The 57,671-nt window shown below is 62.1% G+C and carries 47 protein-coding genes (1 of these 47 running past the window's edge); 24 read left to right on the top strand and 23 right to left on the bottom strand.

The features are described from left to right. The 9 genes from A11A3_RS12030 to A11A3_RS11990 all read left to right on the top strand — a co-directional run. On the top strand, window positions 1-24 hold the 3' end of the coding sequence (locus A11A3_RS12030; protein WP_008929577.1) for a GNAT family N-acetyltransferase. Its footprint begins 855 nt before the window's first position; 24 of the gene's 879 nt are visible here — the last part of the coding sequence; its start codon lies beyond the left edge, outside the window; its stop codon occupies window positions 22-24. Further along, complete coding sequence (locus tag A11A3_RS12025; protein WP_008929576.1) at window positions 21-800, top strand: lysophospholipid acyltransferase family protein; 780 nt, start codon at window positions 21-23, stop codon at window positions 798-800. Before A11A3_RS12030 ends, A11A3_RS12025 begins: the two co-directional genes overlap by 4 nt. A gap of 57 nt (window positions 801-857) precedes the next feature. Then, window positions 858-1,424 (top strand): elongation factor P-like protein EfpL, encoded by a 567-nt coding sequence (gene efpL, locus A11A3_RS12020; RefSeq protein WP_008929575.1) that lies wholly within the window; start codon window positions 858-860, stop codon window positions 1,422-1,424. Next, the gene (locus tag A11A3_RS12015) at window positions 1,424-2,470 is read left to right on the top strand and encodes an aminopeptidase (protein WP_008929574.1); all 1,047 of its coding nucleotides are present in this window, start codon (window positions 1,424-1,426) and stop codon (window positions 2,468-2,470) included. Before efpL ends, A11A3_RS12015 begins: the two co-directional genes overlap by 1 nt. A 4-nt stretch (window positions 2,471-2,474) precedes the next feature. Continuing rightward, the gene (locus tag A11A3_RS12010; protein ID WP_008929573.1) at window positions 2,475-3,290 is read left to right on the top strand and encodes a rhomboid family intramembrane serine protease; all 816 of its coding nucleotides are present in this window, start codon (window positions 2,475-2,477) and stop codon (window positions 3,288-3,290) included. A 102-nt stretch (window positions 3,291-3,392) separates the two neighbouring features. Next, complete coding sequence (locus tag A11A3_RS12005; protein ID WP_008929572.1) at window positions 3,393-4,244, top strand: TRAP transporter TatT component family protein; 852 nt, start codon at window positions 3,393-3,395, stop codon at window positions 4,242-4,244. Between the two features lie 9 nt (window positions 4,245-4,253). Then, window positions 4,254-5,243, top strand: coding sequence for a TRAP transporter substrate-binding protein (locus tag A11A3_RS12000; protein ID WP_008929571.1), 990 nt, complete (start codon window positions 4,254-4,256; stop codon window positions 5,241-5,243). Then, window positions 5,243-5,737, top strand: a complete 495-nt coding sequence (locus A11A3_RS11995; RefSeq protein ID WP_008929570.1) for a TRAP transporter small permease — start codon at window positions 5,243-5,245, stop codon at window positions 5,735-5,737. Before A11A3_RS12000 ends, A11A3_RS11995 begins: the two co-directional genes overlap by 1 nt. After that, entirely contained in the window at window positions 5,734-7,023 is a 1,290-nt protein-coding gene (locus A11A3_RS11990; RefSeq protein WP_008929569.1) for a TRAP transporter large permease, read from the top strand. Before A11A3_RS11995 ends, A11A3_RS11990 begins: the two co-directional genes overlap by 4 nt. A gap of 128 nt (window positions 7,024-7,151) precedes the next feature. Here the strand turns inward: A11A3_RS11990 and A11A3_RS11985 are convergent, their stop codons facing one another. The 6 genes from A11A3_RS11985 to A11A3_RS11960 all read right to left on the bottom strand — a co-directional run bounded on the left by A11A3_RS11985 (window position 7,152) and on the right by A11A3_RS11960 (window position 11,912). Further along, on the bottom strand, window positions 7,152-7,658 hold the full coding sequence (locus A11A3_RS11985) for an NYN domain-containing protein (protein ID WP_237738862.1): 507 nt from the start codon (window positions 7,656-7,658) through the stop codon (window positions 7,152-7,154). Between the two features lie 203 nt (window positions 7,659-7,861). Further along, entirely contained in the window at window positions 7,862-8,197 is a 336-nt protein-coding gene (locus tag A11A3_RS11980; RefSeq protein WP_051011808.1) for an NYN domain-containing protein, read from the bottom strand. Window positions 8,198-8,461: 264 nt separating this feature from the next. Then, window positions 8,462-9,289, bottom strand: coding sequence for an SDR family NAD(P)-dependent oxidoreductase (locus A11A3_RS11975; protein ID WP_008929568.1), 828 nt, complete (start codon window positions 9,287-9,289; stop codon window positions 8,462-8,464). A gap of 13 nt (window positions 9,290-9,302) precedes the next feature. Beyond that, window positions 9,303-10,175, bottom strand: coding sequence for a fatty acid desaturase (locus tag A11A3_RS11970; RefSeq protein ID WP_008929567.1), 873 nt, complete (start codon window positions 10,173-10,175; stop codon window positions 9,303-9,305). Window positions 10,176-10,302: 127 nt separating this feature from the next. Next, entirely contained in the window at window positions 10,303-11,298 is a 996-nt protein-coding gene (locus A11A3_RS11965) for an AraC family transcriptional regulator (protein WP_008929566.1), read from the bottom strand. Beyond that, on the bottom strand, window positions 11,295-11,912 hold the full coding sequence (locus A11A3_RS11960) for a TetR/AcrR family transcriptional regulator (RefSeq protein WP_040297126.1): 618 nt from the start codon (window positions 11,910-11,912) through the stop codon (window positions 11,295-11,297). Before A11A3_RS11960 ends, A11A3_RS11965 begins: the two co-directional genes overlap by 4 nt. 82 nt (window positions 11,913-11,994) lie before the next feature. Here A11A3_RS11960 and A11A3_RS11955 point away from each other — a divergent pair, with 82 nt between their 5' ends. Then, entirely contained in the window at window positions 11,995-13,233 is a 1,239-nt protein-coding gene (locus A11A3_RS11955; RefSeq protein WP_008929564.1) for an oxygenase MpaB family protein, read from the top strand. A 12-nt stretch (window positions 13,234-13,245) separates the two neighbouring features. Further along, window positions 13,246-14,112 (top strand): SDR family oxidoreductase, encoded by an 867-nt coding sequence (locus A11A3_RS11950; protein WP_008929563.1) that lies wholly within the window; start codon window positions 13,246-13,248, stop codon window positions 14,110-14,112. A gap of 283 nt (window positions 14,113-14,395) precedes the next feature. On the opposite strand, the gene A11A3_RS11945 is transcribed toward A11A3_RS11950, so the two are convergent. Both A11A3_RS11945 and A11A3_RS11940 read right to left on the bottom strand, forming a co-directional pair. Beyond that, window positions 14,396-14,851, bottom strand: a complete 456-nt coding sequence (locus A11A3_RS11945) for a GNAT family N-acetyltransferase (protein ID WP_008929562.1) — start codon at window positions 14,849-14,851, stop codon at window positions 14,396-14,398. Between the two features lie 159 nt (window positions 14,852-15,010). Next, on the bottom strand, window positions 15,011-15,298 hold the full coding sequence (locus tag A11A3_RS11940; protein ID WP_008929561.1) for a hypothetical protein: 288 nt from the start codon (window positions 15,296-15,298) through the stop codon (window positions 15,011-15,013). Window positions 15,299-15,549: 251 nt separating this feature from the next. On the opposite strand from A11A3_RS11940, the gene A11A3_RS11935 reads away from it, so the two are divergent. Further along, a complete protein-coding gene (locus tag A11A3_RS11935; RefSeq protein WP_083851754.1) occupies window positions 15,550-17,538 on the top strand; it encodes an alpha/beta hydrolase in 1,989 nt (662 codons plus the stop codon). Window positions 17,539-17,700: 162 nt separating this feature from the next. Here the strand turns inward: A11A3_RS11935 and A11A3_RS11930 are convergent, their stop codons facing one another. Beyond that, window positions 17,701-18,726, bottom strand: coding sequence for a YeiH family protein (locus tag A11A3_RS11930; RefSeq protein WP_008929559.1), 1,026 nt, complete (start codon window positions 18,724-18,726; stop codon window positions 17,701-17,703). A 90-nt stretch (window positions 18,727-18,816) separates the two neighbouring features. On the opposite strand from A11A3_RS11930, the gene A11A3_RS11925 reads away from it, so the two are divergent. After that, complete coding sequence (locus A11A3_RS11925) at window positions 18,817-19,689, top strand: LysR substrate-binding domain-containing protein (RefSeq protein ID WP_008929558.1); 873 nt, start codon at window positions 18,817-18,819, stop codon at window positions 19,687-19,689. A 3-nt stretch (window positions 19,690-19,692) separates the two neighbouring features. On the opposite strand, the gene acnA is transcribed toward A11A3_RS11925, so the two are convergent. The 4 genes from acnA to A11A3_RS11905 form a co-directional block, all read right to left on the bottom strand. Beyond that, on the bottom strand, window positions 19,693-22,440 hold the full coding sequence (gene acnA / locus A11A3_RS11920; RefSeq protein ID WP_008929557.1) for an aconitate hydratase AcnA: 2,748 nt from the start codon (window positions 22,438-22,440) through the stop codon (window positions 19,693-19,695). Window positions 22,441-22,724: 284 nt separating this feature from the next. Beyond that, window positions 22,725-25,769: a parallel beta-helix domain-containing protein gene (locus A11A3_RS11915; RefSeq protein WP_157375651.1), complete on the bottom strand. Its 3,045-nt coding sequence runs from the start codon at window positions 25,767-25,769 to the stop codon at window positions 22,725-22,727. A gap of 43 nt (window positions 25,770-25,812) precedes the next feature. Continuing rightward, complete coding sequence (locus tag A11A3_RS17280; RefSeq protein WP_008929555.1) at window positions 25,813-28,284, bottom strand: hypothetical protein; 2,472 nt, start codon at window positions 28,282-28,284, stop codon at window positions 25,813-25,815. A 198-nt stretch (window positions 28,285-28,482) separates the two neighbouring features. Continuing rightward, on the bottom strand, window positions 28,483-30,075 hold the full coding sequence (locus tag A11A3_RS11905; RefSeq protein WP_008929554.1) for an ABC1 kinase family protein: 1,593 nt from the start codon (window positions 30,073-30,075) through the stop codon (window positions 28,483-28,485). Window positions 30,076-30,251: 176 nt separating this feature from the next. On the opposite strand from A11A3_RS11905, the gene A11A3_RS11900 reads away from it, so the two are divergent. After that, complete coding sequence (locus A11A3_RS11900) at window positions 30,252-30,410, top strand: hypothetical protein (protein ID WP_157375649.1); 159 nt, start codon at window positions 30,252-30,254, stop codon at window positions 30,408-30,410. Next, a complete protein-coding gene (locus A11A3_RS11895) occupies window positions 30,403-31,329 on the top strand; it encodes a glutathione S-transferase family protein (RefSeq protein WP_008929552.1) in 927 nt (308 codons plus the stop codon). Before A11A3_RS11900 ends, A11A3_RS11895 begins: the two co-directional genes overlap by 8 nt. A 23-nt stretch (window positions 31,330-31,352) precedes the next feature. On the opposite strand, the gene A11A3_RS11890 is transcribed toward A11A3_RS11895, so the two are convergent. The 5 genes from A11A3_RS11890 to A11A3_RS11870 all read right to left on the bottom strand — a co-directional run bounded on the left by A11A3_RS11890 (window position 31,353) and on the right by A11A3_RS11870 (window position 38,143). Then, window positions 31,353-33,305, bottom strand: coding sequence for a monovalent cation:proton antiporter family protein (locus tag A11A3_RS11890; protein WP_008929551.1), 1,953 nt, complete (start codon window positions 33,303-33,305; stop codon window positions 31,353-31,355). 67 nt (window positions 33,306-33,372) lie between these two features. Next, a complete protein-coding gene (locus A11A3_RS11885; RefSeq protein ID WP_008929550.1) occupies window positions 33,373-33,867 on the bottom strand; it encodes a DinB family protein in 495 nt (164 codons plus the stop codon). Between the two features lie 29 nt (window positions 33,868-33,896). Beyond that, window positions 33,897-34,718 (bottom strand): endo alpha-1,4 polygalactosaminidase, encoded by an 822-nt coding sequence (locus A11A3_RS11880; RefSeq protein WP_008929549.1) that lies wholly within the window; start codon window positions 34,716-34,718, stop codon window positions 33,897-33,899. 214 nt (window positions 34,719-34,932) lie between these two features. Further along, entirely contained in the window at window positions 34,933-36,363 is a 1,431-nt protein-coding gene (locus A11A3_RS11875; RefSeq protein WP_008929548.1) for an aldehyde dehydrogenase family protein, read from the bottom strand. 139 nt (window positions 36,364-36,502) lie between these two features. After that, the gene (locus A11A3_RS11870; protein WP_008929547.1) at window positions 36,503-38,143 is read right to left on the bottom strand and encodes an acetolactate synthase large subunit; all 1,641 of its coding nucleotides are present in this window, start codon (window positions 38,141-38,143) and stop codon (window positions 36,503-36,505) included. Window positions 38,144-38,518: 375 nt separating this feature from the next. On the opposite strand from A11A3_RS11870, the gene A11A3_RS11865 reads away from it, so the two are divergent. After that, window positions 38,519-40,231 (top strand): amidohydrolase, encoded by a 1,713-nt coding sequence (locus A11A3_RS11865; protein ID WP_008929546.1) that lies wholly within the window; start codon window positions 38,519-38,521, stop codon window positions 40,229-40,231. A 123-nt stretch (window positions 40,232-40,354) separates the two neighbouring features. Here the strand turns inward: A11A3_RS11865 and A11A3_RS11860 are convergent, their stop codons facing one another. The 3 genes from A11A3_RS11860 to A11A3_RS11850 all read right to left on the bottom strand — a co-directional run bounded on the left by A11A3_RS11860 (window position 40,355) and on the right by A11A3_RS11850 (window position 45,100). Further along, window positions 40,355-40,570, bottom strand: a complete 216-nt coding sequence (locus tag A11A3_RS11860) for a hypothetical protein (protein WP_008929545.1) — start codon at window positions 40,568-40,570, stop codon at window positions 40,355-40,357. Window positions 40,571-40,746: 176 nt separating this feature from the next. Further along, entirely contained in the window at window positions 40,747-42,039 is a 1,293-nt protein-coding gene (locus A11A3_RS11855) for a ribonucleotide-diphosphate reductase subunit beta (RefSeq protein WP_040297125.1), read from the bottom strand. A 175-nt stretch (window positions 42,040-42,214) separates the two neighbouring features. After that, window positions 42,215-45,100 (bottom strand): ribonucleoside-diphosphate reductase subunit alpha, encoded by a 2,886-nt coding sequence (locus A11A3_RS11850; protein WP_008929543.1) that lies wholly within the window; start codon window positions 45,098-45,100, stop codon window positions 42,215-42,217. 672 nt (window positions 45,101-45,772) lie between these two features. On the opposite strand from A11A3_RS11850, the gene A11A3_RS11845 reads away from it, so the two are divergent. From A11A3_RS11845 to A11A3_RS11825, 5 genes are all read left to right on the top strand, one after another. After that, entirely contained in the window at window positions 45,773-46,495 is a 723-nt protein-coding gene (locus tag A11A3_RS11845; protein ID WP_008929542.1) for a response regulator, read from the top strand. Between the two features lie 28 nt (window positions 46,496-46,523). After that, window positions 46,524-48,146: an ATP-binding protein gene (locus A11A3_RS11840; RefSeq protein WP_008929541.1), complete on the top strand. Its 1,623-nt coding sequence runs from the start codon at window positions 46,524-46,526 to the stop codon at window positions 48,144-48,146. Window positions 48,147-48,370: 224 nt separating this feature from the next. Further along, entirely contained in the window at window positions 48,371-49,849 is a 1,479-nt protein-coding gene (gene glpK / locus A11A3_RS11835; protein ID WP_008929540.1) for a glycerol kinase GlpK, read from the top strand. A 159-nt stretch (window positions 49,850-50,008) separates the two neighbouring features. Next, a complete protein-coding gene (locus A11A3_RS11830; RefSeq protein WP_008929539.1) occupies window positions 50,009-51,112 on the top strand; it encodes a GGDEF domain-containing protein in 1,104 nt (367 codons plus the stop codon). After that, window positions 51,109-52,212 carry a GGDEF domain-containing protein gene (locus tag A11A3_RS11825; RefSeq protein WP_008929538.1) on the top strand — a complete coding sequence of 368 codons (1,104 nt, stop codon included), beginning with the start codon at window positions 51,109-51,111 and terminating at the stop codon, window positions 52,210-52,212. Before A11A3_RS11830 ends, A11A3_RS11825 begins: the two co-directional genes overlap by 4 nt. 160 nt (window positions 52,213-52,372) lie before the next feature. Here A11A3_RS11825 and argF read toward each other — a convergent pair whose 3' ends face one another. Next, on the bottom strand, window positions 52,373-53,281 hold the full coding sequence (gene argF / locus A11A3_RS11820) for an ornithine carbamoyltransferase (RefSeq protein ID WP_008929537.1): 909 nt from the start codon (window positions 53,279-53,281) through the stop codon (window positions 52,373-52,375). Beyond that, the gene (locus tag A11A3_RS11815; protein WP_008929536.1) at window positions 53,278-54,459 is read right to left on the bottom strand and encodes an aspartate aminotransferase family protein; all 1,182 of its coding nucleotides are present in this window, start codon (window positions 54,457-54,459) and stop codon (window positions 53,278-53,280) included. Before A11A3_RS11815 ends, argF begins: the two co-directional genes overlap by 4 nt. A 237-nt stretch (window positions 54,460-54,696) precedes the next feature. Here A11A3_RS11815 and A11A3_RS11810 point away from each other — a divergent pair, with 237 nt between their 5' ends. From A11A3_RS11810 to A11A3_RS11800, 3 genes are all read left to right on the top strand, one after another. Continuing rightward, the gene (locus tag A11A3_RS11810) at window positions 54,697-56,247 is read left to right on the top strand and encodes a hydantoinase B/oxoprolinase family protein (protein WP_008929535.1); all 1,551 of its coding nucleotides are present in this window, start codon (window positions 54,697-54,699) and stop codon (window positions 56,245-56,247) included. A 54-nt stretch (window positions 56,248-56,301) separates the two neighbouring features. Next, entirely contained in the window at window positions 56,302-56,643 is a 342-nt protein-coding gene (grxD, locus tag A11A3_RS11805) for a Grx4 family monothiol glutaredoxin (protein ID WP_008929534.1), read from the top strand. Between the two features lie 247 nt (window positions 56,644-56,890). Then, a complete protein-coding gene (locus A11A3_RS11800) occupies window positions 56,891-57,493 on the top strand; it encodes a peroxiredoxin (RefSeq protein ID WP_008929533.1) in 603 nt (200 codons plus the stop codon). Window positions 57,494-57,671 lie beyond the last annotated feature (178 nt).

Here is a 57,671-nt window from a genome sequence, read left to right as displayed (position 1 = left end):
ATGCAGCCGGCCCAGGCGGTATGAGTAGCCCGGTCAGCCCCACCAGCAGTCTGCCCGCCGCCGGCCCCTGGGCCCAGCTGCGCCGTCTGTGGCGTGTACTGCGGGTGGTGGTGCATCTGGCCTGGGGGTTCTTGCTGGCGCTGCTGCTGGGGGCCTTCTGGTCACCCTACCGGCCAGTGGTACTGGCCGCCAAGCAGCGCTGGTGTCAGGGGTTTCTGCGCATCATCGGCGTGCAGCTGACGGTGCAGGGGCAGCCCTGTGCGGCACCGGCACTGCTGGTCAGCAACCATGTATCCTGGCTGGATATCCCGGTGATTGCATCCTGTCGGCACCTGTATTTTCTTTCCAAGGCGGAAGTGGGCGACTGGCCGCTGATCGGTATGCTGGCCCGGGCGGTGGGCACCCTGTTCATCAAGCGCGGCAGCGGCGAATCCGGTCGCAAGGCCGAGGAAATCGCCGCCCGCCTGCGCCAGGGGCACACCGTGCTGGTGTTCCCGGAAGGGACCACCACCGATGGCAGTGGCCCACGCCGCTTCTTTGCGCAGTTGTTTGCCGCTGCCCCCCTGGCGGCGGTGCCGGTGCAGCCGCTGGCCATCCGTTACCTGGATGACAGCGGCCAGCCGGATCGAGGCCTGGCGTTCATCGGTGACGACGAATTCCATACCCACCTCTGGCAGATGCTGCTGCGCGAGCGAATTGCCGTGCGTCTGATCTTCACCCCGCCGCTGCCGCTGGCGGTGCAGGACACACGCGCACTGGGTGAGCAGGCCCGCCGTCAGGTACTGGCCGCGCTGTCCTGACTGGTCACGGCCGGGGCGCGCTTGTAGCATTGGCGCATTCTTTCCAAGGAAGCTTCCATGACCCGCGCCAGTGAACTGAAACGCTCCGACGTTATCGAGGTAAACGGCACCCTCTATGCGGTGCGCCAGATTGAAGTCCAGTCCCCGTCGGCCCGGGGCGCTGCCACCCTTTACCGGGTGCGTGCCAGCGCCGTGGGGGGCGGGCAGAAGTTCGAGGACCGTTTCAAGGGCGATGACGAACTGACCACCGTGGACCTGCAACGCCGTGGCGTGCAGTTTTCCTATGTGGATGGTGACGACCATGTCTTCATGGACAATGAGGACTTTTCCCAGTACCTGCTCAAGGCGGACGATATCCGCGACGAACTGGACTTCATCACCGAGGATACCGAAGGGCTGCTGGCCCTGAAGGTGGAGGATACCGTCATCGGCCTGGAGTTGCCGGCCTCGGTGGTGCTGGAAGTGACCGAAACCACCCCGGCCATGAAAGCCGCTTCCGCCTCGGCCCGCACCAAACCCGCTACCCTCAACACCGGCCTGGTGGTGCAGGTGCCCGAATACATCGTCGAAGGCGAGAAAGTGCGGGTGAACACCGCCGAACGCAAGTTCATGTCCCGGGCCTGATGCGCTGGCTGGCGGTGATCCCGGTGCTGGCGGCCCTGTGTGGCTGCCAGCTGGGGTATTACCGCCAGGCCATCGGCGGCCACTGGTCGTTGATGGCCAAACGTGAGCCGGTGGAGGAGGTGCTGGCCGACCCGGCCACCCCGGACTCCCTGGCCGGCCAGTTACGTTTCAGCCAGCAGGTCCTGCGTTATGCCGGCGACCATCTGGATTTGCCGGCGGATCATGTCTACCAGCAGTATGTGCCGCTGCAACGGGAGGCCGTGGTCTGGAATGTACTGGCCGCGCCGCGCTATTCGCTGACGCCGAAAACCTGGTGTTACCTGATGGTAGGTTGCGTCAGTTATCGCGGTTATTTTCACCGCCAGGCGGCGGAGCAGCAGGCGGCCCGGCTGGCGGAGCAGGGCCTGGATACCTGGGTGGGTGGTGCCATTGCCTATTCCACCCTGGGCTGGTTCGACGACCCGCTGACCACGCCCATGCTGGATCGTAGTGAGCCGGCCCTGGCCGAGCTGCTGATCCACGAGCTGGTGCACCGCAAGCTCTACATCAAGAATGACACCCGCTTCAACGAATCCCTGGCCACCCTGGTGGCGCGCCTGGGCGCGCAGGCCTACGTCACCGAGACCGGCATGGCCCTGCCAGCCGATTACTGGGCACGCCGGGATGCGGTGCACCAGGCCTTCCTGATGCTGGTGCGTGGCGCCCGTGATCAGCTGGCCGCGCTCTATGCCTCCGGCCTGCCCGAGGCGCAGATGGCCGGGCGCAAGGCCGCCATTCAACAGCAATTGCGTGATGATTTTGCCGCCCGCCGCCGTCAGCTACCCGCCCTCAAGGCCTACCAGGCCTTTTTTGACGGGCCCCTGAACAATGCCCAGCTTAACGGGGTCAGTGACTATAATGGCTGGGTACCGGCCTTTCGGGCATTGTGGCAGCAATGCCAGGGGCAATGGCCGCTATTCTGGCAGCAGGTGGAAACGCTGGCCGCACAGCCCGCCGAGGCCCGCCGGGCCCGGCTGCAGGGTCTGATAACCGAACACGATGAGTAGAGCGATGGAATTAGTGCGAACCCCCCAGCCGGAGCTGGCCAGTCACCTGATGGCCCTGCTGCAGGAGCGCGGCATGGCGGTCAGCCTGCATCAGGAGGGTGACCAGCAGGTGATCGTGGTCGACCAGCAGGATCAGTACCAGGAGTGCTACCGGCTGGTACAGCGGCGCCTGAGCCAGTTGCACCGCCAGCAGGCGGTGGAGCCGCTCACCGGTCGGCCGCAGCCGAACCTGTTGTCCGGCGGCTGGTTTGCCAGCATGGGCTGGGTGACCCGGGCGGTGCTGTTCGCCTGCGTGGTGGTCTACCTGACGCCCTACCTGTTCGGGCCGCAGGTATACCAGGCGCTGATGTTCCCGCAGGCCGCCGCCGACCTGACCAGCCAGCCCTGGCGGCTGATCACGCCCATGCTGCTGCATTTCGGGCTGTTGCACATTCTCTTCAACCTGCTCTGGTGGTGTGACCTGGGCCGCATGATCGAGCGCTTTCAATCCAGTCTTCAGCTGGTGGGGGTGACCCTGGTCACGGCGGTGGTCTCCAATCTGGCCCAGTTTTACACCACCGGCCCCCATTTCGGTGGCCTGTCCGGGGTGGTCTACGGCCTGCTTGGCTACCTGTGGATCTATGGCAAGGTCAACCCGGGTGCCGGCTATGCCCTGCGCCGGGAAATTGTCATCTTCATGCTGGCCTGGCTGGTGATCTGCTTTGTGGGGCTGTCCGGCATCGTCGCCAACGCCGCCCACCTGGGCGGGCTGGCCAGTGGCTGTGCCCTGGGCGCACTGTTCGGCCTGTGGCGCCGTAACATGGCCGCGGATGCCCCGTAATGTGGGCGTTAGCGGGCTGCCCTGGCCATTTCCCGGTTTGAGTTAGGGTAGGGGGGCTGCTATAAAGAGCAGCCAAGAATAATGAAAGGACATCAGCGGCTTATGCAGTGGCGCTATACACCTTCCTTCCTGCTTTCCGCCTGTCTGGTGGTGGCCCTGGGCCTGCAGGGCTGTGCATTGACCCGGGTAGGCGACAAGCTGCCCTATGGCATCCTCAACAACAATGATCTGCAGCTGGTCCAGGAAGGCTTGCCTACCTATTTGTTGCTGGTGGATGGCCTGATCGAGAACTGGCCGGAAAGCGAGTCCCTGCTCAGTAGTGGCGCGGATTTGTATGGCGCCTATGCCGGGTTATTCGTGTCCGACCCGGAGCGGGCCCGCAAGCTCAGTGCCAAGTCTCTGGACTATGCGTTCCGGGCCGCCTGTGCCCATGATGATGACTACTGCGATCTGCGTGCCCTGTCGGTGCCCGAGTTCGAGGCGCTGGTGGCGGATGCCGACAAGGGCGATGTGCCCGTGTTGTTTACCCTGGGCAGTGCCTGGGCCGGTTACATTCAACAGAATACCGGTGACTGGAATGCCATCGCCGAGCTGGGTCGGGTCAAGGCCCTGATGAAGCAGGTGGTGGCCCTCGACGAGGGCTACAAGTTCGGCCAGGCCCACATGTACCTGGGGGTGCTCGACAGCATTCTGCCGGCGTCGCTGGGTGGCAAGCCCGAGCAGGCCCGTCAGCAATTCGAACAGGCCGTGGCCCTGTCCGATGGCAAGAACCTGCTTGCCAAGGTGCTTTACGCACAGAAATATGCACGGCTGGTGTTCGACAGGGATTTGCACGACCGCCTGCTCAACGAAGTGCTGGCCGCCGACCCGGATGTGGATGGCCTGACACTGCAAAATACCTACGCCCAGCAGCAAGCCAAGCAATTGCTGGCGGGCGCGGATGAATACTTCTAGGAGCTCCTAATGCTGCGTCTCGCAACCCTTATTCTGGCCCTTTTGCCGCTGGCAGCCAGTGCCGCGACCACCCTGAAGATTTCCACCATCTATCCGGATGGCACCACTATCGTGACCGGGCTCAAGAAGGCCGGTAAGGACATTGCCGCCAAAACCGACGGTCGCGTCAAACTGAAGGTTTACCCCGGTGGCGTGATGGGCGATGACCGGGCGGTGCAGCGCAAGATCCGCATCGGCCAGCTGCAGGGCCAGGTGGCCCAGGGTGGCGCCTTTGCCGATGCCTATGAAGACAGCCAGATCCTCAATGTGCCGCTGGCCTTCAACAACTATGACGAGGTGGATGCGGTTCGCGCCGAACTGGATCCGGTGATCAAGCAGGGCCTGGAAGAGGGCGGTTGGGTGACCTTCGGCCTGATCGATGGCGGTTTTGCCTACATCATGTCCGACAAACCGGTGAAGAGCATCACCGACCTGCGTGACCAGAAGCTGTGGTTGCCGGCCAACGACGCCGCCTCTGCCCAGGCGGCCAAGGCCTTTGAACTGTCGCCGATCATGCTCAACATCGGCGCGGTTCTGACGTCCCTGCAAACCGGCGCCATCAATGCCTTTGCCGCACCGCCGGTGGCGGCACTGACCCTGCAGTGGTATTCACGGGTGCACTACGTCACCGACATGCCGCTGCTCTATACCTTCGGCCTGCTGGGCGTGCAGAAGCGCTACTTCGACCGGATCAGCCCGGCGGATCAGAAGGTGGTGCGCGAGGTGCTCGAGAACACCTTCGATACCCTGGATGCCGAGAGCCGCAAGGAAAACCTGAGTGCCTTCCAGGCGGTACAGCAGCAGGGCCTGCAGATCGTCAAGCCGGATGCCGAGCAGCTCAAGGAATGGAAAGACTACGCCCGCCGCGCCACCAATGCGCTGGTCAGTGAGGGGCAGGTCAGCCAGGCTATGCTGGATCGTCTCAATGGTATTCTGGCCAAGTACCGCGAAGCGCACTGATGAGTGCCTTGCTGCGTTGGCTCCATCGAATCGAGGACGGCCTGATTGTGGCCGTCCTTTTGCTTATGGTGTTGTTGGCGGTGGCACAGATCATCCTGCGCAACTTCTTTGGCACCAGCCTGGTATGGATCGAACCCCTGCTGCAGAACGCGGTGCTGTGGATCGGCCTGCTGGGCGCCATGATTGCCTCCCGCCGGGACGAACATATCCGTATTGATGTGGCATCGTCCCTGCTGCCGGAACGCTACCATCCCTTCCTGACCACGGTGGTGGATTTGTTCACCGCCGGTATTTGTCTGCTGGTGGCCTGGTACAGCGTTGGTTTCCTGCGTGAGGAGTACCAGTATGCCGGCGATGCCTTTGCCAATGTGCCCAGCTGGCTGTTGCAGGCCATTATTCCGGTGGGCTTCTCGGTGATGGCGGTGCGTTATGTGCTGTTGTTTACCATGGGCTTGATGGGCAAGCGCCCGCGTTTGCAGGAGCCCCACGCATGATCACCATTGCCATTATCCTGCTGGTGCTGCTGGCGCTGATGGGCGCGCCCCTGTTTGCCATTATTCTTGGTGCTGCGGCGCTGGGCTTCTACACCCAGCAGACCGAGCTTGCCGTTCTGCATATCGATATCTATCAGCTGAGCAATTCGGTGGTGCTGATGGCATTGCCGCTGTTCACCTTTGCCGGCTTTCTGCTCAGTGAATCGAAAACCGCTGACCGCATGCTGCGCCTCAGCCAGGCCGCCTTTGGCTGGATGCCCGGCGGCATGGCGTTTGTGTCACTGATAGCCTGCGCGTTCTTCACGGCCCTGACCGGTGGCTCCGGGGTTACCATCGTGGCGCTGGGGGCCCTGCTGTTCCCGGCGCTGGTGAAAGGCCAGTACCCGGAAAAGTTCAGCCTGGGCCTGGTCACCTCCTCCGGTAGCCTGGGGCTGTTGCTGGTGCCTTCGGTGCCGTTGCTGATCTACGGCATCATTGCCCAGCAGATGTCCCAGCAGCTGGACATGCCGCCGGTGGAAATCGTCGATCTGTATCTGGGTGGCCTGGTGCCGGCCCTGCTGATGATCGTGCTGCTCTACGGTTACTGCGTCTGGGCTACCCGCGGCACGGATGTGCCCCGTCAGGCGTTTGATTTCCGCGAGCTGGTGGAGGCGTTGTGGGAAGCGCGCTGGGAGCTGCCGCTACCGGTGGTGGTGCTGGGCGGCATCTTCTCCGGGTTTCTGGTGGTCAGTGAAGCGGCGGCGGTGACGGCGCTTTACGTGCTGGTGGTGGAAGTGTTCCTGTACCGGGAAATTTCCCTGCGCAAGCTGCCGGGCATCATGCGCGAGTCCATGATCATGGTGGGCGGTATTCTGCTGATTCTGGCAGTGGCGCTGGCCTTTACCGATTTCCTGGTCTACGCCGGCGTGCCGGAAAAGCTGTTTGCCTTTATCCAGACCCATGTTCAAAGCAAGGTAGCCTTCCTGGTGTTGCTCAATATCCTGCTACTGTTACTCGGTGCCATGCTGGATATCTTTGCCGCCCTGGTGATCATGGTGCCGCTGATTCTGCCGGTGGCATTGCGCTACGGGATTGATCCGGTACACCTGGGCATCATCTTCGTGGCCAACATGCAGATCGGCTACATCACCCCACCGGTGGGCATGAACCTGTTCATCGCCAGCTACCGCTTCAAGCGCCGGGTCACCGAACTGTTTGCGTCCACCATTCCGTTCATGCTGGTACTGATCGTGGCACTGTTGCTGATCACCTATATCCCGCAGCTCAGTCTCTGGCTGGTGAGATGAGGCAGTGGTAAGGCAATGGATAGCTCGCAAGACAAAGGAGCTATGCCCTGCAAACAAAGAGGCCGCGCCCGGTGTCCGGGGGCGGCCTCTTTGTTTGGCGGGCGGTGAGATTCCAGGCCTTGTGCTGATTACTTGCGCAGCGCCTTCACCAGGATGCCCTTGCCCGCTTCCTTCTTGATCTGGAACCACTTGGGATAGGCGCGCATCATGTCACTGAGTTTCTGGTGGCCGTACAGGCGGGTATCGAAATCCGGTTTGCGCTTGTTCAGGTGTTGCCCCACGGTACCCAGGTTGGCCCAGTCTTCTTCCCCGCAGATATCTTCGATCACGCTGGCAATCAGGTTTAGCGGTGGTGGGTCATTGCTGACCGGTTTCGGGGTTGGCGGGGCCGTTGGGGTGTCGCCGGTCACGTTGTCCTGCGTCTTGCTCTCGGTATTATCGGCGCGCAGCACTTCGGTATAGATGAACTTGTCGCAGGCAGACACAAAGGGACCGGGGGTCTTTCGTTCACCGAATCCGTAAACGGTGAGGCCCTCTTCTCTCAGGCGGGCGGCCAGACGAGTAAAGTCACTGTCACTGGAAACCAGGGAGCCTCTGAAAACCCCTTGCACGCTCAGGCTTACAGGCTGGTTCACAATCTAGGCGCCTTTTTGAAGGTGTATGTCGATCCATCGAAAAAAGGCAACAACGAGTGTGGGCCAGCCTGAAAGCCCCGAAGGGCGTGCCCTGAAGCGCACATCTGTTGCGCCTTGCCCCTAGAAAAGGGAACCACCCTGTCCGTCGTGACAAGACACAACAGCTGCACGCTTCAGGGCACGCTGAGCATGTAAGGAGTTTTTCAGAGGCTCCCCAGGCAAAAACCGGAAAGTTGCTTGGTGTAGAGCAGATCCATGGCATCAATGATCATGCTGCTGTCGGTGGCATTCTTGCCTTTGGTGTAGGCGAATTGCTGCACCGGCTGCACGGAATGTTTCAACAGTACGTCTTTCCAGCCGCCCAGGTTGGGCTTGGTCCAGTCGCCGTAGATGCGCTTGACGCTGGCAGTCCCGTATTTGGCAATTTCCTCGAAAAGGCCATCGATGATTTTCGCCGGTGCATTATCGGCGTCAATCAACACCGCCAGAGAGGCCTGGCCCGGGGCCTGGCTACTGTCGTTATCATTCCGTTTTGACATGGTTATTCCCTTGCTGAGACTGCCACAAGCTTAGCCTATTGACCGGCCAGGCAAACAGATCTTCCTGGCACGGTTTCAACGGGCGCTGGCAGTATCGTTTCATGCCGGGCCACGGATCGTCAGTGGGGTTGTCTTAGAGGGTTGCCTCAGTGTCGCTCGGATTGCATGCAGGCAGGCTCCCACAGCAAACCTTACCGCATTCAAACGCACAAGGGTCGGCTGCAAAGCTGGATGCGCCCTTTGTGTTTTAAGTCCGCGCAGTGATTAACGGCTTACTGCCTTCTGACCTTCTTCCATTTCCTTGACCGACTTCTTGAAGACAAAACCGGCCATGAACCGTAGGGGCATCATGCGAATCCAGGCACTTTGCAGGGTCACGGCAAGGCTGGGCAGGGCGAATGTCTTTTTCTGATTGAGGGCCTTGTAGCCGGCGATGGCCACATCTTCCGCCGTATCGATCTGGGCGGAGACAAACCGGGTGATGCCGCTGGAGGAGGGGTGCTGGCTCTGGGCAGTATCCAGAAACGCGGTTTTGGTGGTGCTGGGGCAGAAGCAGGTCACCTGCACGCCGTAGGGCTTGAGTTCCTGATGAAGGGAGGCGCTGAAGTTGATGACAAATGCCTTGCTAGCGCTGTAGGCGGCAAAGAATGGCATCGGGCAGAACCCGGCCAGGGAGCCGATATTCATGATCTGGCCGGTTCCGCGCGCTTTCATCCTTGCTCCCAATAGCAGACACAGTTTGCTGAGCAGAATGTTGTTGAGGGCCAGCATGCGCTCGAGTTTCTGGGTGTCCTGTGCCACATGCTCACCCGTCATGCCAAAGCCCACGTTATTGAGCAGCACATCCAGCTCGATGTTTTCCTGATCCAGCCACGCCAGGATGCGCTCGGCGGAATCCGGTTGTGAAAGATCCATCTGTACCAGATGGTAATCCGCGTCCGGGCGCTGTTCGCTGAGCTGTTCAGCAAGCTCATCCAATTCGCTGTGAAGCAGGCTGAAGACCACGATGCGATAACCGTCGCGATTGAATAGCTTGCAGAACTCACGGCCAATGCCGCCGGCGCCGCCGGTGATCAGTACGGTTTTTGTCATTCCTGTGCTCCTGTCAGGCGCCGGCGCTTTCGCCTCGGTTTTGGGGGCCCAGATCAAACGGGCCAATGATCATGCTGCCCGAGTGCTCGCGGTGCCAGGCTTCCCGCGCCTTCCAGGCCCTGCCGTAGCGGTAGAAGGGGATGGTCGGATAGAGATGATGGATCAGGTGATAGTTCTGATACATCAGCACCGGTGTCAGCCACCATTCCTGCCCCATGCGCATCAAGGCGGTGGTGTTGGGGTTCTCGTCCTGGCGACCGGTGTGTGGGTAGTGCGGCAGCACCATGAACACCAGGCACATGAGGAAAAAGGCAAAATAGGTGGGAATCAGCCACAGTGTCAGCATGTAAAACGGCGACCAGGCCGTCAGGGCGGCAAAGATCACCGCCGCTACCAGGATTTCGCGCAGTACTTCACGGACCTGAACATTGGGCAGCAGCGATGGATTGCGCAGGAACTTGTAGAGATAGAAATACGGCCATAGTCCCCACAGGGGCATGGTCCACAGGCTACTTGCCATCCAGTGATCCGGGTCGTTGTCCGGGTCATTGGCAAAGCGGTGGTGGCGCATGTGCAACAGACGGAACAGTTTGCCCTTGCCAAAAGGCACGGCCACGAAAGTGGCCGCAGCCAGGATGAAATCGTTGTGCTCGGGCTTCTGTGCGGCGGCCCGGTGAATGGCTTCGTGGGCCGGGGTAAACAGGGCATAGCCGGCAATGCTGTTGACCAGCATGCCCAGCCAAAGTGGCCAGATCCCGGTGGGGGTCAGTGCCCAGGTCAGGGCGATGGCAGCCAGTGCCGTGACCAGAATCATCAGGGTGGGCCATGCCACTGGCGGTGATACCTTCAGGCGTCCCAGTTCATGGTTCTTGTCTGCGTTGCTCATTGCGCCAGTCTCCCGTGGTGCTTTTTTTCAGTGTTACGGCAAGCGGGGGATGCGGTAAGCGCGGATGCTGACAAGACGGGGATGATAAATGACACCTGTCACCGGCGTGTCACTGCTGTATGGCGATTTATTCCTGCCGGAACTTCCCGGGGCTGGTGCCGAACCAGCGCTGAAAAGCGCGCCGGAAACTGGCCACATCCGTGTAACCCAGGTCTTCCGCCACGGCGGCCACCGTATAGTGGGGCAGGCTGAGCAGCTGGGTGGCGCGCCGGCTGAGGGTCTGGTCCAGCAGTTGCTGGAAACGGGTCTCTTCGCGTTTGAGTTTGCGAATCAGGGTGCGCGGGCTCATGTGCAGGTGATCGGCGACCTGATCCAGGCTGGACTGACCATGGCTCTGATGCAGCAGGGCCAGTACCTGGTCGGTGACGGTGCCCTGTTTTCGCAGGGTTTCCTGCCGGGCCTCGCATTGCTGAATGGCCATCCACAGCAGGTCCCGGTCGTGACTGGCGAGCATTTCATCACCGTAATGGGCGGGCAGGGACAGGCAGACCTCGGGGTGGTCAAAGATCACGTCGATGCCGCGGAACACCTTGCGGTAGGCGTCAGCCCAGGGCGGCGCCGGATAGTTGAAACAGGCGCGGCCCTGCTCGATGGGCTTGCCGCGCAGTACCACATGGCAGGCGTAGGCCGAGGCCATGGCCGACTCGGTGAGAAAGCGAATGGCCTGATCCAGGGGGTAGGCGAACGTCAGGTGCAGGGTAATGGTGTCGTCGTCCTCGTCCATGTCGGTCCGGAATACCCGGGTCCGGGTGTTGGTGAAACTGGCGAACACCCGCATGGCATCGCGCAGGGTAGGGCTGGCCATGGCGGCCATGCCCATGGGGCCGTGCATGGCGGGCAAGGCACGCAGGCCGGTTTGCAGTGCCAGGTCCGGCGCATCGCTGAGCTGCCCGGCGTTGTGGATTAACTGGCAGGCGCCGGGCCAGTCAATGAAACCGTCGCCGTGCTGAAGGGTTGCCACGTCGATGCCGGTGTTTGCTACCAGGGCGCCCAGGCCGTCCTGATCCACGCCCAGGGTCTGGGCGATCATGCGGCAGTAGGCCAGCGCCAGGTCCGGTTTCATCGGGGCGCGTCCTCATCGGCCGGTGGCAGGGCCAGGTACTGGGCAACCATGCGTGTCAGCTCCCGGGCCAGCTCCTCTTCTCGGATCAGGCCATTGTCCTGGCTGATATGACGAACCATGGTGAACAGCACGCTGTTGGTGACGATGAACACCCGCACCTCCAGGTTGCGGATTGGATAGTCCCGATAGTGGCGCAGGAAATACACCCGCGCCAGATCCATGAAATGCTGCTGCAGCACATCGACCACCCGGTTGGTGGGCAGTCGGTGCCAGTTGCGTACCAGCTCCAGGTAGAGGCCGTCACGGGAATGCAGCACGGCAAAGCCGAAACGAATGGCACTGTCTACCAGGGCGTTCATGTCCACATTGTCGATTAGCGGCAGGCGCTTGAGACCGGCGCCGATGTCGTCGGCCAGGCTACCCATCAGGGCTTCGATCAGAGCGTCCTTGTCACCGAAATACTGATACAGCGAACCGACGCTCACCCCGGCTACCTCGGCGATACGGGCGGTGGTGGTGCTGTCCAGCCCCTGTTGCTGAATCACCCTGGCGGTGGCGTCGATCAGGGCGCGGACCATCTCGCGGGAGCGTTGTTGTTGGGGGCGTTTGCGCACAGCAGCCTCTAATGCGAATTGAATGCGAATACATATTCGCATTAAGTTTCGTGCCAGACAAGTCGGGCGACAGGAGATGACGATGACAGCCCAGCCAATCATTAATCCCATCCCCGGGCGGGTGCGTCCGTTCGAGAAGACCCAGGCGCCCACGCCGGCGCTGTTGCGACGCCTGCTGGGCCGGGATCTGGCCCCTGACCGTGAGGAGTTCGATGCGGTGGTGGGGGCCCTGAACGTGGGTGACCCGGCCATGGACAACCTGCTGGAATGGATGATGGATTACGGGCCCCGCGAGGCCCGTGCACTCTACGAGCGTGCCATTGGTGACGGCCTGGCGACCCTGCCCGATTGCCCGGAGCCCCTGCGCCTGTTCGTGAAAGGGCTGGAAAAGCGTCCGGCCTGGGTGGATTTTGACCTGATTGACGAGGGCGCCCGGTTTATTCATTCCACCGGTATGACCGCCCCCTATGTGCTGCGCGATCTGGCCCTGATGGGGGGCTATCTGCTGTCCGGGTTCAACCAGTCACTGGTGCTAACCGGCGCCTTGAACAAGGGCGCCTCCCGGCGGGTGGCGGAAACCGGCAAGTGGTGGGTGGACTGTACCGAAGTGGGTGGTCTGCAGCGTTTTTCCGAGGGATTCCGAAGCACCCTGCATGTGCGCCTGGTGCATGCCATGGTGCGTCGCAACCTGGCCGGTCGAGAAGACTGGGATAGCACCCAGTGGGGCCTGCCGCTCAGCCAGGTGGACATGGTCGGCACCTATCTGGGCTTTTGTGTGGTGATGCTGGGCGGGCTGCGCAAGATGGGGATTGCGGTCAGTCGTCGTGAGTCCAGGGCGGTGATGCATCTGTGGAAATATGCCTGCTGGCTGATGGGGGTGGAGGAGCGCTGGCTGGTGGACAGCGAGCGCGACGGGATCGTACTGCTGCATCACACCATGATGACCCAGAGTCGCCCGGACTGGACCAGCCGCGAACTCGGCCAGGCGCTGTCCCGCGAACCCCTGGACCGGCACTTTGCCCATCTGCCGGCCCTGCAGCGAAAACTGGCTTATCACCGTCATCTCAGTGTCAGCCAGTACTTTCTGGGCAAGGAAAAAATGCAGCAACTGGGGCTGCCCACCAACCAGACGCCCTGGTATCCGTTGCTGACAATGCTGCCGCGTTTTTCCAGCCATGTGGTTCAGCACCACGCGCCGGGGCTGCGCCAGTGGCAACAGCGTCGCGGGCGGCGTGCCCAGTTGCAGGTGCTGCAACAGATGTTCGGTGACGGCAAGCAGGATCTGATTCGCCCGGGGGCCAATCACCCCGGCCACGTGTGAAAGGAAACCATGATGTCTGAACAACGCGATAAAACGGTGCTGATAACCGGGACTTCCTCCGGGATCGGCCGGGCCGCCGTGAGCCATTTTCAGGCCCGCGGCTGGAATGTGGTGGCCACCCTGCGTGACCCGAAACAGGCCGGCGATATGGCTGACCTGCCCGGCGTGCTCTGTCTGCGCCTGGATGTGAATGATCGTGACAGCATTCACCAGGCGGTGGAGAAGGCAATCCAGCATTTCGGCGCCATTGATGTACTGGTCAACAATGCCGGTTACGGTCTGATGGGGGCCTTTGAGACTCTGGACGAGACACAGATCCAGCGTCAGTTCGACACCAATGTCTTTGGGTTGATGGAAACCTGCCGGGCAATATTGCCGCATTTTCGTGCACGCAAAAGCGGGGTGCTGGTGAACGTGGCCAGTATGGTGGGCCGTGTGCCATTGCCATTGTATAGCGTTTACAACGCCAGCAAGTGGGCGGTGGAAGGCTTTACCGAGGGATTGGTCTATGAGCTCAATCCGCTTGGCATCAAGGTCAGGATTATCGAGCCGGGCGCGGTGGATACCGCCTTTTTCGGGCGCTCTTCCGATCGTGACAATCGCACCGGGGTAAGCAGCTATGATGACTATGCCCGCGAGCAGTTCGGTGTCATGGACAAGACCGGACCCGGTGGTTCCCGCCCGGAGCAGGCCGCGGCCATGATTTATCGTGCTGCCACCGATGATGGCGCCCGGCTGCGCTACAGTGTTGGCACCGATGCTCGCCTGTTATTGCTGGCCCGCCGTCTGCTGCCGGAAACCCTGTTCCGTTCCATGATTCGACTCAGCCTGACCGACAAGGCATTTAACAGCGTGGGCAAGTTACTTTACCGCTCCTGAAACCGCTTTCGTTATTGGGTGGCCACCTCCCCGGCAAGCGGGTCGGGAGGGGCTGCCCGGTGGCGAAACAGCAAAACGGCAGAAAAAAAGAAGGCCGCCGGGGAGGCGGCCAAGGGGGAAGTCACTTCACACGGGGATCGGTTTCAGATTCAGCGCATCTGGATTCCGGTAGCCGGCTCAGGGTGTTGCCAGCTGATGGGGAGTACTTTAACGGGAGGAAGGCGGGAAACAGAGCACGCTGATCTGTGGCGTTTGATCAGTTTTTTGAATGTAATTCAGGCTTTCACTGCAGCGATTTACGCATGAAGTGGCGTGGCAGAGCAATCCCTGCGCGCTGCACCTCTTCCCGCTGTTCGCTGACGAAGCCCATGTAGGTAAAAAAGTCATGGGCGGTAAGGCTGGCATGGGTAGTCAGGCTGGCGACACCGGCGACCCGGGCACTGTCTTCCAGGTGCTGGCAGAGTAGCGTGGCAATACCCAGGCCACTGGCCTGCGGGTGCACGAACACCATATTGATATGGTCGTCCTGGCGCTGGGCAAAGCCCACCGGTTTTTCTTCCCATTCCGCCACCATGACCTCGCCCTCGGCCAGCAAGTCGGCAAGGCTGTTGTGGTCATGGGCCTGGCTCCAGGCGTCCCGTTGCTGTTGATCGTAATCATTGGCGGCGGTCACCTGAATGGCATCGCGAAACACCGTCATCAAACCGTCGATATCGCCGGCATCCAGGGGACGAATCACAAACGGCAGCAGCGATGCCAGTGGATCCGGTTCGCTAACGGGGCCGGCTGCTGAGGTGTCAGGTACGGTCGTGACGGGAGCCGTCTCCGTGGGCGTTGCCACGGGCTGTGGGCCAAAGCGTTGTTTCAACCATTTCCACATCGGTGCCCCCGGGCCGGCTCACTGGGCCGGTGAATTGTTGTCGCGTTGTTGTGCTTTCAGGGCCTGCAATTGTTGTTCCAGTGCCTTCAGGTAGGCGTCCTGCTGCTTCAGCAATTGCTGACTGGTCTTTACCTGTTGTTGCAGATCCTCTGCCCGGTCCTTCAGTTCCTGCTGTTCACGCAGGCGGGCATCCCGTTGTTCCGCGTCTACCAGTGCCTGGTCGCTTTGCGGCTCACCGGCCGCCGGCTGCTGTGCACTCAGCCAGGATGACAGGGCAAGCAAACAGGTCAGAAGCACAAGACGCACGGCATTCCTCCGGATTTGGGTGAAGGAGCGTCAGCATAGCAAAAACCGTTGCCGGCGTGGTGTGGCCCGATCAAAGGTCCGTACGTTGCGCCAGGTTGCTGCTTTGTACGGATTTCTTGGTTGTTTGTTAGGACCTATGCCGGTGTCACATAAGTTGGATTATGGTACCAGAAAACGGCATTTCATTGCCCATATCAACAATAAGCGCCTGCCTGATGTAATGAACCGGGGCGGGACGACCCGGAGGTTCCATGCCTTTTCTGTCTGCCTGTGCGTCACCCGCTGTCGCTGCCCGTACGCTTGTCATGTCCCTGTTGCTGGGGGCGATGTTGTCTGCCTGCGGAGGCGGTGGCTCATCATCCCCGGTCAGCCCGTCCCCCGCTGCCGAGACACCCCGGGACACCCCGGAAGAACCGCCCGCGCCACCGGCCCAGGCTCGGCGGCTGCCGGCCTATCTCACGCCGGGGTTGATGCTGGCCGATGACGACAGCAACGCGGACGCGGCTTCCTGCGAAAAGCAGCAGAAGCTTGCCGGGGAGCGCAGCTATGCGGTGCATCTGACCTCCGCCAGTGGTGAGGTGATTACCTTCCAGGTACTGGAGCCGACCGCTATTGATTGTGTGCAGGGGCATCCGCTGGTGTTCCATGGCCACGGCTTTGGCGGCCAGCGAATCACCGACCCGGCGGGCACCATCGTCGAGCGGCTGCTGGCCAATGGCTACGCGGTGATCAGCATTGACCAGCGTGGTTTCCATGACAGTTCCGGCACGGTGCGCGTCATGGACCCCAACTTTGAAGGCCGGGATCTGTTGCAGATTCTCGACTGGGCCGAGACACACCTGGATTATCTGGCCCATGACCTGCAGGACGATGGCAGTTATAACCTGGCCGCCGGAGCCACCGGTGGCAGCTATGGCGGCATGTACCAGCTGCTGATGCACAATCTCGACCCGGCCCACCGGCTGGATGTGCTGACCCCGGATATCACCCCCAACGACCTGCGCTTCAGCCTCAGCCCCCATGGCACCATCAAGTCGGCCTGGGCGCTGTTGCTGGTGGCCGGCGGGGAGGCCGGTGCCAACCAACCATTGCTGCAGGGGCTGGACCCGGCCATCAAGGAAACCCTGCTGCGCGGTGCCACGTTCAATGTGATCCACGAAGGGGCGCTGCCGTTCTTCTATTACCACAGCGCCAAGTATTTCCTGGATGCCTTGCCGGCGGAGCAACAGCAACCCATGTCGTTTCTGACCGCACCGCTAGCCGGCGGCCTGGAGTACGATTTCCCGGCCCACTCCCCGGCGCCGGTGGATATCCTGTTCAGTCAGGGCATCCGCGATACCCTGTTCAATTTCAACGAGGCCTGGGCCAACTATCAGGGCTACCGGGCGCTGGGCGGTGACGTACGGCTTATGACCCACGAGAGCGGTCACATCCTGCCGTCCATCCAGAGCCTGCTGGATCAGCTGGGTCCGCTGACCCAGATCACCGGTCCGCTGCAGGATCTGGTCAACAGTCTTGGCCTGACCCTGCCGGACCTGCAGCAGCAGGCCGGGCTGGCCCAGTGCGGTGAGCTGTCACAGCAGGATGCGGTGGTGGCCTTCCTTAATGAAAAGCTGCACCCGGCGCAGGCACAGACACTGCCTGACCCGGTGTTGTCGGCGGTGGATCGGCTGCGTGATCAGGTCTGCCTGTCGCTGGCCGATGGCCAGGCCCTGTGGGTGAACCCGGACCGGGTGGCCGATCAGAATCGTGTACCCACGGCTATTGCGCAGACACTGGTGCCGGTACCCAATGGCCTCACCGGACTCACCAGCCTGGTGGCGCCGGTGTTCATTCCGTTGCCTGATGTGCTGGGCAAGGACGATACCCTGGCTGGTATCGGGCAGCTGGATGTGACCCTGTCTCTGCCGTTGCCATTCAATGTGCCCAATGACTGTGAAGCGGTCAGCGCATTACCGGCGGAGCTGCCGATTACCGGCTGTGATGCCATCATCTATGTGGGCTGGGGAGCCAGAAAAGGCATGGCAGCCCCGCGGCTGATTGATGACCAGATCACCCCCCTGCGCGGGCTGGGTCAGCATCAGGTGGATATGGTCGGGGTCGCCGAGAAACTGGCTGACGATGAGCAGCTCGGTCTGCTGGTCTACGGTTATCACCTGCAATACCTGTCCAGTGTATCCCGGGATCTGCTGGTGCCGGCGGTGGCCATCAAGGGTACCGTCTCGGTACCGGTGAATTGACCTTTAACAGGCTGTTGAAAAGCAGCCTGTGCTGGCGGCACCATCATGCCGCCAGCACAACCAAGCGCATTAAGCGATGGATTTGCCGTGCCCACGTTGATGGGAATGTACCGTCAACGTGGCCAGAAAAAATCGCGAAGAGGCTTTTCAACACCCTGTTAACTAAAGGGGCCACAGATGCAGCGCCAGGCCGCCGGCCACCAGTAACAACAGCCACAGGCTGGCGCCCAGCAGCAGGGGTTTCCAGCCGGCCTGGCGCAGCAGGCCCAGGTGGGTGGTCAGGCCCAGGGCGGCCATGGCCAGCGCCAGCAGAACGTCATCCAGGTGGGCCAGCCATGCCTGCACGGCGGTGGGCAGTGGCACCATGGCATGGATCATCAGCATTCCCAGAAACAGCAGCGCAAACAGTGGCACCCTGACCTGACGTTGTGTGGGCGTCTGGCCCCCGGTGGCAGGCGGTCGATACAGGCTGCCCAGTACCAGCAAGGCCGGTGCCAGCATCATGATGCGAACCATCTTGGTGAGCAGGGCGGTATCCACCAGCGCCGGGTGCATGGCATTGGCGGCCACGATCACCTGGGCCACCTCCTGCACCGTGGCACCGGTGTAGATGGCAAAGTCTCTCTCACTCTGGAACAGCGCCGGCAGCCAGTGGAACAGCACTGGCAGTAGCAGCATGTTGAGGCTGCCGAACAGCACCACGGTGGCCACCGCCATGGCCACATCCCGCTCCTTGCCCTTGACCACCGGCTCGGCGGCCAGCACCGCGGCGGCGCCGCAGATGCCGCTGCCGGCGCCAATCAGCAGGGCGGCATCGGTATTCATGCCCAGCCAGCGCCGGCCAATCAGTAATGCCGCGGCCAGGGTCATGGCGATCAGCAGGGCGTCCAGCAGAATCACGCCGCTGCCCAGGGCCTTGACCGCGTCCAGCGGGATGCGCAGGGCATAGAGCACGATGGCGGCTTTCAGGACCGGGCCCTTGAACAGGTTCAGGGTGCTGGCGGCCCGTTGCCGCTGGCGGCGGCTGAGGGTGTGGGCCAGCACCAGGCCGGCCAGCAGGGCCAGCGCCAGGGCGCTCAGCCCCAATGCCTGAGCGGCCGGCAGGCTGGCCAGGGAGAGGGCGCCCAGCCCACAGGTCAGGGTCAGGACGGCGGCGGGCAGGGACAGATCCCTGGCAAAGGCGTTCATGGCAGTACTCCGTTGGTTGAAGTGACACCATGGCGCAGCGAAGGGTGAAAAAATATTTAAATGTTATAACGATATAACTAAGATATTTTTATGAATGCACTAACCCTCAAACAATTGCGTGCTTTTGTGCAGGTGGCCGAGCAGGGCAGCATTGCCCGTGCCGCCGGGCAACTGTCCCTGACCCAGCCGGCGGTGAGTCTGGCGCTCAAGGAACTGGAGCAGCAGCTGGGGGTGGCGTTGTTTGACCGCATTGGTCGCGGCCTGGTGATCAACCAGCATGGCGAGCGGTTGCTGCCACAGGCGCGGGCGACCCTGGCCGAGGCGGCCGGTTGCGAGGCGTTGTTTGTGGCGCCGCCGGTGAACCTGTCGCTGGTGGCCACCCATACCGTGGGCAATTATTACCTGCCTTTCTACCTGGGAGCCTTTCGGCAGACTCGCCCGGAAGCCCGCCTGCGGGTGGAGGTGGTCAATACCCGCGCGGCGGTGGAGCGCCTGCTGTCGTTGCAGGCGGATCTGGCACTGGTGGAGGGGCCGGTCAGTCATCCGATGCTGGCCTGCCAGGTATGGCGCGAAGACACTCTGCAGCGGGTGGCAACGCCGGCCCTGCTCAGGCAGTTGCCGCAGCAGTCACAACGCTGGCCCTGGGTGATGCGCGAAACCGGTTCGGGCACCCGGGCAGTGCTGGAGACGCGTCTGGGCAAGGCGTTCCCGCCCCAGCAACAGATTATCGAGCTGGGCTCGGCGGAGGCCATTCGCCAGGCAGTACTGGCCGGTGCGGGGGTGGGGTATATCAGTACCGTGGCGTTGCGCAGTGCGCTGGCCGATGGCCGGCTGGCAACCGTGCCCGGTGAGCGTGAAAGGATCAGCCGGCCACTGTTTCTGGTACGACACCGTGAACGCACAGCGCCGCCAGGACTGGCGGCGCTGGAAGCGTTGTTGATGGCGCCGCCGGGCGACGCCTGAGCGTTACTGCATCATCTGGCGCAGCACATAGTGCAGGATGCCGCCATTTTTGTAGTAGGTGACCTCGGCGGCGGTATCCAGCCGCGAGATAGCCTCCACCTTCTGCTCCTTGCCGTCCTTGCGGAATACCACGGTGACGGTATCGCCGGGCTTGAGGTCGTTGGACAGGTCGGGGATATCCACTTCCTCGCTGCCGTCCAGGTTGAGGGTCTTGCGGTCGGTGCCTTCCGGGAACTGCAGGGGCAGCACGCCCATGCCGATCAGATTGGAGCGGTGAATCCGCTCGTAGCTTTCCGCGATCACCGCCTTGACCCCCAGCAGGTTGGTGCCCTTGGCGGCCCAGTCCCGGCTGGAGCCGGTACCGTATTCCTTGCCGGCCACCACCACGGTGGGCACGCCATCCTTCTGGTAGCGCATGGCGGCGCCATAGATGGAGATTTCCTCGCCGCCGGGCAGGTGGCGGGTGAAGCCACCCTCGATGTCCGGGGTCATTTCGTTGCGGATGCGGATGTTGGCGAAGGTGCCGCGCATCATCACTTCATGGTTGCCCCGGCGTGAGCCATAGGAGTTGAAGTCGATGGGCTCCACATCATGGCCCTGCAGGTAGTGCCCGGCGGGGGAGTCCGCCTTGATGGCCCCGGCCGGCGAGATGTGGTCGGTGGTGATGGAGTCGCCCAGCAGCGCCAGAATGCGCGCATTCTTCACCGGCTCCACATCGTCCACCTGGGCGCTGAGCCCGTCGAAGAACGGCGGGTTCTGGATGTAGGTGGAGCTGCTGTCCCAGTCGTAGGTCTTGGCGTCCGGAATCGGCAGGCTCTGCCAGGTCTCGTCGCCCTCGAAGACACTGGCGTATTCCTTGCGGAACATGTCGTTGTTGATCTTCACCAGCTCCGCCTGAATTTCCTCGGAGCTGGGCCAGATATCTTTCAGGTAGACGGCGTTGCCGTCCTGGTCCTTGCCGATGGGGTCCTTGTCCAGGTCGATCTTGACGGTGCCGGCCAGCGCATAGGCGACCACCAGCGGCGGGGAGGCCAGCCAGTTGGTACGCACGCTCTGATGCACGCGGCCCTCGAAGTTGCGGTTGCCGGACAGCACGGAGGCCACCACCAGGTCGCCCTCGGTAATGGCTTTCTCGATTTCCTCCGGCAGCGGGCCGGAGTTGCCGATGCAGGTGGTGCAGCCGTAACCCACCAGGTCAAAGCCGATCTGGTTGAGTGGATCCTGCAGGCCGGTGACTCTCAGGTAGTCGGTGACCACCTTGGAGCCCGGCGCCAGGGAGGTTTTCACCCAGGGTTTGCGGTTCATGCCCTTTTCGGCGGCTTTCTTGGCCACCAGGCCGGCGGCCAGCATGACGCTGGGGTTGGAGGTGTTGGTACAGGAGGTGATGGCGGCAATTACCACATCGCCATGGCCCATGTGATGTTTCTGGCCATCAATCACCACCGGCACATCGCCGGCGCTGGGTTCATGGTTGCCTACGGCGGTCTGGCCGCCTTCGCCCTCCAGCTTGCTGATCTCGTCGTCGTTGAGTTTGAGGGTCTCGGTGACCACGTCGATGAAGGTGCGTTTGACGGCGGTCAGCGGTACCCGGTCCTGGGGCCGTTTGGGGCCGGCCAGGCTGGGCACCACATCGCCCAGGTCCAGTTCCAGCACGTCGGTGAATTGCGGGTCCGGATCGCTGCTGGAGCGCCACAGGCCCTGGGCCTTGCAGTAGGCTTCCACCAGGGCAATGGTGTCCGCATCGCGGCCGGACAGCTCCATGTATTCGGTGGTGCGCTCGTCGATCGGGAAGAAGCCGCAGGTGGCACCGTATTCCGGTGCCATGTTGGCGATGGTGGCGCGGTCGGCCAGGGTCAGGTCAGCCAGGCCATCGCCGAAGAATTCCACGAACTTGCCCACCACGCCGCGGCGGCGCAGCATCTCGGTGACCGTCAGTACCAGATCGGTGGCGGTGATGCCTTCGCGCAACTTGCCGGTGATCTTGAAGCCGATCACCTCGGGAATCAGCATGGCAATGGGCTGGCCGAGCATGGCCGCCTCCGCCTCGATGCCGCCCACGCCCCAGCCCAGTACCCCCAGGCCGTTGATCATGGTGGTGTGGGAATCGGTGCCCACCAGGGTGTCCGGGTAGGCGTAGGTGTTGCCATCTTCGCCATCGGCGGACCACACGCCCTTGGCCAGGTATTCCAGGTTGACCTGGTGGCAGATACCGGTGCCCGGCGGTACCACGCGGAAATTGTCGAAGGCTTTCTGGCCCCAGCGCAGGAACTGGTAACGCTCACGGTTGCGCTGGTATTCGATGTCCACGTTTTCGGAGAACGCCTGCGGGTTGCCGAACTTGTCCACCATCACCGAGTGATCGATCACCAGGTCCACCGGTGTCAGCGGGTTGATCCGTGACGGGTCGCCACCGGCCTTGCTGATGGCATCGCGCATGGCGGCCAGATCCACCACGCCGGGTACGCCGGTGAAGTCCTGCATCAGCACCCGGGCCGGGCGGTAGTTGATTTCCTTGTCGGAGCTGCGCTTGTCCAGCCAGCGCACCACGGCTTCGATATCGTTGGTGGTGACGCTGTCGCCGTCTTCAAAACGGAGCAGGTTTTCGAGAAGAACCTTGAGTGAGAAAGGGAGCTTGCTGAGATCACCCCAACCCTTGTCGGCGACCGTATTGATATCAAAGTAGTGATAGGTCTTGCCGTTGGCTTCCAGCGTTTTCTTGCTGTTCAGGGTGTCCTGGCCAATCCGTGTCACTGCACACCTCCTGGGTCTGATGAAACCACTGCCGCTGAGTCAGGCAGCGGAACGATGTACAGGGCCCGTGACATAACGGCCCTGTCATGACGGTAAGCCATTTCATACTACGCTCTTATCGCAGGGACATGAAACCTGCCGCCATGGTGTTTTTCGATGGCTGCCATTGGGTGGCAAAAGGAGACGAGACGGATCGATAGGCGGGGAAAAACCCTCCCCCGAAGGGGAGGGGTGGAGCATCCTCCCCGAAGGGAGGAGGGAGGGGGACGGTAGGCAGGCCGGTATCAGTTACAGGCGCTGCCGTTGCTGTAGCTGCTGTCGACCACGGTGTTGATCCACTGATCCAGCAGGGCGCTGGCCTCGTCGTGGGTCACACTGCGGGCGATGGGCGGCATCATGCGTTCCGGGTCGCCCTGGGCGGCCAGTCGACAGGAGATGATCGACTTGTCGGCACTGCCGGGCACGATCACGTGCTGGCGACCACAGGAGCCGCCACCGGTGGCGGTGGGCTTCTTGCAGACGCCGTAGCTGACGTTCACCGGACGGAAGTGGTCCAGGTAGAAGCCGGTGTTGGAGGCGGCACCCTTGTCGTTGTGACAGTGCTGGCAGTTGACCTCCAGGTAGGCACGCATGCGACTTTCGATATCCTCCGGGGAGTTGGCCGCGGCCCCGCTGTCGCCGGGCACATTCCAGTGCGGCAGACGCTCCACATTGGTGGCGATGCCCTTGTCGTTGATTTCCAGGGTCGGCGCGCCGCTGAGCAGGCCGCGGTCAATCATGGCCTGCAACTGGTTGACCCGCGGGAAGCCACCCTGGCCACTGGTACCCATGAAGCTGGACTCCGGGGCATAGGGGCGGTTCAGGTTGCGTACCTTGGGCCCGATCGGGGCACTGCCCGCCGGGCGGTCATCGTTGCCGTGGCAGGTAATGCACTGGTTGGCGTTGGGTACCGAATAGCCGTCAGTGCTGCCGGTGAGCAGCTTGCCGGAGTTGGCATCACGGTAGTGCCAGTGCACCGCCACCTGGGCGCCGCCGGGCTGGTAGACGGCGATGGGCTCGCCGTTGTCATCCTTCTCCCAGACGTAGGGCAGGCCTTCCCACATGGGTTTGCCGCTCTTGCTCAGGCGCTTGATCAACAGGCGGGTTTCCACCAGCTGTTCGCTGTGGTTGCTTTCGTCGGTGAAGGCGAAGGTCTTGGCAATCACCGTGCCCAGCGGGAAGCTCAGGGCACCATTGAGGTTGTTGCCATCCTGGCCATCCCGATAGATCGCCTTGGTGCCCGGCGGGATGAAGGCCACCCGGTACTTGGTGGCGTAGTCGGAAAACAGTTTGCTGTTGAGCACGAACGGCATGCCGCCTTCGTTGGGCATGCTGCGCGGGTCGTGGGGGTCGGCAAACAGGTTGTACTGGTCCAGACGCGGGCAGTTCACTTCCAGGGCATCGCGGTTGATTTCACCGCTGGCCACGCTGGTGTTGCAGAGTTTTTCCACCACTTCCTCGGACGGCGCCGGGTCGATGTCGCCACTGCGCTCGAACGGCGGAATGGTCACATGGGGCAGCGGCTCCAGCACCTTGCCGAAGCGGCTCTGGCAGTCGTGATCGGACAGATGGGTGTCCGCCGGGAAATTGAGCGTGCCGGTGACGATGCTGGCCAGGCCATCCGGGCTGAGCAGGGACAGGTCCTGGTCCGCCAGACCGATGATAAGTTCCAGCCCGTCAGTGCCGTGGAAGTTCAGGTAGGGGGCGCTGTCGCTGGACATGTCATTGTCGTGGAAGCACGAGCCCCACTGGGGCAGTTTGCGGTTGCCGTTGCTGTCGAACTTGTAGGCGTTGTAATGGCAGCTGGGGTTCGGGTCCTCATTGGTCAACTGCGGTTTGCCGTTTTCATCGGCGGGCACCGGGTCACCGTTGGCGTCCACCGGGTAGGGGCAGTCCGCGTCCAGATCATCACGCAGGCCGTCCCAGAGAATGTGCGCGCCCTTGCCCAGGTTGGCCAAATTCTGAAGGCTGGAAAGAATCTGTGTCGGGTCGTTGAGGGTCGGCAGATTCTTAAGGCCGATCAGGGTCGGCAGCAGGTTCTCGATGTTGCCGTCCAGGGTTTTTTCCAGGTCCGGCGGCGGCAGGGAATAGCCGGAATGCTTGAATACATTGTTGTGAATATGCAGTCCCTCGGTATAGGGATCGAGTTTCTTGTCGGCGGTGTTGCCCTTGCCATCCACCAGCTCGTAGCTGATGTAGAGAATGGCGCCGGTGCTGTGGTCCTCGAAGGTATTGTTGTAGATCTCGATGTTGTCGTAGCCCAGGGTAATGAAACCGGAACCGCGCGGCACAATGGATACCAGCCCGCTCTGGGCAAAGTTGTAGGTGTTGTTGTTGCGGGCCAGGTTGTTGAGCATCACCGAGGTATCGCCGTACTGGGTGATGTTCTCCAGATCATAGATCAGGAAACCGCCGGTGTTACATTCGGCGGTATTGCTGTTGTACTCGCCGCCCTGCACGTTTTCGATCTCGAAACCCATCACGTTGTAGATGGCGCGGCTGTTGCGGATGATGGCGTTGTTGGTCTGCCCCACATAGATGCCGGCATCGGAGGCGCCCACCGATTCTGAGTTGTCCACCAGGATGTTTTCCGATTCCACCGGGTAGATGCCGTAGCGGCCGCTGGCGGAGCTGGGAATGTAATCCGGGGTCGGGTCCCCTTCGTTCATGGGCGGTTTGGTACATTCCACCTGCAGGCGGTCGCCGTAGTTGTCGGCGGTAATGGTGCCGCCACCGCCGGACCACATGGCCCGCACGCCGTTAAGGGTGCCCCATTTCACCCCCTTGAGCTTGAAGGCGTCACCGGGGGAATCAAGGATGGTCAGATCCTCCACGGTGATGCCGCGCACGTTGATGGCTTCCAGGCCGGTGACGTTGATGCTGTCGCGGAATGACAGCACCGTCTTGTCCTTGCCGCAGCCCTTGATCAACACATCTTCGGTGGCCTGAATCAGCAGGCCTTCCTTGAGATCGAAATAGCCGCAGGCGAACTGCATGACATCGCCCGGTCGCAGCTGAATCATGGCATTGACCATGTCCTCGGTGGCGTCCGGGCCGGGTTCGATCAGGAAGGTGCGGCCGGTGGCGTCGCTGCCGCCATCGTCGGAGCCGTCATCGCCACCACCGTTGTTGTTGCCGCCGTCGTCACCACCGTCATTGCCGTCATCCGGCGCGTTGGGCGTGGCGGTATTGGTGCTACTGCTGCTGCCGCCATCACCGCCGCAGCCGGGCAGCGTGGCCAGGCTGGTGGCCATCAGGGTGGCCAGTATCAGCATTGTCATCTTCTTCATGACGTTTTCCCCGTTACTCGTCATTGTCATTGTTCGACAGGCGCTAGCGAACCGCCGCGCCCACCCGTTCCCACATGCGCAGATACGCTTCCGCGGAGGTGAACAATTGATTCACCGCCTCGTCGATTTGTTGTTGTGACCGGTCACTGTGAATCATCATGTCGGCGATCTGATCCGGGTAGAGGCCGTAGTGGGCCACGCCCCGTCCTTCATAGAGGCTGAACTGGTGATCGCCGGTACGTTGCTTGTCGAATACCACCCGGCCGTCCACCGACGTGAAGGGGTAGAGACTGTCTTCCTGATCCGGGGTCCCCGGGTTGCCGGCCAATGAGGCGATGCCGTTGACATCCGAGGCATAGCCGGCGCCGCCGAACGGCCCCACCTTGAGGTCACTGCTACGGGGCCGTTGGCCGTCGCGGATCAACGCATCCACCCAGTTGTCGCGGGTGCTGGCGAAGGACGCGCTCACGCCTCCCTGGGCCGCCACCTGGTCGCGCAGGGCTTCGGTGCCGCCCCAGCCGCCGTGGCTGTTGATCACCGGGTAGTCATGGGCGCCGGTGATAGCGAGGATCTGGCTGGCGGCCTTGCGACTGATGTGGTCGGTTTCGATCAGCATGCCGCGCTTCATCAGCTCGTTGATCAGGAACACACCCAGGTCGGTGAGGCCACGGGTATTACACAGGTGATCGGTGCCGCGGCGCGGGTCCAGGTCGGCCAGTTCTTGCGGGGTGGCCGGGAAACGGTCGCCCACGTAATCGAGCTGGAACAGCAGCTGGTCGATGAGCCCGAAGGGCGCCAGTTGATCCGTCAGTGGCAGGCCGCTGCCGTCATCCTGAAGGGCATCGGGGCATTGCTCGAACTCCACCAGGTGACCGGTTTCCAGCAGGTTGCCGCCGTACAGCACCGGCCCGATGCCAATGCCGGAGGACAGATCCGGCAGGTGGCCACCAAAGGCATTGTCGAACTTGTGCACCGGGAACAGGCTGCGCACGTCCATGGCATAAAGCCGGTCGAGGCGCTCGACGATCTGCTCGCGGTTGCACTCCGGCGCATCCAGGAACTCGCCGCAGTTGAGGGCCTTGGAGGCCTCCACCCCCAGGATTACCGCCATGCCGCCGTCGGCAATCACCTGCCGGGCCTGGGCCGGGTCGGTGACAATGCGGAACCAGCCCTGGCCGGGCCCGCCGCTCTGGGCGTCGATGTAATCCTGCATCTGGTGCATGCGCTCGGCCTGCAATTCGATGGCGGCCATGGTGTCGCAGTCGTTCTGTTTTTGCGGGTTGATCTGGCAGAGAATCTCGTTGTGCACCAGATGATTGACCAGAATTTTCAGGCCGGCCAGGTGGGCGCGCTCCAGCCAGCGGTAATAGCTCTGGTGGTGTTGCAGCGAATCGTGACGGGGCCAGTAGTTGTAGGTGGGCCAGCCTTGGGTTTCATGGGGCCCGGGATTGCTGGTGACCTGCTCGACCAGACCGGTGAGCCCCTCGGGGCCGTGGTTGACCTTGCAGTCGTACAGGGCATGGTCGACGCCGAACTTGTTGAAGGGGTCGCCATAGTTGACGCGCCCGCCGATGAATTCATAGGCAGACACATGGCTGTGGGTATCGACGAAGCCGAACACGTCATCGTCATCCAGCCCGGGCACATTGCTAAAGCGGTCCACCTCCTTGAGGTAGATGGCTGGCCCATCATCGGCCACGCGGGCATTGAGTTCGGCTTCCGGGTAGCTGTCGCAGCCCTCGGTGGCCTGCAGCGCAAAGCGGGTGCTGTCGTTTTCCAGGCCGGGGGAGGTCAGTGTCAGGTCGTTGTCGCCACGGGTCAGCAACAACCCGGTGACCGCGGAGGCCAGCGCAAACTGGTGGTCACCGGCCGGGCGCAGATTCCACACCGCCAGGTCGCTGGCGTTGTTGACCATGGCCAGGGTCGGTTGCACGTTCATATCACCCAGCTTGCCGCCAAGGCCGCCCAGATTTTCACCCAGCTCGCGCAGCAGGCCACCCAGTGGAGCCACCGGGTCCAGTACCAGGTTCAGGGTATCGCCGAGCCCGGCCACCAGGTAGCTGAGCTCACCGACAAAATGGCCACTGTCATCGAGAAATTGGCCGGCCGGATCACTGATGCCCAGCAGCTGCTTGCTGCCCCGTTCCCCGGGGTCACGGTGATAGGCACTCAGCAGCAGGTAGGCGCCCAGTGCGGTGGGCTTGAAGTAAAAGCCGGTGGCGTCGGCGGCATTGCCGGTGAAGCCGTAGCGCTGGCTGTCCGGATCGGCCTGGATGAACTGATCGCCGGAGGCCAGCCGGTAACAGCCATTGGCCACACTGTAGCGGGTCAGGGCCGCCGGTGCCGGGGGTTCCGGGTTGCCGGGTTCTTCCGTGGGGGGCGGTTCCGGTGCCCGCGGGGTGCCGGTGTTGGTGGTGTTACTGCTATTGCTGCTTCCCCCGCCGCCACAGCCGTGCAACAGGAATACCGCCAGCAGACCGCTGGCCAGGGTCAGCCCCGATTGTCTTTTGCGCATACTGCCCCCGTGGCGAAGGCTCGATGTCGGCCTTCGCTATTTATTGGTACTAACGTTTTGTTATTACGTTGTACCGCTGAAATCGGGAGACAGCTGTAGTGTTATTGTCACTTCTGTTGCGGGTTTGTTGTCACGATAACGTGAAGACGATTCGCCCCGCTGGCGGGGCCTGCCAGGCGGGGCAATGGTGAACCGGGGTCAGGCCGCCCGGGGGGCATCCAGCGGCCGGGTCAGGTAACCCAGCACCAGGCTGGCGGCGTCCACGCTGGGCTGGTAATGCAGGAACAGCCCACCCAGGGTGCCGAAGACCCGGGCCAGCATGATGAAATCCGCGGGCATTTTCTCCACCGGATCATGCTCCAGATGGGCCAGCAGTTCGGTGACCTGCTGCATCAGTTGCTCGGCGCTGGGCCAGCCCTGTTGCTGATGGGGGTTGATAATGGCATCGCGCACCTGATCGAGAATCGCACTGACAAAGGCGAGCAGGGTGCCGGCATCGCCGCTGCGGGTGCGAAAGCCCAGTGTCTGAAGGGTGTCGGCGATGACCTGCTCATCACCAACAACGCAGGCCTGCAGCACCCGGAAGTAACCGTGGCGCGCCTCATTGGTGAGCGTCTGGGTACAGCCGAAATCCAGCAGTACCAGCTCGTCATTGTCGGTGATCATCAAATTGCCCGGGTGCGGGTCCGCATGGAACAGGCCGCCATTGAGTACCTGGGTGAACCAGGCATCCAGCAGCCGGGCGAGAACCCGGTCCAGGCGCGCACGATCGCTGTTGGCCATTTCGTCCAGCACGGTGGTGAGTTTGCGACCGCGAACAAAAACGGTGGTCAGCACGTGTCGGCTGCTGCGCTCGCTCACCAGGGTGGGTACGCGGATGCCGGGCAGTGAGGCCAGTTGCTGGCCGACCTGAACCATGGCCCGGGCTTCGCGCTGGTAGTCCAGCTCCTCGCGCACGGTGCGCTGGATTTCGCTGACAATGGTGTCGAAATCCATGGGCGGCAGGGCGGATTTCACCGCATCAATGAACACCTTGAGCAATGCCATATCCAGCTCGACCACCTCGTCCAGACCCGGGCGCTGAACCTTCACGGCCACGTCCCGGCCATCATGCAGGCGGGCCCGGTGCACCTGACCGATACTGGCGGCGGCCAGCGGTTCGACGTCGATGTCGGCAAACAGCTCGTCCAGGGGCTGGTCGAATTCTGCTTCCAGCACCGCCTGGATCTGCTCGAAGGGGACCGCGGTGGCCTGGTCCTGCAGGATGGCCAGTTCGTCGATCCAGGCCTGGGGCAACAGATCCGGTCGACTGGATAGCAGCTGGCCGATCTTCAGAAAGGCGCCGCCCTGTTGCAGCGAGGTATCGCGAAAACGGCGGGCATTGCGCCGGTGCAGGTTCTCCAGCGCTGCCTGGCGCATGCTGCCGGGCAGGAAGGCCGCCTTGGTGCCCCACAGGCGGTAACTGGCTACTACCTTGGTGAGCATCCAGCCGGTCTTGGTCAGGCGCTTGAGGCGGGCCGGCCAGCGGCGGGCTTCATCGGCCAGCTGCTGCATTTCCTCGTTGACCGCGTTGGCGCCACGGCCCACGGCCTTGCAGGCATTGATGGCCTGGTCCGCCAGTTCGCGGCCCTGCCAGGCGGTGCGTTCAATGGCCCGGATACAGCCTTCCACCACCGCCAGCCAGGCTTTCAGGCCGCTGTCCGGTTGTTTGCGCTGGGCAAAATCATCCAGCGGCTGCCAGGCGGGCGGATTGGCCCGTGGTGTTTCAGCCGGAGTCGGATTCTTCTGCATGGCATGCACCTCGATAGTGAATGAGTGTTCACAAAATAATGGCTGTGCGCCAGCCTGGCAAGTAAAAAATGAACATGTGTACACTTTGTTGCATTTCTTCATTCGTGCGTTGAGGCCCTTTATCCATGGGCGTTCAGGCGGGGTTGCTTTCAATGGAGTCTGGCAAGGTGAACACCATGCCGATTTTTGTTGAAGGCTCGGCGGTGCCGCTGTGGCGCGCTATTGACCGGACCGATCATGGCAGCGCGGCGCTGTCGTCTGCTGTTATTGACACTAAAGGGTGGCCGGACCACGCTTGGTGGCCTTCTGATGTCAGGGCGGGGATCCATGTCTGAGTCTGAATTCGTATTGCACCACTATGCCTTGTCTCCCTTTTCCGAGAAGATCCGGGTGATGCTGGGCTATACCGGGCTGGAGTGGTGTTCGGTCACCACCGATGAAATGCCTCCCAGACCGTTGCTGGCGCCGCTGGCCGGCGGCTATCGCAAGATTCCCGTGGCCCAGATCGGCGCCGATGTGTTCTGCGATACGCGCACCATTACCCGCGAGATTGCCCGTCTCAGCGGCAAGCCGGAGCTGGCGCTGGACAATGTCAGCGAGGAGGTGCAGGCCTTTGTTCGCGAGGCGGACTTGGAACTGTTTCTGGCCTGTATTCTGTCGTCCACCAGCTGGCGCTTGAATATCAAGCTGTTCAAGGCCTTTTCGCTGTTCAACCTGTTGCGCTTTTTCCGGGATCGTATCCGCATCGGGCGCACGTCCAATGTGCCGCGCATGGGCTTGATGGCGTCCCGCGCTCGGGTGCGCGAACACCTGGATGGCCTGGAAGCGCGCCTGTCAGAGCACGACTTCCTGTTTGCTGACCGCCCCAACATCGGTGACTTCAGTGCCTACCATGGTCTCTGGTTCCTGCGCGATGTGGCCGAGTCCCCGGTGTTCGGCAAGTATCCGCGGGTCGCTGCCTGGATGGATCGCATGCGTGATTTTGGTCATGGGGATGCGGTGGAAATGTCGCCCAATGCGGCGCTCAAACTGGCCAGGGCCAGGGCGCCCAGGGAATTGCCCGAGGCCGGCATTAAAGCGCCCTTGCTGGGCCAGACCGTCAGTGTGGCGCCGGATGATTATGGTCAGGTGCCGGTCACCGGCACCTTGGTCAGCGCCACCGCAGACAGCTGGATTCTGGCGCGTACCAACCCGGCGGCGGGCACCGTGCATATTCACTTTCCCCGCCAGGGCTTTGCCCTGACGGCCGCCTGATTTTTTCAGCAGCCGGCTAAGCGTTAGCCGCCCAGCAGACGGGCTTCGGCGGCTTCCACCGCTTCCAATGGGCCGTAGAGAATCAGGGTGTCACCGCTAAGCAGCCGTTGTTCCGGCTCCGGCGCATTGATCATTTGTTCGCCGCGGCGCAGGGCGCGCACTTCCACATCCCGCAAGCGACACTCTCCCAGTGCCTGGCCAATGGCCCGGGCCCGGTCGGTCAGCACCACCGCATGCAGTAACCGGTAGGGATTGCCGGCACTGTCACTGGTGGGCAGGGAGTCACCGTGGTAGTAGCCGCGCAGCATCTGATAGCGCTCCCGGCGGCTCTGGCGCAGCATGGCCAGTACCCTGACGAAGGGGACGCCCTGCATCATCAGTGCCTGGGCCACCAGCATCAGCGAGGCTTCCAGCACTTCCGGCACCACCTCCGTGGCACCGGCCTGGGTCAGGGCGTCCAGGTGGGTATCGTCGCGGGTGCGCACCAGCACCCGTACCGCCGGGTTGAGGTCGCGCACGGTATGGATGATGCGTTCCGCCAGGCGCGCATTGTCGAAGGTCACCACCACCAGGCTGGCCCGGTCGATGCCGGCCTTTTCCAGAATGTCCTTGCGACTGGCATCGCCGAACAGGATCTTTTCGCCGGCGGCGCTGGCCTCCTGAATGCGCACCAGGTCCATGTCGATGGCCACCGCTGCCTGGTGGAAACGGGTCAGGTAACGCATCAGGTTCTGACCCACGCGGCCATAACCGCAGAGGATGACGTGCTGGTGGGTGTCCTGATCCAGGGAGGGCGAATCCGGCAGCGTTTGCCAGGCGCGTAGCAGGCGCTGGGTCAAGGCGCCACTGTGTTCCAGCAGTGCCGGTGTAAACGCCATGGTCAGTACCGTAATGGAGACCAGCAGGCCGGCCTTGCCCGGGCTGATCATGCCATGGGACACCGCCAGCGCCACCAGTACAAAGCCGAACTCGCCGCCCTGGCCGAGAATCAGGCCGCTGCGCAGGGCGGTTTCCGGGCGTTCACGCAGCAGTCGCAGCAGGCCGAAGACCAGCAGTGTCTTGAACAGCATCAGCGCCAGGGCGGCGAGGATGATCCAGTGCCACTGATCGGCAAACAGATCCGGGTCCACCAGCATGCCGACACTGACAAAAAACAGGCCCAGCAGCAGATCCCGGAACGGGCGCAGATCCGCCTCGATCTGGTGACGGAAATGGCTCTCGCCCAGCATCATGCCGGCCAGGAACGCGCCCAGGGCCATGGACAGCCCCATCTCATGGGTGACCCAGGCTGCGACCAGGGCCAGCAGCAGGGCGCTCATCACAAAGACCTCGTCGGAGCGGGCGCGGCCGGTTTCTTCCAGCAGCCTTGGCAGGATCCACTTGCCGGCCACGAAGATGCCGGCAAACAGCAGCAGGGACTTGCCCAGAATCATGCCGGCGGCAGCCATGACATTGTCCGCGTCGCCCAGACTGATCAGCGGCAGCAGTACCAGCATCAGGACCGCGGCCAGGTCCTGAAACAGCAGAATGCCGGTGGCCGCCCGGCCATAGCCGGTATTGACCGCGCCTCGGCCGATCAGGTCACGCACCACGATGGCGGTGGATGACAACGCCAGGGCGCAGGCGGTGATGGTGGCCATGGTCACCGAAAACCCCAGCAGGCGCATGACGGCGAAGACCAGCAGGCCGGTGATGGCCACCTGCAGAGGGCCGGCACCGAAGACCACCCGCCTGAGTGTCAGCAGCCGCGGAATGGAAAACTCCAACCCCAGGGTGAACAGCAGAAAGACGATACCGAATTCTGCCAGGTGCTGAATGCTGTCGGTGTTTTGCACCCAGCCGAAACCGAACGGGCCCACGGCCAGCCCGGCAAGCAGATAGGCCAGCAAGGGTGGCAGGCGCATGCGACGGAACAGCACCACGGAGGCCACGGCCGTTGCCAGCAGAACCACCGTCAGTGTCAGTAAATCATCCATGCCGTGACGCCCCTCCCTGTTGCCGACAGTGTAGCAGTGCCGGCCCCGGGCCGGGCACTGATCCGGGTCACTGGCGGGGCATGAAAATCAGATCGGTGACGCCGAAATCGATGCCCTGGGCGCTGAGGGCGGCGGTGATCTGGCCGCGATGATGGGTCTGGTGATTGAAGAAATGGTTGAAACACAGCGCCTGGGGAAAGCTGCGCCATTCGCCGGTGGCGGCGGACTGGTAGCTGAGAATGCCTTGCAGATCCTCGTCGATACGCTGATCGAAAAAATCCACAATCTGCCGGTCGGTGTGTTGCCGTTGTTCGCACAGTTCGTCGAACTGTTCGTACAGTTGCTGATCCAGACCGGTCACCGTGAAGCTGTCGCCGGTGAAGCGGGCCATCCACAAACGGTCAGTGAGCAGCAGGTGGTTGAGGGTGCCGTGAATGGAGTGAAAGAACAGGCCGCAGTCGCGTTTGCGATGGGCATCGTCAAGGGAACCGCAGGCCCGGTACAGCTGGCGATTTTGCCATTGATTGTAGCGGGCCATTTCCCGGAACAGGGAGACAGACATGGCCGGTCATCCGTTCTGCCAGTAACCGCTCAAGGATTACAGGAAAACCGGAAACTGTCATCCAGGGCCTGGGGCAGAGTGAGGCTACGGAACTGCCGCTGGTTCATCTGCTGACACAGCGCCGCCCGGCCCAGCGGGTCCTGACTGTACAGGTAGTCGATATGGAACACCGGCTTGCCGGCATCAATGAACGGTTGCAGCAGGTCGCATTCATCCCACTGATGGCAGGATTCGTTGACGGCGAAGTCAGCGGTTGCCACCAGATCATTGACCTGGCCAAGGTCATTCTTGAGCGACACCGCCATGCCACGGGCATGGGCCTCGCTGGCCAGATAAATGTTGTAGGTGAGCTGGTCCTGGTAGGTCAGCGGGAAGCCGGTCCTGTTGCTGTAGCCATCCATGTTATCCGGGTCGACGCCGTCACAGCCCTTGCTGGCCGCCAGGTCCAGACGGTCGGCCATGATGCTGCGCACATTGTCCGAACGGATATCCAGCCAGCGCTCGCCGGGCCAGTCACCCAGACGGCGGCCTTTGTCGGCGGTGGTGAACCGGCCCTTGTCATCACGCCAGTTCTCGAAGGTGCCGGCGGAAAAGTAGCAGATTACCTTGTGACCGCTGGCATGCAGGTCATCAATGGTGGCCTGGGGCGTATCGAACATGTCGAGGATATAGAGCTCCACCGGGTAACCGGTATTGGGCGTGCCCTGCAGCTGGATCTGCCAGTCGGTATCCAGGGTCGGCTGGTACCACTGGGCCACGGGTGACGGGCCTGGCGTCGGGTCAGGTGCCGGGCTGGAGGGGGGCAGCAGCAGGGAAAACAGCAGCGTGATAAGACTGATCGAGCTATCCATGGAGGCGAGGACCGTAAAAGGAGACAACGGGCCAAGGCTAGCACCTTTTCATGAACGGGAAAGCCGGCAAACTGTGTAGCATTTGTAATGTCGGCAGCGGCGAACCGGGCGGTCGCCGGCAGGATCATGGAATCGCCGGGGGCTGAAAATAAAACGGGCCCCGTCACCGAAATGGCGGGGCCCGGTCTCCCTGGTCCAGAGGGAGGGTAAAGCGTTACTGCGGGGTGCGGATCACCAGCAGACGTTCTTCAGTCATGTCGGCGATGGCCCATCGGATGCCTTCGCGGCCCAGGCCGGAATCCTTGACGCCGCCGTAGGGCATATTATCCACCCGCCAGCTGGGAACGTCACCAATCACCACGCCGCCCACATCCAGTTCGTCCCAGGCCTTCTGGGCCTTGTAGAGGTCGCGGGTGAAGATGCCGGCCTGCAGGCCGAACTTGGAGTCGTTGACCGTCTTCAGGGCGTCATCGAAATCGCTGAAGCGGCTGATCACTGCCACCGGGCCAAACGCCTCTTCCTCGACAATGTTGGTGCCGGCCGGGGCGTTTTCCAGCAAGGTGGCCTGCAGCATGGCGCCATCGCGCTTGCCGCCCACCAGCAAGGTGGCGCCGGCGTCCACCGCTTCGTGGATCCAGCTCTCCAGGCGTTTGGCTTCGCCCTCGGAGATCACCGGACCGATAAAGGTGTCTTCGTCTTTCGGGTCGCCCATTTTCAGGGAGGCGGTCTTTTCCACCAGCCGGGCTTTCAGTTCGTCGTAGACGGCATCGTGAATCAGGATGCGTTGCACGCCGATGCAGCTCTGGCCGGACTGGTAGAAGGCGCCGAATACGATGCGCTCTACCGCATCATTGAGGTCCGCGTCTTCGTCCACCACAACGGCGGCGTTGCCGCCCAGTTCCAGAATCACCGGCTTTTTGCCAGCCCGGGCTTTCAGATCCCAGCCCACATCCGGGCTGCCGGTGAAGCTGAGCAACTTGAAGCGCTCGTCGGTGGTGAACAGATCGGCGCCTTCACGGTGGCAGGGCAGGATCGAGAAGGCCCCTTTCGGCAGGTCGGTTTCCGCCAGCACTTCACCGATGATGATGGCACCGATGGGGGTGCGGCTGGCGGGTTTCAGTACAAACGGGCAGCCGGCGGCAATGGCCGGAGCCACCTTGTGGGCCGCCAGGTTGAGCGGGAAGTTGAACGGTGAAATAAAGGAGCAGGGGCCAATGGGGACGCGCTTGATCATGCCGCGGTAGCCCTTGGCCCGGGCGGAAATTTCCAGGTTGGGGATTTCACCGTTGATACGCACCGCTTCCTCGGCGGCGACCCGGAAGGTGTCGATCAATCGGGTCACTTCACCACGGGCGTCCTTGATCGGTTTGCCGGCCTCGATGCACAGCGCTTCGGCCAGTTCGTCAAACCGTTCTTCAAAGCGTTTCACGCAGTGATAGAGGATCGCCTGGCGCTCGTAGGGGGCCAGTTTGGCCATGGCACCAGCGGCCTTGTCGGCGGCGTCGATGGCCTTGTCGATGGTGGCGGCGTCAGCCATGGCCACGCGGGTGGCGACTTCACCGCTGTACTTGTCGGTGACGTCCAGATCCTGGTTGGCGAAGACCGCCTCGTTGGCCAGGTAGTAGGGGTAGGCGTCTTTTAGCATTTCGGTTCCTTGATGGCGTTGGTCGGGGCCATGAGGTTTGTGGCTGTCTTTAAAAGCGTCGGACGTCAGACGTCGGACGTCCGACGCTATAATCAAAACCGCAAACGGTGATGGCTGGCACCACCGTTTATCTGGCCAATTACAACTTGCTGCTTAACTCGCGGATCTCGCTGTTGAGAATGCGGTTGTTGTCGGCATAGTTCACCGGGCAGTCGATCACATGCACCCCGCCGGCCTGGAAGCACTCTTCCACCAGCGGCGCCAGGCCTGCGGTGGAGTCCACCCGGTGGCCGTTGGCACCATAGGATTTGGCGTAGGCAACGAAGTCCGGGTTCTGGAAATCCAGCCCGAAGTCCTGGAAGTCCATGTCGCTTTGCTTCCATTTGATCATGCCGTAGCCGTCGTCGCGCAGGATCAGCACCACCAGATCCAGCTTCATGCGCACCGCGGTTTCCAGTTCCTGACTGTTCATCATGAAACCGCCGTCACCGACGATGGCCATCACGCGGCGATCCGGGTGAACCATCTTGGCACCCATGCCGGAAGGCAGACCGGCGCCCATGGTCGCCAGGGCGTTATCCAGCAGCACCGTGTTGGGTTGCGTGGCCGGGTAGTTGCGGGCGAACCAGATTTTATACATGCCGTTGTCGAGGGTGAGGATGCCATCCTCGGGCATGATCTTGCGGATCTCGTCCACCAGTCGCTGCGGGCGGATCGGGAAGCTGTCGTCCTTGATGCCGTCGGCGATGTGTTTCTGCAGCGCATCGCGGATGCGATGGAAGTCGGAGAAGCCCCAGTGTTCCTGGGGTTCCAGGCGCTCCTTGAGCTGCCACAGGCTGTTGGCGATATCGCCGATCACTTCAATCTGCGGGAAGTAGACCGGATCCACCTGGGCGGAGTTGAAGTTGATGTGAACCACTTCGGCGCCACCCGGGCGCATGAAGAAAGGCGGTTTCTCCACCACGTCATGGCCCACGTTGATGATCAGGTCCGCCTGGTCGATGGCGCGGTGCACAAAGTCGCCGTCGGACAGGGCGGTGTTGCCCAGGAAATGCGGGCCGGTTTCATCCACCACGCCTTTACCCATCTGCGTGGTGATTACCGGGATGCCCAGTTTCTCCACGAATTGACGCAGCATCTTGCTGGTCAGCTTGCGGTTGGCGCCGGCACCGGCCAGCAGCAGGGGCTTGCGAGCGCCCTGGATGGCTTCGATGGCCTTGCAGATGGCCTTGTCTTCGGCGATCGGCCGGCGCGTCATGCTCGGCTCGGTGACCGGCATGGTGGAGTGCTCCCGGGCGATATCTTCCGGCAGCTCCAGATGGGTGGCGCCGGGGCGCTCTTCCTGGGCCAGGCGGAAGGCTTCACGAATACGGGTGGGGATGGAATCGCCGCTGACCACCTGTTTGGTGAACTTGGTCAGCGGGCGCATCATGTCGACCACATCAATGATCTGGAACTGGCCCTGCTTGCTGGTCTTGATCGGCTTCTGGCCGGTAATCATGACCATCGGCATGGCGCCCAGCTGGGAATAGGCGGCGGCGGTCACAAGGTTGGTGGCGCCGGGGCCCAGGGTCGACATGCACACCCCGGCCTTGCCGGTAAGGCGGCCATAGGTGGCGGCCATGAAGCCGGCGGCCTGCTCGTGGCGAGTGATGACCAGCTTGATTTTCGAGCCGCGCAGGGACTCCAGCAGATCCAGGTTTTCTTCGCCGGGGATGGCGAAGACGTGTTCTACTCCTTCGGCTTCCAGGGCACGAACGAACAAATCCGAAGCTTTCATTCTCTCTCTGTCTCCAGTTTCAGTTCCCGTTTGGCTTTTGGCCGGCCGGGCATCCATACAGGGGTATGGGGTGTGATGCGGCTAAATCCAGTCTGGGGGAGCTATGGGTGTCTCAGGGGCTCCCTGATGCAAGGATGATGCCGGCTTTTCCTCCTGTTGGTGCACAAATTCTGCACTTAATGGGTGCATGGAGGATTGTGCGAGCTTCACTATAGCGCGGTGACACCCTGCATAGGTATGTCTATAACGAATCCTTTTTATTGAAAAAACCGATCTGTCGCCAACCTGCCCATGACGATGGGTTGCCCACAGAGAGGCAAGTGCTTGCCTGCTGCGCCAACCGGCGGCACAGTCGTGGCAAACAGGGAGACCGTGATGGCAAAGAAACTGCTCGTGGGGGTGCTGGTGCTGGCGGCATTGCTGACCGTTGTGGCGGGAGGCGTGTATCGCTGGTTCAATCCGCCGGCACCGCCGGCCCAGCTGTTCGTCAATGGCACAGTGATGACCATGGACCCGTCCCGCCCCCGGGCGTCGGCCATGCTGGTGCGCCGCGATACCATCGTGGCACTGGGTGATGAGGCAACCCTGCGTCGGCAGGTGAGCCACGACGTGCGGGTGATCGACCTGAAAGGCGGGGTGCTGATGCCCGGCTTTATCGAAGCCCATGGCCACTTCCCCGGCGAGGGCCTGGCGGCGGTGGCCGTGGATGCCAACAGCCCGCCCATTGGTGATCTCTACGGTATCAAGGATCTGCTCGAGCGGCTCAAGATGCTGGCCCAGAAACGCCCGCAGGGCTGGCTACTGGCCTATGGCTTTGATGACACCCGCGTTGGTGAGCAACGTTTTCCGACCCGCCAGGAGCTGGATACGGTAAGCCGGGATCAGCCGATTCTGGTCACCCATATTTCCGGTCACCTGGGCGTGGTCAACTCCGCCGCGCTGACCTTGCTGGGCCTGGATGACAACAGTCAGGATCCGCCAGGCGGCTATTACGGTCGTGATGCCGACGGTCATCTCAATGGGTTGCTGGCAGAAAGCGCCTTCGCGCCGGTGCGCGAGCAGGCCCTGGCCCTGTCGGCCATGGATGGCCTCAAGGTGCTCAACAAGGCATCGCAGCTCTACCTGTCCCGGGGTATCACCTTTGCCCAGAACGGCCTGGCCACCCCTACCATGCTGCGCCATCTGCGCCCGGCGCTGAATATCGGCATGCTGCCGCTGCGCCTGGATATCTGGCCCGACGCCGAGGCGGAACATCAGCTGGAGAGCGGGGCGCTGTCGCTGCCCTGGTCGAAAAAGGTGATCAAGGGGCCGGTGAAGCTGGTCAGTGATGGCTCCATTCAGGGCTACACTGCGTTTCTGTCGCAGCCCTATTACCGTCTGCCGCCGGAATACCCGCCGGGCTATGTGGGCTTTCCAGCCATGGATACGTCGGCGCTGGCCGCCCAGGTGACCGAGTTTCATTGCAAGGGCCGTCGGGTGGCGGTCCATGCCAACGGCGATGCGGCCATCGCCATGACACTGGATGCGGTTGCCGCGGCCCGGCGCGCCTGCCCGCAGATCAAGGCGGATACGGTGCTGGTGCATGCACAGATGGCCACGCCGGCACAGCTTGATCGCATGGTGGCGCTGGAGGTGACACCCACCTTCTTCAACACCCATGTCTATTACTGGGGTGACCGCCACCGGGATCTGTTCCTGGGGCCGCAACGGGCGGCTCGCATCAGCCCGCTGGCCCAGGCACAAAAGCGCGGCCTGCGTTTTACCCTGCATGCGGATTCACCGGTGGTGCCGTTTCTGCCGCTGCAACTGGTCTGGAATGCCGTCTACCGGCGTACTTCCGGCGGTGAATTGCTGGGGCCACAGGAGGCCATCGGCGTACAGCGGGCGCTGCAGGCGGTGACCATTGATGCCGCCCGGCAACTGGGGGTGGACGGCTGGACCGGCTCGCTGGTGCCGGGAAAGAAGGCGGACCTGGTATGGCTTGACCGTGACCCGCGCGAGTTCTTGCAGGGCTGGCAGAGCATTCAGGTGCTGGGCACCTGGGTCAATGGTGTGCTGCGGTATCCGCAGGGGCAGGAGGCCCGCTAGCCGGATTGCCGATGTTGGCAGCCGGTCAAGAGTCAGTACGCCAGCCGGGGCAGGGCGCCCCGCAGGCTGGCGGCAGAGGCCGGAACGGTGCCCGGCCGTGTCAGTATCCGGTCAGGCGGTGGCTCAGTGCCAGGTGCCTTCCAGATTCTCGCATTGCTCGAGGAATTCCTCGGCGCTCATTTCGATGGTGCTGCTGTCCAGGTGGGTGGCCACCTGCTCTTTCAACTGCCCGACAACCTTGGTCATGACTGACAGGGTTTCCTCTACCTGCTCAATGGTTTCCAGCAGGTCTTCGGCTTCTTGTTGGTAACCGTCTTCTCTTTCGTCGTAATCGCTCATGCGAAGCCTCCAGCAGTTTGAACGGGGCCACGATGACACCGGTGACCCATTTCCATGGTGCCAATGATGTATCGACAAAACAAACACTAAACCTGCCGTTGCGATGAATTTCTGTTCGCCGGGGACGAACGGTCAAGGCATAAAAAAGGGCGCCAGTGGCGCCCTTTCGGTGTGCATTATTCCCAGGACAGGGCCCCGCCCACCTGGTACTCGGTGACCCGGGTTTCGAAGAAGTTTTTCTCCTTGCGCAGGTCCATGATTTCGCTCATCCACGGGAAGGGGTTGTTCACGCCCTTGAACTGCTCCGGCAGGCCCAGCTGGGCGAGACGGCGGTTGGCGATGAACTGCAGGTACTCTTCCATCATCGGCGCGTTCATGCCGAGCACGCCGCGCGGCATGGTGTCGCGGGCATACTGGATTTCCAGCTCGGTGCCTTCCAGGATCATCTGGGTGGCCTTGTCGCGCATCTGTTGATCCCACAGGTGCGGATTTTCCAGCTTGATCTGGTTTATCACGTCGACGCCGAAGTTCACGTGCATGGATTCGTCACGCAGGATGTACTGGAACTGTTCGGCCACGCCGGTCATCTTGTTGCGCCGACCCATGGACAGGATCTGGGTGAAGCCGCAGTAGAAGAAGATACCTTCAAGGACACAGTAGAAGGCGATCAGGTTTTCCAGCAGCGCCTTGTCGGTTTCCACGGTGCCGGTGGTGAATTCCGGATCGGACAGTTCGCGGGTGTACTGGATACCCCACTGGGCCTTCTTGGCCACGGACGGAATCTCCTGGTACATGTTGAAGATCTCGCCTTCGTCCATGCCCAGCGATTCGATGCAGTACTGGTAGGCGTGGGTGTGAATCGCCTCTTCAAAGGACTGGCGCAGGATGTACTGGCGGCATTCCGGGTTGGTGATCAGCCGGTAGATGGCCAGTACCAGGTTGTTGGCCACCAGCGAATCGGCGGTGGAGAAGAAGCCCAGGTTGCGCTTGACGATGCGACGCTCGTCGTCGGTCAGGCCGTCGGCTTTTTTCCACAGCGCCAGGTCGGCGTTCATGTTCACTTCCTGGGGCATCCAGTGGTTGGCGCAACCGTCCAGGTATTTCTGCCAGGCCCAGTCGTACTTGAAGGGCACCAGCTGGTTGAGGTCGGCGCGGCAGTTGATCATGCGCTTGTCGTCCACCTCTACACGGCCGGAGGTGCCTTCCAGCTCGGCTACGCCTTCGGTGATATCCATCTCCGCCACGGCGGCCTGGGCGCGTTCCACCGCATCGCTCACGGCGTTGTCGGTTCGTCCTCGCAGTTCGTCGTGTCCTGGCTGTCCATCAGCCGGCGCACTTCCCGCTGCCGGTGCTTGAGTTGCAGGTGCCGTTTCTGCAGAAACCGTCTCAGGTTGCGGCGGCGTTGCGGGTTTTGGTTGCGGCTTGGCGGCAGGCGTCTCTTGCGCATCAAATTCGTCCCAGCTCAGCATGTTTCTCTCCATTCCTTTCTAACAAGTTTGGTGGTGAAGATCACCGCTTGCGTATTCTTTGGCCGGTCGGACGTCAGAAGTCTGACGTCGGACGCTTTTGCTTTTGTCGTCAGACGTCCGACCCTTTTCCGGTAGCGCAGGCTTTGGGGGTTCCCCAGGGCCTGGCCGGCTACTGTTACTGGCAGGCCTCGCAATCCGGATCATCAATGGAGCAGGCCTGCGGCACGTCGGCGGCCTGGCCGAACTCCGCGGCCGGCTCTTCCACCTTGGAAGAGACGCGGTTGAGCTTGCCGTCATTGATGGTGGATTTCTCCGCCTGGGTGGCACCGATGGCACGCAGGTAGTAGGTGGTCTTGAGACCCAGCAACCAGGCCATCTTGTAGGTCACGTCCAGCTTCTTGCCGTTGGCTTCGGCAATGTACAGGTTCAGGGACTGGGCCTGGTCGATCCACTTCTGGCGACGGCTGGCCGCTTCCACCAGCCAGCGCGGCTCCACCTCGAAGGCGGTGCGGTACTGTTCTTTCAGGTCGTCCGGCACGCGCTCGATCGGCAGCACGGAACCGTCGTAGTACTTCAGGTCGTTGACCATGACGTTATCCCACAAGCCGCGCTCTTTCAGGGCGTTGACCAGGTAGGGGTTGACCACGGTGAACTCGCCGGACAGGTTCGATTTCACGTACAGGTTCTGGTAAGTGGGCTCGATGGACTGTGAAACCCCGGTAATGTTGGCAATGGTCGCGGTGGGCGCGATGGCCATCACGTTGGAGTTGCGCATGCCTTTCCTGGCCATTTCGCGCACGCTGTTCCAGTCCAGGGTCTGGCTGCGATCCACCTTGCAGTACTCCTCGCCACGCTGTTTGACCAGGATGTCGATGGAGTCGATCGGCAGAATGCCCTGGCTCCACAGGGAGCCGTCGAAGGTCTGGTAGGCACCGCGCTCTTCGGCCAGTTTGGCGGAGGCCTGGATGGCGTAGTAGCTCACCGCTTCCATGGACTTGTCGGCGAAGTCCACCGCCTGCTCGGAGGCGTAGGCGATGCCCTGCTTATAGAGCGCATCCTGGAAGCCCATGATGCCCAGACCCACCGGCCGGTGTTTCATGTTGGAGCGTTCCGCCTGCGGCACGCTGTAGTAGTTGATGTCGATCACGTTGTCGAGCATGCGCACGGCGGTGTTGACGGTGCGTTGCAGCTTGTCGGTATCCAGGCCGTTGTCACCGATGTGCTGGGCCAGGTTCACCGAGCCCAGGTTGCAGACGGCGATCTCGTCCTGGCTGGTGTTGAGGGTGATCTCGGTGCACAGGTTGGATGAATGCACCACGCCCACGTGCTGCTGCGGGCTGCGCAGGTTGCACGGATCCTTGAAGGTGAACCAGGGGTGGCCGGTTTCGAACAGCATGGACAGCATCTTGCGCCACAGGTTGATGGCCGGGATGCGCTTGAACAGTTTCAGTTCGCCGCTGCGGGTTTTCTCTTCATAGGCCAGGTAGGCCTTTTCGAAGGCTTCGCCGTACAGGTCGTGCAGGTCCGGGGTGTCGTTGGGGCTGAACAGGGTCCAGTCCTCTTCATTGAGCACACGCTTCATGAACAGGTCGGGAATCCAGTTGGCGCTGTTCATGTCGTGGGTACGACGACGATCGTCACCGGTGTTCTTGCGCAGCTCCAGGAACTCCTCGATGTCCATGTGCCAGGTTTCCAGGTAGGCACAGACCGCCCCCTTGCGCTTGCCGCCCTGGTTCACCGCCACGGCGGTGTCGTTGACCACTTTCAGGAAGGGCACCACGCCCTGGGATTTGCCATTGGTGCCTTTGATGTAGGAGCCCAGCGCGCGCACCGGGGTCCAGTCGTTACCCAGGCCGCCGGCAAATTTGCTCAGCATGGCGTTGTCCTGGATGGCGCCGTAGATGCCGTGCAGGTCGTCGGGCACGGTGGTCAGGTAGCAGCTGGACAGCTGCGGGCGAAGGGTGCCGGCGTTGAACAGGGTCGGCGTGGAGCTCATGTAATCGAAGCTGGACAGCAGGTTGTAGAACTCGATGGCGCGCGCTTCACGATCATCCTCTTCCACCGCCAGGCCCATGGCGACACGCATGAAGAAGCACTGCGGCAGCTCGATGCGGGTGTCGTTGTGGTGGATGAAGTAACGGTCGTAAAGGGTCTGCAGGCCCAGGTAGGAGAACTGCAGGTCACGCTCGCCCTTCATGGCGGCGCCCAGTTTTTCCAGGTCGAATTCACCCAGCTGCGGGCTCAGCAGTTCCAGCTCGATGCCCTTGGTGATGTAGGCCTGCAGGGCCTGGCCGTAGAGCGCTTCCATTTCTTCCTGGTTGGCACGCTCGGCCACGCCCAGGAACTGCAGCGCTTCGGCGCGGATCTTGTCCATCAGCAGGCGGGCGGTGACCAGGGAGTAGTTAGGCTCCACTTCGATCAGGGTGCGCGCGGTCATCACCATGGAGGTGTTGACGTCATTGATGGACACACCGTCGTACAGGTTCTTGACGGTTTCCTTGATGATCTTGTCGGCATCCACTTCCGCCAGGCCTTCGCAGGCGGTGCGGATCAGGTGCTCCAGGCGAGCCATGTCCAGCGGCGCCTTGCTGCCGTCTTCCATGGTCACGGACATGTCCACCTTGTGGGTGGCCTCGGGCAGATCGTGGGCCTGTTCGGCACGCTTGACGGCCTGGCGCTCGCGGTAGAGCACATAATCACGGGCTACCTTGTGCTCGCCGGCACGCATCAGCGCCAGTTCCACCTGGTCCTGGATTTCCTCGATATGGATGGTGCCGCCGGAGGGCATGCGGCGCTTGAAGGTGGCGCTGACCTGTTCGGTGAGCCGGGCCACGGTTTCATGGATGCGCGAGGACGCCGCCGCCGTACCGCCTTCCACCGCCAGGAATGCCTTGGTAATGGCCACGGTAATCTTGTCGTCGGTGTAGCTCACCACCTTGCCATTGCGCTTGATCACGCGCAGCTGGCCGGGGGCAGTGGTGGCAATGGACTGATCCTGGTCGTCGGTGCCGCCGTTGCGCTGTGCTTCGGCCTGCGGGTTCTGGCTGATGTCCGTCTGCATGGTGCGCTCTCCGTTATGCATGCTGTTCTGGTTGTCTGTGGTACTGGCTGTCTTGGGTGCGCCTCTGGCGCGGCGTGTGTTGCCGTCAGGACAACACCACGCACGACCGCCGCGATAGGGCTTACCGCGGCAGTGAAAATCGTCTTTTGGGTGTGTGTGGTGGCCAATTGCTGGTATGGACCACTATATCTTGTGCTTCGTCCATGACTTGTTATTGTCCTCTGTCTGGAAGAAATGCGCTAAATGACTGTTGTTCCGGCATTTTTACCGTCTGGAGACGGTGGCTTTCCAGTACGGATGTGCTTTTACAAAAACCCAACATCTTGGGGTCGGCATCCGAATTCACTACAAGTTATAGTTGCGTCCGCGTTTTTGCAAGCACTTCGCCTGGGGAAATGTTGTGGATAACCTGTGGGGTGTTGTGGGTGCTTTTTCGTGGCCCGGCGCGACGGCCCGCCGTTACTATATATAGTGTTTGTCAACCGTGAATCGGGGGGCTGAAGCCCCCGTCAGGCCTGATGTGAGAGAGTGTTAAAGGCGCAGGTGTACGGTTGCCGTAGCGGGCGTCTATGCGTATAAACGTAACGAAAGGGAAAGCTCTGTGGTGTTTACCGGGTTGGTGTCACCGACAAGAGACCATAACGATACAAATTCAAAAAGGATAAGGACGGGATGACAACGGTGCAGGATAACCCGCCAGCCATCATGATCGTGGAAGATGATGAGCGTCTTGCTGATCTGACCTGTGAATATCTCCAAAGTAACGGCCTTGATGTCACTGTTGTCAGTGACGGGGAAGAAGCCATTCGCCGTATCCGTGCCGAACAGCCTGATCTGGTCGTGCTTGACCTGATGCTGCCCGGTGCCGACGGCCTGACGGTGTGCCGCGAAGTGCGCAACACCTACAAGAATCCCATCCTCATGCTGACCGCCCGCACCGATGACATGGATCAGGTGCTGGGGCTGGAAATGGGCGCCGATGATTATGTCGCCAAGCCGGTCAAGCCCCGTGTGCTGCTGGCCCGCATCCGCGCGCTGCTGCGCCGGGTGGAAACCGACAATGAGCGTGACAATTCGCCGGCCCGCCTGGAATTCGGTGCCCTGGTCATCGACAACTCGGCCCGGGAAGTGACCCTGGGTGGCGAGTCCGTGGATCTGACCAGTGCCGAGTACGATCTGCTGTGGCTGCTGGCGTCCAATGCCGGCACGGTGCTGTCGCGCGAGACCATTTTCGAGAAGCTGCGCGGCATTCAGTACGACGGCCAGGACCGTTCCATCGATGTGCGTATTTCCCGTATCCGTCCCAAGGTCGGTGATGACCGGGAGAACCCCAAGCGTATCAAGACGGTGCGCTCCAAGGGCTATCTGTTCGTCAAGGAAATGGGCGCGGTCTGACCGGTCTGCTACCTGCTGAAGGTGCGCCTTGAATAGTATCTTTCTGCGGCTCTACGGCGGCCTGCTGCTGGCGCTATGTTTTATCGGCGCCATCACCTACGCCGCCGTGGAGCTGGTCAACCACTACCGGTCCGATATCTATCGCGAACGTATGGCGCGCGGTACCTTCTACCTGATGGCGGAGGGCTACCAGCGGCAGACCGGCGACGAGGAACGGGATCGCTGGAGCCAGGTACTCAGCCGGTTGTTCAGTGCCGATATCAAGCTGGAAACCGGTGAAGCCCTGAAGCTGACCTACCGGGAAAACCTGCACCTGGATGAAGGCCTGGTGGTGATGCGCCTCAATGATGATGAGGGTTACGCCGACATCATCTACCAGCTGCCCGGCGAGGATGAATACATCACCACCCGCATGACACGGGTGTCCGAGCAACAGGCCCGGGCCACCGCGGTACTGATTCTCAACCATCTGGCGCATTTCCCGCAGGAGCAGTGGCAGCAGCGCCTGCAGGATCTGCAAAGTCATTTCGGCTACCCCATGACCATTGAGCCGCGCTCGGCGATCACGCTGGATGCGGAGCAGCGCCAGCGCCTCAACCGGCGGGAAGTGGTTATCGCCCTGGATGACAGTGCCCGCATCAATTCCAGTATTCGCATCTATGCGCCGGTGGCCGATACCGGCAAGGTGCTGGTGGTGGGCCCGTTAAGCCTGTTTGACCAGTTTCCGATCGAATTGCTGCTGGTGGCCGGGGCTCTGAGCCTGATGGCCGTGGCACTGGCCACCTACCTGCAGGTGCGACCGCTGCAGAACCGGTTACGCCAGCTGGACCGGGCCGTGAGCCAGCTGGGCAGCGGTGACCTGACCGCCTATGCCAATATCGAAGGCAGTGATGCCATTGGCCAGGTGGCGGCCACCTTTAACGGCATGACCTCTCACATCCGCCGTCTTATCGAGTCCCAGCGGGAAATGACCCGTGCCGTCAGTCACGAGCTGCGCACACCGGTGGCGCGGTTGCGCTTCGGGCTGGAGATGCTGGCGGACATCGAGTCCGGGGAGCAGCGTCGGGAAAAACTCAATGCCCTGGATCACGACATCGAGCAGCTGGACCAGCTGATCGATGAAATCCTCACCTACGCCCGTCTGGAGCAGGGCACACCCAATATCGAGTTCAAGCCGGTGGCCGTGGTGGAGCTGTGCGAGCAGTTGCAGCAGGAGCTGGAGCCCATTCGCGGGGAGATTGCCATCGCCGTGGAGGCGGACCCGTCCGACCTGCAGCTCGATGGCGAAGAGCGTTACCTGCACCGCATCCTGCAGAACCTGGTGACCAATGCCCTGCGTTACGCCCGTTCCCAGGTGGTCATGCGTATCAGCGAGCAGGACGACGCGGTGGTGGTGGATGTGGATGATGATGGTCCGGGCATCCCCGAGCACGAGCGTGAGCGGGTGTTCAAGCCCTTTGCCCGGCTGGACAAGAGCCGGCATCGCGCCAGTGGCGGTTACGGCCTGGGCCTGTCCATCGTCAAGCGCATCGTCGACTGGCACGGCGGCGCCATCGTGGTGGCCGAGAGCCCCCAGGGCGGCGCCCGCTTCCGGGTGATCCTGCCCCGCGAACAAAAGGGCCAGCACGTGCTGGGCGGCCGGATTACATAACGCAACAATTGATTATCATAGTGAAACAGACGCTGGTCAGGTAGGTCGATAGTATTAGTCCTACATCCTCCTCGGTGTAAAAGCAGTCTCCTCGAAAAAGCCCGCCCGGTCCTCGCCTGGCGGGCTTTTTGTTATGCGCGGAAAACGGCCCGGTTGAGGGCTGGTGTTTCTGTCCTGTTACGGTAGGCTTGCTCAAAAAATGAATAATCCCCACCGAGGTTGTCATGTCTCATATTCTTGCCATCGACCAGGGCACGACCAGTTCCCGGGCCATCGTTTTTGATGCCGCCGGCCGGGCCATCGGCCAGGCCCAGAAAGAGTTTCGCCAGCATTTTCCCCATGATGGCTGGGTGGAACACGATGCCATGGAGATCTGGAATGACTGCCTGGCCCTGTGTCGGCAGGCCTTGCGCAATGCCAAGCTGGATGCCCGGGACCTGGCGGCCATTGGCATTACCAACCAGCGTGAAACCACGGTGCTGTGGGACCGTCAGACCGGCGAGCCAGTGGCGCCGGCCATCGTCTGGCAGGACCGGCGCACCGCCTCGACCTGCGCCGCCCTCAAGGAAGCCGGCCACGAGGCCCGTGTGCAGGAAAAGACCGGGCTGCTGCTGGACCCCTATTTTTCCGCCACCAAACTGGCCTGGCTGCTGGATAACGTGCCCGGTGTTCGTGCCCGGGCCGAGGCCGGGGAGCTGGCCTTTGGCACTATCGACTGCTGGCTGCTGTGGAAGCTGACCCGCGGGCGCAGCCACGCCACCGATGCTACCAATGCCTCGCGGACCCTGCTGTTCAACATCCACCAGCAGTGCTGGGATGATGACCTGCTCACGCTGTTCAATATTCCTGCCTGCCTGCTGCCGGAGGTCAAGGACTGCGCCGCGGACTTCGGCCAGTGCTGCCCGGAGCTGCTGGGGGCCGCCGTGCCGGTGGCCGGCATCGCCGGAGACCAGCAGGCCGCCCTGGTGGGCCAGGCCTGCTTCGAGCCCGGCATGGTCAAGAGTACCTATGGCACCGGCTGCTTCATGGTCATGAATACCGGCAAGGCGGTGGCGTCCCGAAATCGCTTGCTGACCACGGTGGGTTACCGTCTCAACGGCGAAACCCATTACGCCCTGGAAGGCTCCATCTTTGTGGCCGGTGCTGCCATCCAGTGGTTGCGCGATGGTCTCAACCTGATTTCCCATGCCAGTGAAACCGAGGCGCTGGCGCGCCAGGTGGGTTCGGCCGGCGGTGTCTATCTGGTGCCGGCCTTTACCGGGCTGGGGGCGCCCTGGTGGGACCCGGATGCCCGCGGCGCCTTGCTGGGGCTGACCCGGGACACCGGCATTGCCGAGGTGGTCACCGCCGGGCTGGAGGCCGTCTGCTACCAGTCCCGGGATTTGCTGGAAGCCATGGCCGCGGACTGCGGTACCCGGCCCACCACCCTGCGGGTGGATGGCGGCATGGTGGTCAACAACTGGCTCAGCCAGACCCTGGCCGATGTGCTGGGGGTCTGTGTGGACAGGCCGGAGGTCACCGAGACCACCGCCCTGGGCGCGGCCTATCTGGCCGGTCTGGGTGTCGGCCTGTACGACTCCCTGGAGCGCATCGCCGAGCAGTGGCGTTGTGAGCGGGAGTTTTCCCCGCAACTGGAGGAGGGCGAGCGACAGCGGCGTTACCAGGGCTGGCGGGATGCGGTCGCCCGGGTCTGCCGCCACTGAACACCGGCGAGCAAGGCGATGGTTGGTGTCTGCGGGGCGACGGAAAACTGTGAACTGTTCAGCATTTAGTATTAATCTTAAATAAAAAATTAATACTTTAGACTTGTTCGCTTGATTTTGCGCTCTTTTGCATATCAAGCCTGTGCCTGGAACCTGAGCATGCCCGAAGGCTTTACCCTGCAATCTCCCGCCGTGCAGTCCCAGCGACTGCGCCGGGTGCTGTTCGCTGTCCTCGCCGGTGGCGGGGCGCACAGCCTGTTGTGCTGGATCGCCTTGCAGCTGGATTTCTTCCGTGGCACTCCCGCGCTTTTCTACGGCCTGTTTGCGCTGCTCTGGGCCGGCCATCTGCTGTTCATCCTGTTCATGGCTTTGGGCCTCAACCGTCGCCTGGCCGAGCCCTCCATGATCATGCCGCTGATGATCTGGTCCACCACCTCGTTGCTGATTACCGCCTTCTTTATTGATCAGGTGCGTCTTTGCGTCATGATGATTTTCTTCGCGGTGGTGCAAATTGGCGTGCTTCAGGCATCGTTTCGGCAGTTTGTGGGGCTTGCGCTCTATTGTGTTGTCGGTTATGCCTTGATTGTGTCGATAGTGGGTGCTTACTGGCCGGAGGTGATGGACTGGCAGGCCGAATGGATCCAGTGGGGCCTGTTCTCGGTGATGGTGCTGGCGCTGGTGCTGCTGGCCTCGGAGATTTCCAACATCCGTCGCCAGTTGGCCCTGCGCAACCACCAGATGGCCGAGATTGTCGAGCGCATCCAGGACATGGCGGTGAAGGATCAGCTCACCGGCTTTTACCGCCGTCGCCATGCCATGGAATTGCTGGGCAAGGCCTGTGGCCAGTCCTCGCGCGGCGCCTATGGCCTGGCGCTGGTCTATCTGGATCTGGATCACTTCAAGGCCATCAACGATGAATTCGGCCACCGGGTCGGTGATCTGGTGCTCAAGCGCTTTGCCGAGCTGACCCGCCGCCATCTCAGCAACCGGGACTTTGCCGCCCGGCTGGGTGGCGAGGAATTCATGCTGGTGCTGCCGGTCTCCGAGATTGCCGAGGCCACGGACGTTACCGAGGGGATTCTCGCCGGCATGCGCAGTCAGCGCTTCAGTGAGGCGCCCGGGCTGTCGGTGACCGTGTCCGCCGGGCTGGCCATGTTGCGCCCGGGTCAGCAGCCGGCGTCACTGATTCGCCAGGCGGATCAGGCGCTCTACCGGGCCAAGGGCGGTGGCCGTGATCAGCTGGTGCTGGAGGGGCAGTCATGAACCAGGAGCTCAATCAGGCACGCCGCCTGACGCTCAGTGAACGACGTCTGCTGCGCCGTCATGGCCGCTCTGCGCTGGCGATTCTGGGCATGCATACCCTGCTGTGCGTGGTCTATCTGCGGCTGGGCTATTTCCATCTGGCCGACCGTGCCTTCCTGATACTGTTTGGTGGTATCTGGGCGGCCTTCCTGGTTTACCTGTTGCTGCTGAACCTGGGTGCCACGCTGCGACTGTCTGAACCGAGTTTGTCATTGCCGCTGATCACCTTCTGTATCGGCATGTACATGGTCAGTGGTTATTACGTGGATGAATTCCGGCTGGCGGTGGTGATGCTGTTCTTCGCTCACCTGTTGCTGGTGTCATTCCGCTTGCGCGCCCGGGTGATGACGGCGGTGGGGATTGGCGCCAGTGTTTCCTATGCCGTGATGCTGTGGATGGCATTCCAGGCCCGGGGTGTGGGGCTGAGCTTCTCCGTGGAGGCCCTGCAATGGCTGGTGTTCACCATGATCAGTATCAGTTTTGCGGTCACCGGCGGCGCCATCAACCGCCTGCGCAACGAGTTGGCGGACAAGAACCGGGCGCTGGCCGGGGCGGTCAAGCAGGTGCGGGAGCTGGCCATTCGCGATGACCTGACCGGGCTGTTCAACCGCGGCCACCTGATGGAAATCCTGGAGCGCCAGAAAGCCCTGGCCGATACCGGTCGTACGCCATTTTCGGTCTGTTATGTGGACCTGGATCATTTCAAGAAGATCAACGATCGTTTTGGCCATGAATGGGGCGACCGGGTACTTAAACGCTTCTCCGACCTGGCCATGTCGGGCATGCGCGACGGCGACTTTTTCGGGCGCCTGGGCGGCGAAGAGTTTTTGCTGATCCTGCCGCAGAGTGATGTGGACGGCGCCCGTCTGGTGGCCGAGCGGCTGCGTAAACGCTGGCGCGAGCAGGCCTTTGACGATCAGGGCGGGCCGCTATCGGTGAGCCTGTCGGTGGGCGTCGCCTCCTACCACGAGGGCGAGAGCGTGGACGAGCTGCTGCACCGTGCCGACCAGGGCCTCTATCAGGCCAAGAGCGGCGGGCGGGACCAGACCCGAGTGGCGTGAAAGGCCATTGAGAACGGATAATGGATAACGATGCACGCCAATGTTTATCTGGATGCAAGCACAAGAGGCCGCGAACCCTGGGAGGATCGCGGCCTCTTGTGTTACGGGATCAGTAAGCCTGCTCCGCGCAGTTATCCATTCTCAATTATCAATTGCCTTCTCAATGCTGCCCGGTGAGCAGAAACTCCAGCAGTGCTTTCTGGGCATGCAGGCGGTTTTCCGCTTCGTCCCAGACCACGGCACGCGGGTCTTCCATCATCTCGTGGCTCACTTCCTCACCACGGTGGGCAGGCAGGCAGTGCATGAACAGGGCCTGCGGGTCGGCCTGGTCCATCAGCGCCGGGGTTACCTGGTAGTCGCGGAAGGCCGCTTCGCGGGCTTTCTGCTCTTCTTCCTGGCCCATGGAGGCCCACACATCGGTGACCACCAGATGGGCGCCTTCCACGGCTTTAGCCGGGTCCTGTTCGATACGCACCCGCTCGGGGTATTTGTCGAGCAGGGCCGGGGCGGGGGCAAAGCCGTCCGGGCAGCTGATTACCAGGTTGAAGTCGAACTGGGCGGCGGCATTGATGTAGCTGGCGCACATGTTGTTGCCGTCACCCACCCAGACCACGGTCTTGCCCTGAATGCTGCCGCGATGCTCCACATAGGTCTGCATGTCGGCGAGCAGCTGGCAGGGGTGGAAATCATCGGTGAGCGCATTGATCACCGGCACCGCCGAATGGCGGGCAAAGGTTTCCACGGTGGCGTGATCGAAGGTACGGATCATCACCGCGTCCACCATGCGCGACAGCACCCGCGCGGAATCCTCGATCGGCTCACCCCGGCCCAGCTGGGTATCGCGCGGTGACAGGAAGATGCTGGCACCGCCGAACTGGGTCATGGCCACCTCGAACGACACCCGGGTCCGGGTGGAGGATTTCTCGAAAATCATGCCCAGGGTCTTGCCCTGCAGGGGCGTATGCGGCTGGCCGTTACGCAGCATGGTCTTGAGCTCGATGGCGCGCTGGATCAGGTAGCCCAGTTCCTTGGGCGTCAGGTCGGTCAGGGTCAGAAAATGGCGTGTCATGCGACCTCCTGGGCCCGGGCAAAGGCGTGGATCACCTCGCTCAGGGTGGTAATCAGAAACTGCATTTCTTCCTCGCTAATGATCAGCGGTGGCAGCAGCCGCACCACCGAACCGGCGGTGACATTGATCAACAGACCGGCCTCGCGGGCCAGGGCTACCAGTTCGCCGCAGGGACGGTCCAGTTGCAGGCCCAGCATCAGGCCCCGCTGGCGGATTTCGGTGACCAGGGGCTGGTCGGCCAGTGCTTCCCTGAAGCCTTCGGCCAGGCGCTGGCCCTTGTCGGCCACGGCCTCGATGACCCCGTCATTGAGGGTGTTCACCACCGTCAATGCGGTGGCGCAGCCCAGCGGGTTGCCGCCGTAGGTGCTGCCGTGGTTGCCCGGGCCGAACACGTCCGTAGCCTTGCCGGCCACCAGACAGGCGCCAATCGGGAAGCCGTTGCCTAGCCCTTTGGCGGTGGTCAGCACGTCCGACTGCACCTGTTGGCCCAGGCAGGCGAAATAGTGGCCGGTACGGCCGTTGCCGGACTGGATTTCGTCCAGCATCAGCAGCCAGTCATGGTCATCGCACAATTGCCGCAGCTCGCCCAGGTAATTGTCGGCGGGGATATTGATGCCGCCTTCGCCCTGTACCGGCTCCACCAGTATCGCTACCACATCCCGGTTGTCCGCCAGTGCCCTGACTGCCTCCAGGTCGTTGAAGGGCACCCGCACAAAGCCGTCCAGCAACGGCGCAAAGCCTTCCTGGACCTTGGCATTGGCGGTGGCCGACAGGGTCGCCATGGTACGACCGTGGAAGCTGCCTTCCATGACGATCACGGTGGGCCGCTGGACCCCCTTGTTGTGGCCGTACAGGCGGGCAATCTTGATGGCCGCTTCGTTGGCCTCGGCACCGGAGTTGGAAAAGAATGCGCGCTTCATCCCGCTCAGTTGGCACAGGCGCTCGGCCAGCGCTTCCTGGGAGTCGATCCGGTACAGATTGGAGGTGTGCATCAGTCGCCCGGCCTGCTCGGCCAGGGTACGGGTCACCGCCGGGTGGCAATGGCCCAGATTGCAGACACCGATACCGGAAATGGCATCCATGTAGCGCCGGTCGCTGTCGTCAAACAGCCACACGCCTTCACCGCGCACAAAGGCAACGGGTTGCCGTGCATAGGTGGGGATCAAGTATTGCGACATAGCAGGCAATTGATAATTGATAATGGAAAATTGATAACGGGCCCCGGCTCTGGATAAAGATGCCCTGAGTACCCGCCCCAAACAAAAAACGGCAGCCCATGGCTGCCGGAAAGAACGATAATAGCGTAGTTATTGGCCAATAGTTAATAGTTGATGGCCATTATCAACAAGAGCAGACTGCCCCGAGTTTCGTGCTTTTAGCTATCAACTATCAATTATCAACTGTCAATTGCCCTTATGAATCCCGTCCAGCTCAGTATCTTCGCCAACCGCCTGTCCGGCATCTGTGACGAAATGGGCGCCTTGCTGCGCCTCAGTGCCCTGTCGCCCAATATCAAGGACCGGCTGGATTTTTCCTGCGCCATCTTCGATGCGGCGGGTCGGCTGTGTGCCCAGGCGGCGCATATTCCGGTGCATCTGGGCTCCATGGCCTATGCCATGGCGGACCTGGTGGGCGCCCGGGACTGGCAGGCCGACGACCTGCTGGTGGTCAATGACCCCTACCTGGGGGGCACCCACCTGCCGGATGTGACCGTGGTGGCGCCGGTCTTTGCCGGCGGGGTGCTGCTGGGGTTCACCGTCACCCGTGCCCACCACGCCAATATCGGAGCCCACAGCCCGGGCTCCATGCCCGTGTCCACACACCTGGATCAGGAAGGCCTGGTGATTGCGCCCAGCTGGCTGAAGCGGGCCGGCCAGTGGCAGGTCCCCCTGTGTCGGCGGCTGGCGGGCCTGCCCGAGGGCGACAGCCTGCCTGAGGCCAGTGCCCGTTTTGCCGATTTCGCAGCCCAGGCCAGCGCCTGTGAAGCCGGCGCCCGGCGTTTGGCGCAGATGGGTGAGCAACAGGGTGAGTCGGCCCTGACCGCCGCCTTTGATGCCCTCAATGCCTACGGCGAGCGGCGGGCCCGGGCGCGCCTGGCGCAGTTGCCGGCGGGGCAGTACCACTTCAGTGATCTGATGGATGATGACGGCCAGGGCCAGCAGGATATCGCCATTCAGCTGTGCCTGACCCTCCAGGGCGATAGTGCGCACCTGGACTTTACCGGCACCGCAGATCAGGTAGCCGGCAACATCAACTGCCCGCTGTCGGTGGCCGCGGCGGCGGCCTATTACTGTTTTCGCTGCCTGATGCCCGAGGACGTGCCCGCCTGTGATGGTCTGTTTCGGCCCATTACCCTGAGCGCGCCGTCGGGGTCGCTGCTCAATGCCCGCCGCCCGGCGGCGGTGGCCGCCGGCAATGTGGAAACCAGTTCACGGGTGGTGGATGTGGTACTCGGCGCCCTGGCCCAGGCCGCGCCCGAGGCCATCCCTGCGGCCAGCCAGGGCACCATGAACAATGTGGCCATGGGCGCCGCCGGCGAACAGGGCTGGGATTACTACGAAACCATGGCCGGTGGCACCGGCGCCCATGCCGGAGGCCCGGGGCTGTCGGCGGTGCACAGCCACATGACCAATACCCTCAATACCCCCATCGAGAGCCTGGAAGCCCATTACCCCCTGCGAGTGCATCGTTACCAGCTGCGCCGTGGCAGTGGCGGGGCCGGGCGCTGGCCTGGCGGCGACGGCATTGTCCGCGAACTGGAGTTCCTGGCGCCGGCCAGTTTTACCCTGCTCACCGAGCGCCGCATCCATCAACCCTGGGGGCTGGCGGGCGGGCAACCGGGGGCGGCGGGCGAAAACCGCTTGAATGACACCCGATTGCCCCCCAAATACAGTGGCCAGGCCCGCCCCGGTGATCGTCTGACGATTGCCTCACCCGGTGGTGGCGGTTACGGGGGCCATCAGTGATACAATGGGGCGGCAAGCGCAGCCGCGCCGAATCAATTTGTTATAGGTGAAGTAATGGATGTGATGCAGGTCATCAAAGACCAGATCGAGAAAAACCCGGTGATCCTCTACATGAAGGGCACCCCCCAGTTTCCCCAGTGCGGCTTCTCCGCCCAGGTGGTGGAAGCGATGACCGCCGTGGGCAAACCGTTTGCCTACGTGAACATCCTGGAAGCGCCGGAAATCCGCCAGAGCCTCAAGGAATACGCCAACTGGCCCACCTACCCGCAGCTGTGGGTGGGCGGCGAGCTGGTCGGTGGTTGTGACATCATCATGGACATGTACCGCTCCGGTCAGCTCAAGGACCTGGTGGACGGTGCCGCGGTAGAAGGGGAAGAGCAGGGCGGTAACGCCTGAGCTCGGTAGCCTTTGCCCAAAAGCCCGGCCTGGCCGGGCTTTTTTGCATGACTGGCCAGACAATGGCCGAATGATTGGAAATTCCAATCACAACAACTGCGAACAGCTGTTGAAAGCTGTGGCGCAATCCCCATGATAGTGCCATGCAGCCGGTCAGCCGCCGCGCTATGATCGCTGCCAGAATTATTCGGGGCCCCTTCTTCGAGGAGCTCCCACGCACACTTAACGTCAATCAATGGAGAGAAACATGGGCGTACTGGTTGGTAAACCCGCACCTGATTTTACTGTTCCTGCTGTTCTGGGCGATGGCAGCATTGTCGATGAATTCACCCTGTCTGAAGCGATCAAGGGCAAGTACGGTCTGGTGTTCTTCTACCCGCTGGACTTCACCTTCGTATGCCCGTCCGAGCTGATCGCTCTGGACCACCGCATGGACGCCTTCAAAGAGCGTGGCGTGGAAGTGATCGGCGTGTCCATCGACAGCCATTTCACCCACAACGCCTGGCGTAACACCCCGGTCAACGAAGGCGGTATCGGCCCGGTGAAATACACCCTGGCCGCCGACATGAACCACGGTATTGCCCAGTCCTATGACGTGGAGTCCGAGGGTGGCATGGCATTCCGCGGTGCTTTCCTGATCGACCAGAACGGCGTGGTACGTAGCCAGATCGTCAACGATCTGCCGCTGGGTCGTAACATGGACGAGCTGATTCGTCTGGTTGACGCCCTGCAGTTCCACGAAGAGCACGGTGAAGTCTGCCCGGCAGGCTGGCAGAAAGGTGACTCCGGCATGAAGGACACCCCGGACGGTGTGGCCGAGTACCTGTCTGGCAACGCCGACAAGCTGTAACAAGCAGCACAAAGAAAAAGGGCGCCTGAAATGGCGCCCTTTTTTTTTTGCGTCTGACAGCCAACGCTTTTTTCTGTTAGTCGTGCTACCCCTGACGTCCGACCTCAGACCGTCTCAATCCAGTTCCCTGGCCAGTGTTGGCGGTATCTCCCTGGCCGGCGGTGGCGGCCAGCCGCCC

The organism is Alcanivorax hongdengensis A-11-3 (genome assembly GCF_000300995.1).
Lineage (GTDB): Bacteria > Pseudomonadota > Gammaproteobacteria > Pseudomonadales > Alcanivoracaceae > Alcanivorax > Alcanivorax hongdengensis.
The sequence above is the reverse complement of the archived record's forward strand: the minus strand, read 5'-3'. Positions and strand labels throughout refer to the sequence as shown.

Coding starts and splice junctions, on each gene's coding strand:
- A11A3_RS11800 (WP_008929533.1), top strand. CDS start 56,891: ATGGGCGTACTGGTTGGTAAACCCGCACCTGATTTTACTGTTCCTGCT.
- A11A3_RS11810 (WP_008929535.1), top strand. CDS start 54,697: ATGAATCCCGTCCAGCTCAGTATCTTCGCCAACCGCCTGTCCGGCATC.
- A11A3_RS11875 (WP_008929548.1), bottom strand. CDS start 36,363: ATGCTAAAAGACGCCTACCCCTACTACCTGGCCAACGAGGCGGTCTTC.
- A11A3_RS11865 (WP_008929546.1), top strand. CDS start 38,519: ATGGCAAAGAAACTGCTCGTGGGGGTGCTGGTGCTGGCGGCATTGCTG.
- A11A3_RS11880 (WP_008929549.1), bottom strand. CDS start 34,718: ATGGATAGCTCGATCAGTCTTATCACGCTGCTGTTTTCCCTGCTGCTG.
- A11A3_RS11830 (WP_008929539.1), top strand. CDS start 50,009: ATGCCCGAAGGCTTTACCCTGCAATCTCCCGCCGTGCAGTCCCAGCGA.
- glpK (WP_008929540.1), top strand. CDS start 48,371: ATGTCTCATATTCTTGCCATCGACCAGGGCACGACCAGTTCCCGGGCC.
- grxD (WP_008929534.1), top strand. CDS start 56,302: ATGGATGTGATGCAGGTCATCAAAGACCAGATCGAGAAAAACCCGGTG.
- A11A3_RS12000 (WP_008929571.1), top strand. CDS start 4,254: ATGCTGCGTCTCGCAACCCTTATTCTGGCCCTTTTGCCGCTGGCAGCC.
- A11A3_RS11980 (WP_051011808.1), bottom strand. CDS start 8,197: ATGTCAAAACGGAATGATAACGACAGTAGCCAGGCCCCGGGCCAGGCC.
- efpL (WP_008929575.1), top strand. CDS start 858: ATGACCCGCGCCAGTGAACTGAAACGCTCCGACGTTATCGAGGTAAAC.
- argF (WP_008929537.1), bottom strand. CDS start 53,281: ATGACACGCCATTTTCTGACCCTGACCGACCTGACGCCCAAGGAACTG.
- A11A3_RS11935 (WP_083851754.1), top strand. CDS start 15,550: ATGCCTTTTCTGTCTGCCTGTGCGTCACCCGCTGTCGCTGCCCGTACG.
- A11A3_RS11850 (WP_008929543.1), bottom strand. CDS start 45,100: ATGCAGACGGACATCAGCCAGAACCCGCAGGCCGAAGCACAGCGCAAC.
- A11A3_RS11995 (WP_008929570.1), top strand. CDS start 5,243: ATGAGTGCCTTGCTGCGTTGGCTCCATCGAATCGAGGACGGCCTGATT.
- A11A3_RS11905 (WP_008929554.1), bottom strand. CDS start 30,075: ATGCAGAAGAATCCGACTCCGGCTGAAACACCACGGGCCAATCCGCCC.
- A11A3_RS11855 (WP_040297125.1), bottom strand. CDS start 42,039: ATGCTGAGCTGGGACGAATTTGATGCGCAAGAGACGCCTGCCGCCAAG.
- A11A3_RS17280 (WP_008929555.1), bottom strand. CDS start 28,284: ATGCGCAAAAGACAATCGGGGCTGACCCTGGCCAGCGGTCTGCTGGCG.
- A11A3_RS11965 (WP_008929566.1), bottom strand. CDS start 11,298: ATGAAACCGGACCTGGCGCTGGCCTACTGCCGCATGATCGCCCAGACC.
- A11A3_RS12005 (WP_008929572.1), top strand. CDS start 3,393: ATGCAGTGGCGCTATACACCTTCCTTCCTGCTTTCCGCCTGTCTGGTG.
- A11A3_RS11885 (WP_008929550.1), bottom strand. CDS start 33,867: ATGTCTGTCTCCCTGTTCCGGGAAATGGCCCGCTACAATCAATGGCAA.
- A11A3_RS11845 (WP_008929542.1), top strand. CDS start 45,773: ATGACAACGGTGCAGGATAACCCGCCAGCCATCATGATCGTGGAAGAT.
- A11A3_RS11870 (WP_008929547.1), bottom strand. CDS start 38,143: ATGAAAGCTTCGGATTTGTTCGTTCGTGCCCTGGAAGCCGAAGGAGTA.
- A11A3_RS11890 (WP_008929551.1), bottom strand. CDS start 33,305: ATGGATGATTTACTGACACTGACGGTGGTTCTGCTGGCAACGGCCGTG.
- A11A3_RS11970 (WP_008929567.1), bottom strand. CDS start 10,175: ATGAGCAACGCAGACAAGAACCATGAACTGGGACGCCTGAAGGTATCA.
- A11A3_RS12025 (WP_008929576.1), top strand. CDS start 21: ATGAGTAGCCCGGTCAGCCCCACCAGCAGTCTGCCCGCCGCCGGCCCC.
- A11A3_RS11955 (WP_008929564.1), top strand. CDS start 11,995: ATGACAGCCCAGCCAATCATTAATCCCATCCCCGGGCGGGTGCGTCCG.
- A11A3_RS11975 (WP_008929568.1), bottom strand. CDS start 9,289: ATGACAAAAACCGTACTGATCACCGGCGGCGCCGGCGGCATTGGCCGT.
- A11A3_RS11990 (WP_008929569.1), top strand. CDS start 5,734: ATGATCACCATTGCCATTATCCTGCTGGTGCTGCTGGCGCTGATGGGC.
- A11A3_RS11860 (WP_008929545.1), bottom strand. CDS start 40,570: ATGAGCGATTACGACGAAAGAGAAGACGGTTACCAACAAGAAGCCGAA.
- A11A3_RS11915 (WP_157375651.1), bottom strand. CDS start 25,769: ATGAAGAAGATGACAATGCTGATACTGGCCACCCTGATGGCCACCAGC.
- A11A3_RS12015 (WP_008929574.1), top strand. CDS start 1,424: ATGCGCTGGCTGGCGGTGATCCCGGTGCTGGCGGCCCTGTGTGGCTGC.
- A11A3_RS11900 (WP_157375649.1), top strand. CDS start 30,252: ATGCCGATTTTTGTTGAAGGCTCGGCGGTGCCGCTGTGGCGCGCTATT.
- A11A3_RS11815 (WP_008929536.1), bottom strand. CDS start 54,459: ATGTCGCAATACTTGATCCCCACCTATGCACGGCAACCCGTTGCCTTT.
- A11A3_RS11825 (WP_008929538.1), top strand. CDS start 51,109: ATGAACCAGGAGCTCAATCAGGCACGCCGCCTGACGCTCAGTGAACGA.
- A11A3_RS11895 (WP_008929552.1), top strand. CDS start 30,403: ATGTCTGAGTCTGAATTCGTATTGCACCACTATGCCTTGTCTCCCTTT.
- A11A3_RS12010 (WP_008929573.1), top strand. CDS start 2,475: ATGGAATTAGTGCGAACCCCCCAGCCGGAGCTGGCCAGTCACCTGATG.
- A11A3_RS11925 (WP_008929558.1), top strand. CDS start 18,817: ATGAATGCACTAACCCTCAAACAATTGCGTGCTTTTGTGCAGGTGGCC.
- A11A3_RS11950 (WP_008929563.1), top strand. CDS start 13,246: ATGTCTGAACAACGCGATAAAACGGTGCTGATAACCGGGACTTCCTCC.
- A11A3_RS11930 (WP_008929559.1), bottom strand. CDS start 18,726: ATGAACGCCTTTGCCAGGGATCTGTCCCTGCCCGCCGCCGTCCTGACC.